Source organism: Aggregatibacter sp. oral taxon 458 str. W10330 (assembly GCF_000466335.1).
GTDB lineage: Bacteria > Pseudomonadota > Gammaproteobacteria > Enterobacterales > Pasteurellaceae > Aggregatibacter.
The window spans coordinates 1,289-58,959 of record NZ_KE952608.1; the positions used below are offsets into that span (position 1 = coordinate 1,289).

Annotated in this window: 46 protein-coding genes, 2 tRNA genes, 1 pseudogene and 1 CRISPR repeat array (1 of these 50 cut by a window edge); of the genes and pseudogenes, 28 read left to right on the forward strand and 21 right to left on the reverse strand. The window is 42.8% G+C overall.

Annotated elements, in window-relative coordinates; genetic code table 11:
* A CRISPR array of direct repeats spans positions 1-563; the repeat unit is 16 nt; unit sequence GGCTGTGTGTTGAAAC.
* Between the two features lie 164 nt (positions 564-727).
* Positions 728-940, forward strand: a complete 213-nt coding sequence (locus tag HMPREF9065_RS0109470) for a hypothetical protein (RefSeq protein WP_033002549.1) — start codon at positions 728-730, stop codon at positions 938-940.
* A 285-nt stretch (positions 941-1,225) separates the two neighbouring features.
* On the opposite strand, the gene cspD is transcribed toward HMPREF9065_RS0109470, so the two are convergent.
* The 4 genes from cspD to HMPREF9065_RS04395 all read right to left on the reverse strand — a co-directional run bounded on the left by cspD (position 1,226) and on the right by HMPREF9065_RS04395 (position 2,873).
* Positions 1,226-1,435, reverse strand: coding sequence for a cold shock domain-containing protein CspD (gene cspD, locus HMPREF9065_RS04410; protein ID WP_021616176.1), 210 nt, complete (start codon positions 1,433-1,435; stop codon positions 1,226-1,228).
* A gap of 206 nt (positions 1,436-1,641) precedes the next feature.
* Complete coding sequence (locus tag HMPREF9065_RS10355) at positions 1,642-1,803, reverse strand: YoaH family protein (protein ID WP_033002552.1); 162 nt, start codon at positions 1,801-1,803, stop codon at positions 1,642-1,644.
* Between the two features lie 48 nt (positions 1,804-1,851).
* Positions 1,852-2,562 carry a tRNA pseudouridine(65) synthase TruC gene (gene truC / locus HMPREF9065_RS04400; protein WP_021616178.1) on the reverse strand — a complete coding sequence of 237 codons (711 nt, stop codon included), beginning with the start codon at positions 2,560-2,562 and terminating at the stop codon, positions 1,852-1,854.
* A complete protein-coding gene (locus tag HMPREF9065_RS04395; protein ID WP_033002554.1) occupies positions 2,556-2,873 on the reverse strand; it encodes a YqcC family protein in 318 nt (105 codons plus the stop codon). Before HMPREF9065_RS04395 ends, truC begins: the two co-directional genes overlap by 7 nt.
* A gap of 106 nt (positions 2,874-2,979) precedes the next feature.
* Here HMPREF9065_RS04395 and HMPREF9065_RS04390 point away from each other — a divergent pair, with 106 nt between their 5' ends.
* Both HMPREF9065_RS04390 and HMPREF9065_RS04385 read left to right on the forward strand, forming a co-directional pair.
* A complete protein-coding gene (locus HMPREF9065_RS04390; RefSeq protein WP_021616180.1) occupies positions 2,980-3,762 on the forward strand; it encodes a Zn-ribbon-containing protein in 783 nt (260 codons plus the stop codon).
* Positions 3,763-3,951: 189 nt separating this feature from the next.
* Positions 3,952-4,037: transfer RNA gene (locus HMPREF9065_RS04385), tRNA-Leu, on the forward strand.
* Positions 4,038-4,233: 196 nt separating this feature from the next.
* Here HMPREF9065_RS04385 and matP read toward each other — a convergent pair.
* Complete coding sequence (gene matP / locus HMPREF9065_RS04380) at positions 4,234-4,680, reverse strand: macrodomain Ter protein MatP (RefSeq protein WP_033002566.1); 447 nt, start codon at positions 4,678-4,680, stop codon at positions 4,234-4,236.
* Between the two features lie 134 nt (positions 4,681-4,814).
* Here matP and HMPREF9065_RS04375 point away from each other — a divergent pair, with 134 nt between their 5' ends.
* From HMPREF9065_RS04375 to HMPREF9065_RS04340, 8 genes are all read left to right on the forward strand, one after another.
* Entirely contained in the window at positions 4,815-6,590 is a 1,776-nt protein-coding gene (locus HMPREF9065_RS04375; protein ID WP_033002555.1) for an AAA family ATPase, read from the forward strand.
* Between the two features lie 141 nt (positions 6,591-6,731).
* The gene (gene fabA, locus HMPREF9065_RS04370) at positions 6,732-7,262 is read left to right on the forward strand and encodes a bifunctional 3-hydroxydecanoyl-ACP dehydratase/trans-2-decenoyl-ACP isomerase (RefSeq protein WP_005700570.1); all 531 of its coding nucleotides are present in this window, start codon (positions 6,732-6,734) and stop codon (positions 7,260-7,262) included.
* Positions 7,263-7,467: 205 nt separating this feature from the next.
* Positions 7,468-7,857, forward strand: coding sequence for a hypothetical protein (locus HMPREF9065_RS04365; protein WP_021616183.1), 390 nt, complete (start codon positions 7,468-7,470; stop codon positions 7,855-7,857).
* Positions 7,854-10,043 carry a 1,4-alpha-glucan branching protein GlgB gene (glgB, locus tag HMPREF9065_RS04360; protein ID WP_021616184.1) on the forward strand — a complete coding sequence of 730 codons (2,190 nt, stop codon included), beginning with the start codon at positions 7,854-7,856 and terminating at the stop codon, positions 10,041-10,043. Before HMPREF9065_RS04365 ends, glgB begins: the two co-directional genes overlap by 4 nt.
* Positions 10,044-10,046: 3 nt before the next feature.
* On the forward strand, positions 10,047-12,062 hold the full coding sequence (glgX, locus tag HMPREF9065_RS04355) for a glycogen debranching protein GlgX (protein ID WP_021616185.1): 2,016 nt from the start codon (positions 10,047-10,049) through the stop codon (positions 12,060-12,062).
* Positions 12,063-12,081: 19 nt separating this feature from the next.
* The gene (gene glgC / locus HMPREF9065_RS04350; RefSeq protein ID WP_033002556.1) at positions 12,082-13,392 is read left to right on the forward strand and encodes a glucose-1-phosphate adenylyltransferase; all 1,311 of its coding nucleotides are present in this window, start codon (positions 12,082-12,084) and stop codon (positions 13,390-13,392) included.
* 228 nt (positions 13,393-13,620) lie between these two features.
* The gene (gene glgA / locus HMPREF9065_RS04345; protein WP_021616188.1) at positions 13,621-15,063 is read left to right on the forward strand and encodes a glycogen synthase GlgA; all 1,443 of its coding nucleotides are present in this window, start codon (positions 13,621-13,623) and stop codon (positions 15,061-15,063) included.
* Between the two features lie 110 nt (positions 15,064-15,173).
* Complete coding sequence (locus HMPREF9065_RS04340; RefSeq protein ID WP_021616189.1) at positions 15,174-17,639, forward strand: glycogen/starch/alpha-glucan phosphorylase; 2,466 nt, start codon at positions 15,174-15,176, stop codon at positions 17,637-17,639.
* Positions 17,640-17,721: 82 nt separating this feature from the next.
* Here HMPREF9065_RS04340 and HMPREF9065_RS04335 read toward each other — a convergent pair whose 3' ends face one another.
* Together HMPREF9065_RS04335 and mnmC are read right to left on the reverse strand one after the other, a co-directional pair.
* Entirely contained in the window at positions 17,722-18,117 is a 396-nt protein-coding gene (locus HMPREF9065_RS04335; RefSeq protein WP_021616190.1) for a pyrimidine dimer DNA glycosylase/endonuclease V, read from the reverse strand.
* A 38-nt stretch (positions 18,118-18,155) separates the two neighbouring features.
* On the reverse strand, positions 18,156-20,180 hold the full coding sequence (mnmC, locus tag HMPREF9065_RS04330; protein WP_021616191.1) for a bifunctional tRNA (5-methylaminomethyl-2-thiouridine)(34)-methyltransferase MnmD/FAD-dependent 5-carboxymethylaminomethyl-2-thiouridine(34) oxidoreductase MnmC: 2,025 nt from the start codon (positions 20,178-20,180) through the stop codon (positions 18,156-18,158).
* Between the two features lie 170 nt (positions 20,181-20,350).
* Between mnmC and fabB the strand changes: the two genes are divergently transcribed.
* Both fabB and HMPREF9065_RS04320 read left to right on the forward strand, forming a co-directional pair.
* Positions 20,351-21,571 (forward strand): beta-ketoacyl-ACP synthase I, encoded by a 1,221-nt coding sequence (gene fabB / locus HMPREF9065_RS04325; RefSeq protein ID WP_021616192.1) that lies wholly within the window; start codon positions 20,351-20,353, stop codon positions 21,569-21,571.
* A 132-nt stretch (positions 21,572-21,703) separates the two neighbouring features.
* Positions 21,704-22,333: a DUF1919 domain-containing protein gene (locus HMPREF9065_RS04320; RefSeq protein WP_033002557.1), complete on the forward strand. Its 630-nt coding sequence runs from the start codon at positions 21,704-21,706 to the stop codon at positions 22,331-22,333.
* A gap of 99 nt (positions 22,334-22,432) precedes the next feature.
* On the opposite strand, the gene tehB is transcribed toward HMPREF9065_RS04320, so the two are convergent.
* A complete protein-coding gene (gene tehB / locus HMPREF9065_RS04315) occupies positions 22,433-23,293 on the reverse strand; it encodes an SAM-dependent methyltransferase TehB (protein WP_021616194.1) in 861 nt (286 codons plus the stop codon).
* Positions 23,294-23,698: 405 nt separating this feature from the next.
* Here tehB and aceE point away from each other — a divergent pair, with 405 nt between their 5' ends.
* The 3 genes from aceE to lpdA all read left to right on the forward strand — a co-directional run bounded on the left by aceE (position 23,699) and on the right by lpdA (position 29,864).
* Positions 23,699-26,356, forward strand: a complete 2,658-nt coding sequence (gene aceE / locus HMPREF9065_RS04310; RefSeq protein WP_021616195.1) for a pyruvate dehydrogenase (acetyl-transferring), homodimeric type — start codon at positions 23,699-23,701, stop codon at positions 26,354-26,356.
* A 73-nt stretch (positions 26,357-26,429) separates the two neighbouring features.
* Positions 26,430-28,325, forward strand: coding sequence for a pyruvate dehydrogenase complex dihydrolipoyllysine-residue acetyltransferase (aceF, locus tag HMPREF9065_RS04305; RefSeq protein WP_021616196.1), 1,896 nt, complete (start codon positions 26,430-26,432; stop codon positions 28,323-28,325).
* 114 nt (positions 28,326-28,439) lie between these two features.
* The gene (gene lpdA / locus HMPREF9065_RS04300) at positions 28,440-29,864 is read left to right on the forward strand and encodes a dihydrolipoyl dehydrogenase (RefSeq protein ID WP_033002559.1); all 1,425 of its coding nucleotides are present in this window, start codon (positions 28,440-28,442) and stop codon (positions 29,862-29,864) included.
* Positions 29,865-30,041: 177 nt separating this feature from the next.
* On the opposite strand, the gene HMPREF9065_RS04295 is transcribed toward lpdA, so the two are convergent.
* The 3 genes from HMPREF9065_RS04295 to HMPREF9065_RS04285 all read right to left on the reverse strand — a co-directional run bounded on the left by HMPREF9065_RS04295 (position 30,042) and on the right by HMPREF9065_RS04285 (position 32,825).
* Complete coding sequence (locus HMPREF9065_RS04295; RefSeq protein WP_021616198.1) at positions 30,042-30,872, reverse strand: DUF4198 domain-containing protein; 831 nt, start codon at positions 30,870-30,872, stop codon at positions 30,042-30,044.
* A gap of 126 nt (positions 30,873-30,998) precedes the next feature.
* Positions 30,999-31,931 (reverse strand): universal stress protein UspE, encoded by a 933-nt coding sequence (uspE, locus tag HMPREF9065_RS04290; RefSeq protein WP_021616199.1) that lies wholly within the window; start codon positions 31,929-31,931, stop codon positions 30,999-31,001.
* Positions 31,932-32,051: 120 nt separating this feature from the next.
* Positions 32,052-32,825: an FNR family transcription factor gene (locus HMPREF9065_RS04285; protein WP_021616200.1), complete on the reverse strand. Its 774-nt coding sequence runs from the start codon at positions 32,823-32,825 to the stop codon at positions 32,052-32,054.
* A gap of 274 nt (positions 32,826-33,099) precedes the next feature.
* On the opposite strand from HMPREF9065_RS04285, the gene dinB reads away from it, so the two are divergent.
* The gene (dinB, locus tag HMPREF9065_RS04280; RefSeq protein WP_021616202.1) at positions 33,100-34,182 is read left to right on the forward strand and encodes a DNA polymerase IV; all 1,083 of its coding nucleotides are present in this window, start codon (positions 33,100-33,102) and stop codon (positions 34,180-34,182) included.
* Between the two features lie 16 nt (positions 34,183-34,198).
* On the opposite strand, the gene HMPREF9065_RS04275 is transcribed toward dinB, so the two are convergent.
* Complete coding sequence (locus HMPREF9065_RS04275; RefSeq protein WP_021616203.1) at positions 34,199-34,660, reverse strand: Lrp/AsnC family transcriptional regulator; 462 nt, start codon at positions 34,658-34,660, stop codon at positions 34,199-34,201.
* Between the two features lie 138 nt (positions 34,661-34,798).
* Between HMPREF9065_RS04275 and HMPREF9065_RS04270 the strand changes: the two genes are divergently transcribed.
* Both HMPREF9065_RS04270 and HMPREF9065_RS04265 read left to right on the forward strand, forming a co-directional pair.
* Positions 34,799-35,716 (forward strand): EamA family transporter, encoded by a 918-nt coding sequence (locus tag HMPREF9065_RS04270; RefSeq protein WP_021616204.1) that lies wholly within the window; start codon positions 34,799-34,801, stop codon positions 35,714-35,716.
* 388 nt (positions 35,717-36,104) lie between these two features.
* On the forward strand, positions 36,105-37,406 hold the full coding sequence (locus tag HMPREF9065_RS04265; RefSeq protein ID WP_021616206.1) for an ATP-binding protein: 1,302 nt from the start codon (positions 36,105-36,107) through the stop codon (positions 37,404-37,406).
* Between the two features lie 191 nt (positions 37,407-37,597).
* Here HMPREF9065_RS04265 and HMPREF9065_RS04260 read toward each other — a convergent pair whose 3' ends face one another.
* Positions 37,598-37,966, reverse strand: a complete 369-nt coding sequence (locus tag HMPREF9065_RS04260) for a rhodanese-like domain-containing protein (protein WP_021616207.1) — start codon at positions 37,964-37,966, stop codon at positions 37,598-37,600.
* Positions 37,967-38,194: 228 nt separating this feature from the next.
* Positions 38,195-39,016: a D-hexose-6-phosphate mutarotase gene (locus tag HMPREF9065_RS04255; protein WP_021616208.1), complete on the reverse strand. Its 822-nt coding sequence runs from the start codon at positions 39,014-39,016 to the stop codon at positions 38,195-38,197.
* A 70-nt stretch (positions 39,017-39,086) separates the two neighbouring features.
* On the opposite strand from HMPREF9065_RS04255, the gene HMPREF9065_RS04250 reads away from it, so the two are divergent.
* The 4 genes from HMPREF9065_RS04250 to fadD all read left to right on the forward strand — a co-directional run bounded on the left by HMPREF9065_RS04250 (position 39,087) and on the right by fadD (position 44,102).
* Complete coding sequence (locus HMPREF9065_RS04250) at positions 39,087-41,033, forward strand: ATP-dependent DNA helicase (RefSeq protein WP_021616209.1); 1,947 nt, start codon at positions 39,087-39,089, stop codon at positions 41,031-41,033.
* Between the two features lie 2 nt (positions 41,034-41,035).
* Complete coding sequence (tsaB, locus tag HMPREF9065_RS04245) at positions 41,036-41,758, forward strand: tRNA (adenosine(37)-N6)-threonylcarbamoyltransferase complex dimerization subunit type 1 TsaB (RefSeq protein ID WP_021616210.1); 723 nt, start codon at positions 41,036-41,038, stop codon at positions 41,756-41,758.
* Positions 41,759-41,789: 31 nt separating this feature from the next.
* Positions 41,790-42,344 carry a Slp family lipoprotein gene (locus HMPREF9065_RS04240; RefSeq protein ID WP_021616211.1) on the forward strand — a complete coding sequence of 185 codons (555 nt, stop codon included), beginning with the start codon at positions 41,790-41,792 and terminating at the stop codon, positions 42,342-42,344.
* Between the two features lie 66 nt (positions 42,345-42,410).
* Positions 42,411-44,102: a long-chain-fatty-acid--CoA ligase FadD gene (fadD, locus tag HMPREF9065_RS04235; RefSeq protein WP_021616212.1), complete on the forward strand. Its 1,692-nt coding sequence runs from the start codon at positions 42,411-42,413 to the stop codon at positions 44,100-44,102.
* A 267-nt stretch (positions 44,103-44,369) separates the two neighbouring features.
* Here fadD and HMPREF9065_RS04230 read toward each other — a convergent pair whose 3' ends face one another.
* Complete coding sequence (locus HMPREF9065_RS04230) at positions 44,370-45,755, reverse strand: cytochrome c peroxidase (protein ID WP_021616213.1); 1,386 nt, start codon at positions 45,753-45,755, stop codon at positions 44,370-44,372.
* A 289-nt stretch (positions 45,756-46,044) separates the two neighbouring features.
* Between HMPREF9065_RS04230 and HMPREF9065_RS04225 the strand changes: the two genes are divergently transcribed.
* Positions 46,045-46,121 (forward strand) — tRNA-Val (locus HMPREF9065_RS04225).
* A gap of 412 nt (positions 46,122-46,533) precedes the next feature.
* On the opposite strand, the gene HMPREF9065_RS04220 is transcribed toward HMPREF9065_RS04225, so the two are convergent.
* The 5 genes and pseudogenes from HMPREF9065_RS04220 to purE all read right to left on the reverse strand — a co-directional run bounded on the left by HMPREF9065_RS04220 (position 46,534) and on the right by purE (position 50,511).
* Positions 46,534-46,743: a TOBE domain-containing protein gene (locus HMPREF9065_RS04220; RefSeq protein WP_021616215.1), complete on the reverse strand. Its 210-nt coding sequence runs from the start codon at positions 46,741-46,743 to the stop codon at positions 46,534-46,536.
* A 140-nt stretch (positions 46,744-46,883) separates the two neighbouring features.
* Positions 46,884-47,277 (reverse strand): annotated as a pseudogene (locus HMPREF9065_RS09710) (FecCD family ABC transporter permease); the annotation flags it as partial.
* Positions 47,278-47,504: 227 nt separating this feature from the next.
* Positions 47,505-48,695 carry an amino acid aminotransferase gene (locus HMPREF9065_RS04215; RefSeq protein ID WP_021616218.1) on the reverse strand — a complete coding sequence of 397 codons (1,191 nt, stop codon included), beginning with the start codon at positions 48,693-48,695 and terminating at the stop codon, positions 47,505-47,507.
* 89 nt (positions 48,696-48,784) lie between these two features.
* Complete coding sequence (gene purK, locus HMPREF9065_RS04210) at positions 48,785-49,873, reverse strand: 5-(carboxyamino)imidazole ribonucleotide synthase (protein ID WP_021616219.1); 1,089 nt, start codon at positions 49,871-49,873, stop codon at positions 48,785-48,787.
* A gap of 140 nt (positions 49,874-50,013) precedes the next feature.
* A complete protein-coding gene (gene purE / locus HMPREF9065_RS04205; RefSeq protein ID WP_033002560.1) occupies positions 50,014-50,511 on the reverse strand; it encodes a 5-(carboxyamino)imidazole ribonucleotide mutase in 498 nt (165 codons plus the stop codon).
* A gap of 152 nt (positions 50,512-50,663) precedes the next feature.
* Between purE and pepN the strand changes: the two genes are divergently transcribed.
* The 3 genes from pepN to HMPREF9065_RS04190 all read left to right on the forward strand — a co-directional run bounded on the left by pepN (position 50,664) and on the right by HMPREF9065_RS04190 (position 55,215).
* The gene (pepN, locus tag HMPREF9065_RS04200; protein WP_021616221.1) at positions 50,664-53,273 is read left to right on the forward strand and encodes an aminopeptidase N; all 2,610 of its coding nucleotides are present in this window, start codon (positions 50,664-50,666) and stop codon (positions 53,271-53,273) included.
* A 77-nt stretch (positions 53,274-53,350) separates the two neighbouring features.
* Positions 53,351-54,370 carry a quinone-dependent dihydroorotate dehydrogenase gene (pyrD, locus tag HMPREF9065_RS04195; protein ID WP_021616222.1) on the forward strand — a complete coding sequence of 340 codons (1,020 nt, stop codon included), beginning with the start codon at positions 53,351-53,353 and terminating at the stop codon, positions 54,368-54,370.
* Positions 54,371-54,378: 8 nt separating this feature from the next.
* Positions 54,379-55,215: a PHP domain-containing protein gene (locus HMPREF9065_RS04190; protein WP_021616223.1), complete on the forward strand. Its 837-nt coding sequence runs from the start codon at positions 54,379-54,381 to the stop codon at positions 55,213-55,215.
* A gap of 47 nt (positions 55,216-55,262) precedes the next feature.
* On the opposite strand, the gene HMPREF9065_RS04185 is transcribed toward HMPREF9065_RS04190, so the two are convergent.
* Entirely contained in the window at positions 55,263-56,159 is an 897-nt protein-coding gene (locus HMPREF9065_RS04185) for a LysR family transcriptional regulator (RefSeq protein ID WP_021616224.1), read from the reverse strand.
* A gap of 98 nt (positions 56,160-56,257) precedes the next feature.
* On the opposite strand from HMPREF9065_RS04185, the gene topA reads away from it, so the two are divergent.
* A protein-coding gene (gene topA / locus HMPREF9065_RS04180) for a type I DNA topoisomerase (RefSeq protein ID WP_021616225.1) crosses the window boundary here: on the forward strand, positions 56,258-57,671 show its 5' portion. It continues 1,193 nt past the right edge of the window; 1,414 of the gene's 2,607 nt are visible here — the first part of the coding sequence; it begins with the start codon at positions 56,258-56,260; its stop codon lies beyond the right edge, outside the window.

Genomic DNA, 57,671 nt, shown 5'->3' on the forward strand with positions numbered 1-57,671 from the left:
CAGCCACCTTCGGGTGGCTGTGTGTTGAAACCTGCAAGGTATGGAAAAGACCAAGCGCATTGAAGGCAGCCACCTTCGGGTGGCTGTGTGTTGAAACTTGCCATTGCAGCACTTATCTTTTTTATCCCTGGGCAGCCACCTTCGGGTGGCTGTGTGTTGAAACAGCCGTGCGATCAGAATTGGAAGAAATTGATCGCCGCAGCCACCTTCGGGCGGCTGTGTGTTGAAACAAACTTTATGAAATCGCAAAATATTGTGACGAATGCAGCCGCCTTCGCGCGGCTGTGTGTTGAAACTTCTCCGCTTGCTTTGCCGAGTTTGCGGTAACGGGGCAGCCGCCTCCACGCGGCTGTGTGTTGAAACCCTGTTTGAGCTGTCTTCTGGGTATCCAGGGCACCGGCAGCCGCCTCCGCGCGGCTGTGTGTTGAAACCACGCCGTTTCGCCAATGTCGATGTCAACTTTAGCAGCCGCCTCCGCGCGGCTGTGTGTTGAAACACGATTGCCAAACGGGCGATCGGCTTTCGGGTCAAGCAGCCGCCTTCGCACGGCTGTGAATGATTTTTTCGTGCAACAAGTTGCACGCTACAAGGGATATTACATTTTCTAAGTGCTTGTGCGTTGTCAGTTGCGTTTAACCGTTTTAAAATCGCTTCGTATGAGTTCAAGATTAGCGTTGAACTTAATCTTGAATGTGAACGTGAGATTATCTGCCATGAGGTAACCTTTATGGATAAAAACATTGATGTCCGTTGGATTGGTTTGGTGGTTGTGTTGCTACCGTATGAAATCGGCCTATTGTTTATGCTGTTTGGTGCTATCACCCTCGTCCAAGTGCTGTTTTTCGGCACCTTGTTTTATGCCTTTCTGTGGGCAATCGTTGCTTTCTTCCGCAATCCTAAAGATGTCATATTGCTTTTGATTATCGGTTCAAAACTTTAAAAAACGACCGCACTTTAAGATGCGCTGAGTACCGTATGATGAGCATGATATTGTTGTGCGATTTATTGATGGATAATAGGGATAATGGCGCTGTATTTTAATTTTCTACGTAATATAAGATTTAACCGATAGCCTCTGATTTCCTTGATGTATTTTTTGCCATTAAATTTTAATGAACATATCACCGTTGTGGTGTAGAGCAGGGGAGTCCTTAATCAAAAAGGCCAAGTCCTGTATTAAACTTAGCCTTTAGATTAAATAGATTCTATTTGGGAGAATGAATTATTATTCTGCTATCGGGATAATTTTTGTAGCGTGGGAGCCTTTGTCGCCGTGAATGACTTCAAATTGTACTTTTTGACCTGCTTTTAGAGAGCGGTAGCCTTCCATTTCAATAACAGAATAGTGTGCAAAAATATCGGTATCACTGCCTTCTGCTGAAATAAAGCCAAATCCTTTTGCATTATTAAACCATTTAACAACACCAACTTCCATAATTTACACCTCTTATGGTTTTAGTTCTTCTCGAACCACATTTACTTCAATAAGACATACAGCCCTATCACCTTAATTTGCTGGTGATCATCTTTAAATAAATTTACTGTGTATGCAATAAGAAAAGTTTCAAAATCAAACAGAGATCACAAAAATTCATAAAAATAATGTGCAAAAACCTTCAGCTTTTCTTCTTTGGCGGCGAATTATTTGTGATTTTGTGTATTTTTATTCTGTTCCCGTAATTGTTTTGCCACTAAGGCAATAGCTTCTCCGCTGCCAATGCCTTGCGCCATGAGTTCTTGAATTTTTTCAACGGCACGTTGTTGCTGTTCATGGGTGAGATTTAGCAAATCGTTGTCTAGCATTTTTGTCTTTCCTTTCATTTAAAAGTGCGGTGATTTTTCGCAATGTTTTTACCACTGAAAAGTCTGCATGAGATTTTGCCATTGCGCATCCAGTCCAGCTTGAATTGTCATCGGAAGTTGAGTCAATGGATGAACAAAGGTTAATTTTTCTGCGTGTAACAGTAAACGGGCGCAGCCGGTGTGTTCTATTAATGCACGATTTTGATGCAAATCGCCATATTGTGTATCCCCTAAAATTGGGTGAAAAATATGTTTCATGTGACGACGCAACTGATGCTTACGTCCGGTTTGCGGAATTAAACGCACCAGAGAATAACGGGAAGTGGCATAACGCCCTACACCGTAAGGCATTTCTACGGTCTGCAATCCTTCGTAAAAAGTGACCGCACTTTGTGGCGCTTTATCCGGTTGGGAGAATTTATCGGCAATTTTATCTAACTGAACCTTGAGCGGATAATCAATTTTACCATGCCCTGTCACATATCCTCTCACTACCGCGAGATACTGCTTTTCTATTTGTTTTTGCTCAAACTGTTGGCATAACATATTCGCTATTTCACTGTTTAAGGCAAACACCAGAACGCCGGATGTTGGACGATCTAAGCGATGAATCGGATAAACGCGTTGCCCGATTTGATCGCGCAAAGTTTGCATCACAAATTGGGTCTCATGGCGATCAAGCCAGCTGCGATGTACCAACATGCCTGCCGGTTTATTGACGGCGACCAATACATCATCTTGATATAAAATCTCTAACATGGTTGTTGTAGCAGCTTTTCAATTTCTATGATCGGGATTAATAATTCCGCCAAATAATCTTCTTCTTTCAGTGCCTCTTCCAAATAAGGGGTGATTGCGATTTGGCGTGGCAAGGGTGCCTGACTTTCCAATAGGGCGTACATACGTGGAATAAAAATCCATTGCAGCCATTCTGTTGGCTGCATTGTATCCAGTGCAAAAGGTTGTTCGCTTAAAAAAGCCTCTGCGTTTGGTGGCATGCTTTGCCATAATGCCAAACGCGTCATCGTATGCTGTAAATGTTGTAAATGTAATCGAGTTTGTTGATGCATAAAACACCTCATAAAATAAGCGCGTCATTGTAGAAGATTTCATGCTTTTGCGCCAGTTACACAAATTTCGTGTAAAATTCTGCTTTTTATATTAACGTGATCCATTATGTATTTAATTGAAGCCTTCTTTTCTCTCCAGCCGAGTGATTTTTCATTGGAAAAACAAGCTCATTGCGTTAATCAAGTAATTGAACAATGGCGTTATAACGGACAGATTATTGGGCGTGAAATCCCACAATTTCTTGCCGAGCAGGAAAATCAACAAGGCTTGGCGGTGCGTGTGACTTGTCCAGAGCAAACTTCATTATTAGCGGAATTTAACAATCAGCCGGTCACACAAGCCCTTCTAGAAGCAGAAAAGTGCAGTGTGTTTTTCGAGAGTTTTCAAATCGTCGCAGAAGATCTTAATTCTGACATGACCGCAACAGAAACGCCTTCTTGGCAATTGCTCTATACGACCTATTTGCAGTCTTGTTCCCCTTTACATAGCGGTGATACGTTGCAACCGATTCCGTTATATAAACAGCTAAAAAACATACCGCACTTGGCAATGGATATGATCAAGTGGCAAGAAAATTGGCAGGCGTGTGATCAGTTGCAAATGAATGGTTCGGTGTTAGAACAAGAGGCCTTGGCGCAAATTAGCAATACGCAAACTCCATTGTTCAAACATGGCTATTACCTCGCTCAAGAAATTACTCGCCAAAGTGGCATTCCCACATACTATTATTTGTATCGAATCGGCGGAGAAAGCCGAGAAGCCGAGTTAGACTCCCATTGCCCCTTATGCAAACGGCCGTGGACGCTGGAGCAACCACTGTTTGACTTCTTATATTTTAAATGCGATCACTGCCGTCTTGTTTCCAATCTTTCATGGCACTGGCAATGACCCTCATTGTAACAGGAGGCTGAAATCATTGGTGAGCGTGCGATGAAGAGTGAGAAAAAAAGTAGCCCTGGGAGTATCGATAAAGTTAAAATTTAAGCAATTAAATGTATTAAGGAATTTTTTGCTTGCAACAACGAGATAAATCCTTATAATCGGCATCCGTTCTCAACAAGAAAATTTATCAGTGTTGCCTGGGTGGCGAAATTGGTAGACGCAGCGGATTCAAAATCCGCCGTTGAATAAACGTGTCGGTTCGAGTCCGACCCTAGGCACCAATGATAAGTTTTATCAAAATATAAGCCGCTTTTTAAAGCGGCTTTTTTATTATCTAAATAATGAAAAATCAATAACTTACAATCTAATCACAATCCCCCTATCATTAAAACTACTGTATATATTTACATTTATTTACTGTTCATTTATGATCTGTTTAGATCATAAATGAAGTGAATTTGCACCAAAATTGCCTATTTATTTTAATAAATCTTTTAATCCGGCTTTCATGGCGGACATTTGGCTTTCGTATAGCGCTTTTTTCTCACGCTCATCAATCATATACATGATGGTTTCTGAGAGCGTCATTTTCATTTTGCGAGAATATTTGGATAAACGTAACCAAACGGCATATTCCAAATCAATAGATTTTTTCTTGGTAGATTGTTTTTCAGCATTAAAAAAACGCTTTCTTCTGGCGCGGATGGCTTGATCGAGTTTTGTCACCAATTCTGGCGCTAAATGGGTTTTTATCCATTCTTCAATTTGTTGCGGATAGTTTTGGCAGCCGATGAGTTGTTTTACGATGTCTTCTTGTAAACTTTTTTCCGTGTAACGGGTGATATTTTCCCCTTCACGGGCCTTTTTGGTTAAATAGACCCATTTCCAATGCGCTTCTTGATTTTCTAACTTTTGATATTTCATTTTTTTACATGATTTTAGTGACGTGGTAACTGTGTGACTATACGCTTTTTGTGGCGGATTTTCCAGCAAATTTTCCTCGATACGCATAAATATGCGATAATGTTGTCAAATTATCTTTAACGTAGAGAGTCGTCGTGTCTTCATCTTATAATACTTTGCCTTGGCAGGAACTTCGCCCGACATTGAGCGTGACGGAAATCCCTTCACATTCTCAAGATTTTTTCGCATTACAACCCCGCGCAGAAAAAGCGATTCGTCATTTCATTAAAAATTCCCACCGCACTTTATTGGTGCTTAAAGCGGATGATCAGGCAGAATATGCGCCGTTATTGGAACAATTTATTCAATTACAAAAGCCAATGCCGGATTTGTGTGGCGTGCAATACATTATTGAACAAGGCGATTCCTTTTCTTTTCCACGCATTTCTGCAGCATCGGCGCAGTCTCATCATGACAATTTTGCTACGCAAAAAAGTGTAGCAACCGCGTTATATTTCGATCAGTTTCAGTTATTTGGTTCCGTGAAAATTCACGCGACCTCGCACGACATTCAGCTGAATCCAGGCTTGGTTCATCAGGTGAATGGCGGTATTTTAATTGTCACTGCCGGCGCATTATTGGCGCAATTTGATTTATGGCAACGGCTCAAACATATTCTCACCACCGGCGTATTTAACTGGTATTCTGCGCATCCGTTTAAAACCTTGCCTTGCGATATTCCGAGTTATCCATTGCAGTTAAAAGTCATTGTCTTAGGCAATCGTACAGAATTGGCGACATTGGAAGAGTTGGAAGAAGAGCTTTATCACTTGGCGGATTATGCGGAAATTGAGAGTTATTGCCGTGTTGCCAATGCGGAGCAACAGCAACAATGGATGGGGTATGTTCAAGCTGTTGCACAACAACATCAATTACCCATGTTGGAGTTGAGTGGCTTTAATAAACTGTATCAATTATTGGTACGTGATAGTGAAAATCGCGACTTGATTAATATCTCGCCGTTGATGTTAAAAAATATCTTGACGGAGACGGCACTTTTAACCCAGTCCACCTCCTTAAGTGCGGTAGATTTTGAGCGTTATTTTTTACATAAAACCGAGCAATTTGGCTTTTTGCGTGAACAAACTTACGATAGCATTTTGCAGGAACAAATTTATGTGGCGACTGAAGGCGAAATGGTGGGGCAGATTAATGGTTTGTCCGTCATTGAATATCCGGGGACGCCGCTCGTTTTTGGTGAACCTTCTCGTATTAGTTGTATTGTGCAATATGGTGATGGTGAAGTCGTAGATGTGGAGCGCAAAACCGAATTGGCGGGGAATATTCACAGCAAAGGCATTTTGATTGCAGAAGCCTGTTTAGCGAATATTTTAGAATTGCCTTCTCAATTGCCGTTTTCGGCTTCCTTGGTTTTTGAGCAATCTTACGGTGAAATTGATGGTGATAGCGCTTCTTTAGCCGGCTTTTGCGTGTTAGTCAGTGCCTTGTCCGATTTGCCGTTGCCACAATCCATTGCCATTACCGGGGCGATCGATCAGTTTGGTTTGGTGCATTCTGTCGGAGGCGTAAATGAAAAAATTGAAGGTTTCTTCACCATTTGTCAGCGTCGCGGACTGACCGGTAAACAGGGCGTGATTATTCCGAGTGCCGTAGTGAATCAATTGAGTTTATCTGAGGCGGTTATAAGTGCGGTGAAAAATCAGACATTTTTTATTTATCCCGTAGAAGCCGTGGATCAGGCCTGTGAAATTTTGTTACAACGTGACTTAGTGGAACAAGATGATAAAGACTATACGCCAGATACACTGCCATTAGCACGCTTAATTAACCAACGTATTAATCAATATGCTGATCGGCAGTCACATCGAGAGGGTTTTTGGGATTTGTTGTTTTCCCGCAAAAGCCATTAATTCAAAATTGCCATTAAAAATTAACTGATCGGACAAGTTAGGCGTACAAGTGTTAGCTATTCTAAATGTAGTGAGGCTTTGTTAGAATCCGCGTAACGTTTGTATTTTAACAACACATTGACTTTTTATAGGATTTTAATAATGAACACTTGTACACCAAACATTAAAGACAGTTATTCTTACGAAGATTTATTAGCCTCCGGACGTGGAGAACTGTTTGGTAAAGAAGGGCCGCAACTTCCTGCGCCAACTATGCTAATGATGGATCGTATTGTGAAAATGACTGAAGATGGTGGTACATTTGGTAAAGGTTACATTGAAGCTGAACTCGATATTCACCCTGATTTGCCATTTTTTGCTTGTCATTTTATTGGCGATCCGGTCATGCCGGGCTGCTTAGGCTTAGATGCCATGTGGCAATTAGTCGGCTTCTTCCTTGGCTGGGTTGGTGGCAAAGGCAAAGGTCGTGCGTTAGGTGTCGGCGAAGTGAAATTCACCGGTCAGATTCTGCCAACCGCCAAAAAAGTGGTTTATCGCATTAATATGAAACGTGTCATCAACCGCAAATTAGTGATGGGCATGGCAGACGGCGAAGTAGAGGTGGACGGTCGTGTTATCTACACCGCAACAGATTTGAAAGTCGGTTTATTCCAAGATACTTCCAGTTTTTAACAGCGAAACGATATAAAATGAGAAAGCGAGATCGAAGGATCTCGCTTTTGTTTTAACGGTTTTGTTTTAATAAGATGTCATTGATGTCACGTGATTTTTTGACGGAGATCACTAATTTTAACTAAAAGCGTTGTAATTCTTTCTGCCTCTTCTAGAATACTCATAAAGCGTTAGTTTTAGGCTGTATTTTAGTTGTAGGTGCCGTATGCAAGTTTTCAATTCTCCAGCACAAATTGCCGAAGCAATCGGTGTTTCTTCTTCTCATTTAGCGCATTTACTGATAGACGTGCGTTTGATTTATGCCCCTCCGGAAACACGGCATGATTTCACCGCACTTTTGCAACCGCCAAGTCATCGGATAAACGCAGTATTTTATGAGGCTTTCACGCGCATCTCTCTTGTTTTATTCATATTATCATTCCCTCATTATCGCTTAAACCTTTCAGCTTCTCGTCAAAGAGAAACCTTTCCGATTCACCAACACGCGCTTTTACCATTCAATTTGCCCTGTTTATTGGCGTTGAGCAATATGCAAATCGCGTTCCTTTTCTCTTCATTTATTAAGCCCGCAGAGCTTAGCGAGGATTTATTATGACTCAACTAGTAGCGCAATCCGTGATTAATCAATTCTTTGATGGAACGCATTCTGATCCTTTTTCCGTATTGGGTATGCACGAAACCGATAATGGCATTGAAATTCGTGCTTTATTGCCGGATGCGTGTCGTGTCAGCGTCATTGATAAAGAAAATCAAGACACCGTCTGTGAATTGGATTGCTTAGATGACAGAGGTTTTTTTGCTGGTGTTGTGCCGAAAACCCGAGATTTCTTTGCCTATCAATTACAAGTGTATTGGGGCAAAGAATCGCAAATCCTCGAAGACCCTTATCGTTATCATCCCATGATTAATGATTTGGATGAATGGCTTTTAGCTGAAGGCTCATTCTTACGTCCGTATGAAGTGTTAGGTGCGCATTTTATCGAATGTGATGGTGTTTCCGGTGTGAATTTCCGCTTGTGGGCACCGAACGCTAAACGGGTATCTGTGGTAGGGGATTTCAACTATTGGGACGGTCGTCGCCATCCGATGCGCTTACATCCTGCAAGTGGCGTATGGGAATTATTCCTACCGAAAGTCGCATTAGGGCAGTTGTATAAATTTGAATTAATTGATTGCCACGGCAATTTACGCTTAAAAGCCGACCCTTACGCATTCAGTTCACAGTTACGTCCTGATACAGCGTCACAAATTAGTGCGTTGCCGGATATCGTGCCAATGACAGAAGCCCGCCGTAAAGCCAATCAATGGGATCAACCGATTTCTATTTATGAAGTGCATTTGGGCTCTTGGCGCCGTAATTTAGAAAATAACTTCTGGCTAGATTACGACCAAATCGGCGATGAATTGATTCCTTATGTAAAAGAAATGGGCTTTACTCACATTGAATTTTTGCCGCTTTCCGAATTCCCATTTGATGGGTCTTGGGGCTACCAACCGCTAGGGTTGTATTCTCCGACCAGCCGTTTTGGTACACCGGAAGGGTTTAAACGTTTAGTTGAACGCGCCCATGACGCCGGTATCAACGTGATTTTGGACTGGGTACCGGGGCATTTCCCAAGCGATACCCATGGTTTAGTGGCTTTTGACGGCACAGCATTATATGAGCACGCCGATCCGCGCGAAGGGTTCCATCAAGACTGGAACACGCTCATTTACAACTACGGTCGCAACGAAGTGAAGAACTTCCTGTCCAGTAACGCCTTGTATTGGATTGAGCGTTTCGGTGTTGATGGTATCCGTGTCGATGCCGTGGCCTCCATGATTTATCGTGATTACAGCCGTGCCGAAGGCGAATGGATTCCAAACCAATACGGCGGACGGGAAAATTTAGAAGCCATTGAATTCTTAAAACACACCAACTGGAAAATTCATAGTGAAGTGCAAGGAGCGGTTTCCATTGCGGAAGAATCGACCTCTTTTGCCGGTGTAACACATCCAACCGAAAAGGGGGGCTTAGGCTTTAATTTCAAATGGAATATGGGCTGGATGAATGACACCCTTTCTTACATGGAAAAAGATCCGATCTATCGCGAATATCACCACAACCAAATGACTTTCGGCATGGTGTATCAATACAGTGAAAACTTTGTGTTACCGCTTTCCCACGATGAAGTGGTGCATGGCAAATGTTCCTTAATCGGTAAAATGCCGGGGGATGCATGGCAAAAATTCGCTAACTTACGTGCTTATTACGGTTATATGTGGGGCTATCCGGGTAAAAAATTATTGTTTATGGGAAATGAATTTGCCCAAGGTCGCGAATGGAATTACCGCGAAAGCCTTGATTGGTTCTTATTGGATGAATCCATCGGCGGAAGATGGCACATCGGTATGCAACAGTTGGTGAAAGACCTCAATAAAATTTACCGCGAAAATGCACCGCTCTTTGAACTGGATTCTGATCCGCAAGGCTTCGATTGGTTGGTGGTGGATGATGCGCAAAACTCCGTATTTGCCTTTGAGCGACGTAGCAGCAAAGGCGAGCGCATTATTGTGATCAGTAACTTTACGCCGGTGCCACGTCATGATTATCGCATTGGCGTGAATGTTGCAGGTCAATATCACGAAATTTTAAATACGGATTCATCCTTTTACGAAGGCTCAAATCTTGGTAACTGCGGTGCAGTGGAAAGTGAGGCAATCCCAAGCCACGGACGAGATCATTCTATTTCTGTTTCGATTCCGCCATTGGCAACCCTCTATTTGAAATATCAAGGATAAGGCATGGTTGCAGTAAAAAATCAGGGCAAGGCTTATCCCTTCGGTTATAGCCAATATGAAGAAAACGGCGAGCAAATCACTCACTTTGCGCTGTATTCTTCTGTGGCGGATGCCGTGGAGTTGTGCCTGTTTGAGAACGGCAAAAAAGAACAGCGTTTCGCTATGCATCGTAGCGAAAATGTTTGGCATATTGCGCTTAGTGGCGTTACTCAGGGGACGCAATACGGTTTTAGAATCACCGCCGAAAATGACCGCACTTTGGCCAATCCAAACAAGCTCATGCTTGATCCTTATGCTAAAGCCGTGGTGGGTAAACCGGATTTAAGTTCGGCAGAAGTGCGGTCGATTTTTCAGTTAAATGATCCACGAGATAACGCGGAATTTGCGCCGAAAGGTCAAATCATTGAGACCACCTTTGACTGGCAAAACGACAAAGCCCCGAAAACACCTTGGGCAGAGACGATAATTTATGAACTCAGCATAAAAGGCTTTAGCCAATTACGCATGGATCTCCCTGAAAAGTTACGCGGAACCTATGCCGGTTTGGCGCAACCGCAAAGTGTGGCGTATTTAAAAGCATTAGGTATCACCGCCGTGGAATTGTTGCCGATTAATTACCACGTGAACGAACCGCATTTGCAAGAAAAAGGATTACAAAATTATTGGGGCTATAACCCGTTGGCTATGTTTGCCGTAGAGCCAAAGTATTGTTCCGAAGCAAACCATGAAAACCCGTTATATGAATTCAAAAGCATGGTGAAAGCCTTACATGAAGCGGGCATTGAAGTGATTTTAGACGTGGTGTTTAACCACACGGCAGAATCGGAGAAACCATTTCCAACATTCAGCCAACGTGGCATTGATGATCGGACGTATTATTGGCAAAACGAACAAGGCGAATATATTAACTGGACAGGTTGCGGCAATATGCTGAACCTCGCCAATGACATCACCCGAAAATGGGTGGTGGATTGCCTGCGTTATTGGGTGGAAGAATGTCATGTGGATGGTTTCCGTTTTGATTTAGGCACGGTGTTAGGACGTGAATCGCCGGATTTCAATCCACACGCCAAACTGTTTGATGACATCGCGCAAACACCGAGTTTACAACAGGTGAAATTCATCAGCGAACCTTGGGATATCGGACATTATGGTTATCAATTAGGGCGTTTTCCCCATTATTTTGCCGAATGGAACGACCGCTTCCGTGATGATATGTGTCGTTTTTGGTTATGGAAAAGTGGGGAAGTGGGCGCATTTGCCGAACGTTTTGCCGGCTCAAGTGATCTGTTCAAGCGAGAAACGCGTTTGCCACACACCACCCTGAATTTTATTACTGCACACGACGGTTTCACGTTACGCGATTTGGTCAGTTATAACCATAAGCATAACGAGGCGAACGGTGAAGACAATCGCGATGGTCGCAATGAAAATTACAGTTACAACCATGGCATTGAGGGCAGTCAATTAGACCTCAATGACGAATACCAAAGTGCGGTGGAAAATCAGCGCGTTTTAGCGCAAAGCGGATTGTTGGCAAGTTTGCTGCTAGGCAACGGTACACCAATGTTGCTTGCCGGCGATGAATTCGGCAACACGCAATTCGGTAACAATAACGCCTATTGTCAGGATAATGAAATCACATGGCTGAAATGGCAGGATTTCAATCAGGAATTATTTGACTTGACCAAACAACTAATTGCAACACGAAAACAAATTCAAAGTTTGCAACGGGATGTTTGGTGGTCGGATGAAAATGTCACTTGGCTTAATATTGAGGGAAAATCAATGCAAGTCGAAGATTGGCATCATCGGGAAAGCAAGGCGCTGCAAGTGGTATTAGATCAGCGATGGCTTTTCTTAATCAATGCGAAAGCAGAACCGCAGTCTTTTACATTGCCAAACGAGATAAATGGTCAATGGAAAGCTAGGGCAGGAACAACAAACTTAACGATTCAACAACAGCAAGTTGAAGTGGGTGGTATGGCGTTTTGTGTGTTGGAAAATATGGATAATTAAAAAAATAACGGAGTTTATTATGAAAAACGGTCTTTCCCAACTTCCTAACAAATATGATTTAGTCAAAAATACGCTTGTGCTGATTTTAGCCGGTGGTCGTGGCTCACGCCTGCACGAATTAACGGATAAACGTGCAAAACCGGCACTGTATTTTGGGGGAAATCGCCGAATCATCGATTTCGCGTTGTCCAACTGTATTAACTCCGGCTTAAATCGTATTGGGGTTGTCACGCAGTATGCTGCCCACTCTTTATTACGTCATTTACAAAAAGGGTGGTCTTTCTTGCCACAAGAACGGGGTGAATTCATTGATATGCTCCCGGCGCGCCAACAAATTGATGATTCCACGTGGTATCGCGGTACAGCTGATGCGGTATATCAAAACATGGCGATTATTCGAGATCACTACAAACCAAAATATATTCTCATTCTTGCCGGCGACCATATTTATAAACAAGACTACAGCCAAATGTTGTTAGATCATGTCACCAGTGGGGCAAAATGTACCGTGGGGTGTATTGAAGTGCCACGCTCCGAGGCTCATGAATTTGGCGTGATGGCGGTCAACGAAAATCTAAAAGTAAAAGCGTTCGTGGAAAAACCGAAAGATCCGCCTGCCATGGTAGGCAAACCGGAAACTTCATTGGCATCCATGGGGATCTATGTGTTTAATGCGGATTATCTTTATGAAATGCTAAATAAAGAAGTGAACACGCCTTGCACCTCTCATGACTTTGGTAAAGACGTATTGCCGAAATGTTTGGAAGAAGGCACGTTATACGCCCATCCGTTTAGTCGTTCCTGCATGGGACGTAACACGGAAGGCGATATTTATTGGCGCGATGTGGGGACATTAGACAGCTTCTGGCAATCGAATATCGACTTGGTGTCTGAGCATCCGCAATTAGATATTTATGACCAAACTTGGCCGATTCGTGGTAACCCGGTGCAAGCCTATCCGTCTAAATTCTTTTATAAAAATGCCAATGTTAAGCCGGTGGATAACTCCCTTATCGGCGGTGGTTGTGTCATTACCGATGCATCAATCAGCTATTCTGTGTTATTTGATCGGATTAAAATTAACGAAGGTTCCGTGATTGATCATTCTGTGATCTTGCCTGAAGTGACAATTGGCAAAAATTGCATATTGAAACATTGTATCGTGGATCGTCATTGTGTCATTCCGGACGGTATGCAAATTGGTGTGGACCGTGAATTGGACAGTAAACGTTTCCGTATTAGTTCAACCGGCAAAGTGATTTTAGTCACACCGTCTATGTTGAAAAAATTAGAAGGACAAGATGTGTTCTCGGAAGAACATTTAGACTAACGTGAAAGTGCGGTCTGTTTTCAACACGTTTTGATTTTTACTCGCTCCTTCGGAGCCGTTGGCAAAGCAACATTCAAAATTCTTCGGATTTTATGACCGCACTTTAAGAAGGCAAATGCAGGCGCAAGCGTCTTCGCTTGTGCCTGTAACAGAATTGTTTATAACGGCACGCGTTAGAAAACGCGCGTCATCTTCGGTGCCATTTTGGTGCCATATTAGGTAAATAAAATGAAAGTATTGCACGTTTGCTCGGAGTTATATCCTTTACTGAAAACCGGCGGATTAGCCGATGTGATGGGGGCATTGCCCTTTGCTCAAAAAGAAATCGGCATTGATGCGCGTATTTTGTTGCCGGCGTATCCGGCGATTGCGGCGGGCATTCCAAATACGTCAGTTGTTGCGGAATGGGATAATTTTGCCGGCCACATTGTTTTGCGTTACGGTGAATATCATGGCGTTGGCGTTTATCTTATTGACGCACCGCACTTGTATGGACGGGAAGGCAATCCGTATCATGATGGCTATTACAATGATTATGGCGATAACTATAAACGTTTTGCATTATTAGGCTGGGTGGGGGCGGAGTTGTCCACCGGATTAGATTACTGGTGGCGCGCTGACGTGGTTCATGCCCATGACTGGCACGCAGGTCTAACCGCAGCCTATTTATTTAATAAAGGCCGTCCGGCAAAATCGGTTTTCACCATTCATAATTTGGCGTATCAAGGGCAATTTGATTATCGCCATTTAGTTGAAATCGGCTTGCCACACAGCATGTTCCATGTGGATGGATTAGAGTTGTTTGGACAAATTTCTTACTTAAAAGCTGGGCTTTATTATTCCGATGCGGTGACTGCCGTAAGCCCGACTTATGCAAAAGAAATTACCACACCGGAATTTGCGTATGGCTTACAAGGCTTACTTTCTACCCTGGATCATGAAGGGCGTTTGGTCGGTATTCTCAATGGTGTTGATGAAAAAATTTGGCATCCGATGAACGATCAGTATATTCAACATCATTACAAGTTGAAGTACATGGGCGGTAAGGCAAAAAATAAAGCGGATTTACAAGCTTATTTTAACCTTCCGGAACAAGCTGATGCGTTATTGTTTGTGATGGTGACCCGTTTAACGGAACAAAAAGGCGTGGATTTATTGCTAGAAAGCGCGGATGAAATTGTTAAACAGGGCGGACAGTTGGCGATTCTTGGTTCAGGCGCACCGCACTTAGAAGCCGGTATTCGTCAATTAGCGGAAACCTATCCGCAAAATATTGCCGTTAAAATTGGCTACGATGAAGCGTTGTCACATCTCATGGTTGCCGGTGGCGATGTCATTTTAGTGCCAAGCCGTTTTGAACCTTGCGGTTTAACCCAGCTTTACGGTTTAAAATACGGTACCTTACCTCTTGTTCGCGCCACCGGTGGTTTAGCGGATACCGTCGTCAATAGTACCGCAGAAAATATTCAAGCTCGAACAGCAACCGGTTTTGTTTTCTCTCACGCAACGGCCGAGGAACTCCGTAATGCCTTGCAGGCAGCGTTTGCGTTATGGAAAAAACAACGTTTATGGACAACGGTTCGTGTAACTGCAATGGAACAAGATTTCAGTTGGCAAATCTCTGCAACCCACTACCAACATTTATATCAACGAATTTTATCTCACTCATGAAACACCTATGTTCTGCGTAAAGAAAAATAATCTTTGCGCAGAAGAGTGTTGTTTTTTTATCTTGAATGATTAAAATTCATCCGCTTTTTATTTACTGAGGATGTTTTCTTATGATAATGGATAATTTTGATTCTCCATTCCTGTACAATCGACCTGAAGTCAATGTTGATTCATTAAAAAAAACGATTGTTTATAAACTGATTTTTTTAATTGGTCGCTCTCCTAAAGAGGCGAGCCAACGAGATTGGCTCAATGCCACGTTATACGCGGTGCGGGATTTCGTCACTGAAGGTTGGATCACCACCGCGCGTGAAGCCAGATCAGAAGACGCTCGTCGTGTGTATTATTTATCAATGGAATTTCTGATTGGTCGTACGTTATCCAATGCCATGATTGCAGAAGGATTGTACGACATCGCCAAAGAAGCCCTTTCCGAATTAAACGTTGATTTAGAAGAGATTATTGAAAAAGAAGTGGATCCGGGTTTAGGTAACGGTGGGTTAGGTCGTTTAGCGGCCTGTTTCATGGATTCTATTGCCACCTTAGGCTTACCGGGCATGGGCTACGGTATTCGTTATGAATACGGAATGTTCCGTCAAAAAATTGAAGACGGACAACAAGTTGAACGTCCGGATGCGTGGTTAGAAAAAGGCGCGCCTTGGGAATTTATTCGTCCGTCTAAACGTTTCACCGTTTATTTTGGCGGTAACATTCATTTTGAAGACAAAAAATGTATTTGGAATAAAGGCGAAGAAGTGACCGCACTTGCTTATGACCAAGTGATTCCTGGCTATCAAAATGACTCTGCCGCCACATTACGTTTGTGGGCTGCTCATGCCGGCGAACTATTTAACTTAGAAGATTTTAACCGCGGTCAACACATTGCGGCGGTGGAAAGCCGTGCTTCCATTAAGAATCTTTCCCGTGTGCTTTATCCGGATGATTCCACTTGGAACGGTCGTGAATTACGTTTACGTCAAGAATATTTCTTGGTTTCTGCGTCATTGCAAGACATTATCCGCCGTCATAAACGCACGCATAGCAGCTTGGAAAATTTAGCGGATAAAGTGGCAATTCATTTAAATGATACCCATCCAGCATTAGCGATTCCTGAATTAATGCGTATTTTAATTGATGAAGAAGGCTTTTCATGGCAGAAAGCCTGGGATATGACCCGTCGCATTTTCTCTTATACTTGCCACACCTTGATGTCTGAAGCCTTGGAAACCTGGCCGGTGGAAATGATGGCGAAAATCTTACCGCGTCATTTACAAATGATTTTTGAAATTAACGATCATTTCTTGGAATACGTCAAAACTTACATCACTACCGACCTGGATTTCATTCGTCGCGTTTCTTTAATTGAAGAAGGGTATCAACGTAAAGTTCGCATGGGTTGGTTATCCGTAGTCGGTTCGCACAAAGTCAACGGTGTTGCGGCAATTCATTCTGATTTAATGGTGACATCGACTTTTGCGGATTTTGCACGTATTTATCCGGAACGTTTCACTAACGTGACCAACGGTATTACCCCGCGTCGTTGGCTTGCTGTGGCAAACCCACAATTAGCGTCGTTGTTTGATAAATATATCGGTTCTGATTGGCGTTGTGATTTAAGCCAAATCGAAAAATTAAAACAATACGCCCATGAAGCGGATTTCAAACACGCCATTGCCGATATTAAATTTGCAAATAAAGTGAAATTGGCAAATTACGTGAAGAAAACATTAGACATTGATCTTGATCCCCATGCGTTATTTGACGTTCAAGTCAAACGTATTCACGAATATAAACGTCAAATTTTGAACGTGTTGCATATTATTGCCCGTTACAACGCCATGTTAGAGCATCCGGAAAAAGATTGGCAACCTCGTGTGTTTATCTTAGCCGGTAAAGCGGCATCGGCTTACTACGCAGCGAAACAAACAATCCATTTAATTAATGATGTGGCGAATATTATTAATCACGATACCCGTTTGGGTGGCCGCTTAAAAGTGGTCTTCATCCCGAACTACAGCGTCAGTTTGGCTCAATTGATTATTCCGGCGGCAGATATTTCTGAACAAATTTCTTTAGCCGGTACAGAAGCCTCCGGTACCAGTAACATGAAATTTGCGTTAAATGGCGCATTAACCTTGGGGACATTGGATGGGGCGAATGTTGAGATTTTGGAAAATGTCGGCAAAGACCACATCTTTATTTTCGGCAACACCGTTGAGCAAGTCGAGAAGCTACGTCGTGATGGTTACCATCCATTTGATTTTTACCAAAATGATGGGGAACTGAGAAACGTTGTGGATCAAATCATTAATGGGCACTTTTCACCGAATGATCCAAATCGTTATCAACAACTGTTACAGGGGTTGCAATATCACGATTTCTACCAAGCCTTTGCGGATTTCCGTAGCTATGTGGAGACACAAAAATTGGTGGATGAAAAATATAAAAATCGTGATGCGTGGATTGACAGCACGATTCAAAATATCGTCAACATGGGTTATTTCTCTTCCGACCGTACCATTAAGGAATACGCCGAAAATATTTGGCACATTAAGCCATTAAATCTCGAGAAGTAGTTTCCCGATAAAAATAAACCCCATTCGAATTTGAATGGGGTTTTGTTTTACATTGTTAAAACACGTCAAAAACGCACCGCACTTATTTTGCTGCAAGTGGCTGATGTGCTGTAAATCTGGCTTTTTTGGGCATGCGTTCTTGAATCCTTTGATGATTTATTTCAAGTGCTGTATCGGTCGGCTGATAATCAAGCCAAAGTTCAGGTGATGAGGGCAATGTTTCAGGCCAAATATATTGAACGTTAAAACCACGCGCTTTACATTCCTTATGTAATTCATCATATCGCCTTTTCAAAAACGCCATTTTATTAAAGAAAAATCTCACATGGCCTTCACCTAATTTATATTCCTCCGGTTGCCCTTTTAAGTGAAATTTCCCTTTGGCGACAGCATTCGGAATGCGTGTCAGTTCGCGGTGTTCCGCCAGTAAATGCTGATCGCATAGCTCTTTAGGTGGAATTAGATTAATTCGAGTCATAATGATAGTTCCAAATATAAAAGTTAAAAATCATTGTATTAAGACGATAAATTCTCAATCGACGTGCCTTTCAACAATTTACGTATCCAACTACGACTTGCGGATAGGTGGTGAATTAAGTCTTCGCTCAGCGGCAACGGTTCGTTATAGATAAGTGAAGCCAAAGTTTCGCCCAGTATCGGGGCGGAGGTTAAGCCACGTGAACCGAGTGCGCCGATGAGATATAAATTCGGAAATACGGCAGCCGGTGGAATGGGTTGTTTGCGACGACGTAAGTTAAACAGATTTTTATAATCCACGCATTGCTGTGCAAAATTTGGCACATTGCCGACCATTGGGATGCGATCGCGCACGGCGCAACGTACGCCGATTCGCGCCAGATTGGCAGAGGTATCCACCTCTTTCACCCAAGGCATACCGTCTAGGTTCTTTTGGATTTTTTCCTGATTTTCCCGCTGTTCCTGCTCGCTAAAGGTGCGGTCTGCACAGTCCCGTACATGGCTGGCACCAATGCAGTGGTTGGTTTTCGCCTGATCGGCAGGCGTGAGGTAGCCGTCATAACAGAGCACGGATTTTAGTTTCAGCAGAGATTCTGAGGTGGGAATCTGGCTGACTTGCCCACGCACGGCATAAAGCGGTAGCGACTGCGTTTGAGGAAATTCATGCAGTTGATGCCCGTTGGCGAGAACGACGATTTGATGATAGAACGCGTCGTTTTCAGCATTCGTCACCAACCACCCGTTTTTTTGAGGGGAAAGTGCGGTCACTTTTTGCGATGTTTTTATGATGAGCCCGTGCAGCTGTAAATAAGCAAACAGATTCTGCACAAATTGTTGTGTCGCAAGCCATCCACCCTGTGGAATGAATCCGCCACCACAAGGCAACGGGAGACCGACTTTATCGCTTAATTCTGCTTGGTTTAGGTTGTTATAAATACCTTCAGGTAGCTGAAGTTGCGAAACTTTCTGTAATTTGACCGCACTTTTTTCGTTATAGCCACACAGTGCCACACCACAAAATTTATGTTCAAATTCAATGAGGTTTTCGGCGTTACGTAATTGTTGTAAGCCGTAAGCAAAAGCCTGTATGTAAAAGCGAATGTTGCGTTCGTCATCGTCGCTCAGTTGCGGATAAAACGCGCCTTGTTTGTTACCGGAGGCGTTCATCGCCGGTTGTGGATCTTCACAATAAAGGGTAACGTTCGTGCCACGTTGCATTAAGGCGAATGCGGTAAATAAGGAGGCGATGCCGCCACCCACAATGGCAATGTCCGCTACGCCTTCAAACTGAGCGGGTTGTGGCAGGTACCACGGCGTGAAAAGTGCGGTGGGTTTTTCAAGTGTTTTTTCGCCCACCAAACACTCCCGTTTTTTGCCATAGCCTTTGCGCTTTTGCACGCTGAAACCGGCACTTTCTAAGCCTTTGCGTACCGCACTTGCCGCTGTAAAGGTAGCAAATGTGCCTTGCGGTTTGGTGTAACGGTACATTTGCGTATAAAGCGCGTCATTCCACATATCAGGATTTTTATTCGGGGCAAATCCATCTAAAAACCAAGCATCGATTTTGTCACGCATATAGTCGCCGAGCTGTGGCAAATTGTCGTGAATATCACCAAACCACAGATCGAGTGTGGTTTCCTCAAAATGAAAACGATAGCAACCTTCAATCGGGTTTAGCCAATGCGCCTGTAATTGTGCCGTGAGGGCGCTAAATTGCGGGTAATGTTGATGGGCAAGCGTTAATGCTTCCCGTGTTAATGGATACTTTTCGAAGGAAATAAAAAACAGGCGTTGTAATGTTGCCTGTGGAAATTGTTGGCGAAATTCACGAAAAAGCGTGGTGACCGCCAAAAAATTGAGCCCTGTACCAAAGCCGGTTTCAGCAATAATAAAATACGCGTGTTCATGTTTTAGCCAACGTTGCCACAGTTGATTGCCTTGTTGGAAAACATAGCGACTTTCTTCTAAGCCGTCTTGATTAGAGAAATAAACATCGTCAAATTGGTCGGAAATGGGCGTATTTTCTTGATTAAAATGAATCTCGGCATGAGTCACTAAGCGCATTGGGCGTGATTTCCTTTCGTTGCTTTTGAGGTGTCTAATATAATACGCCTAATTGCCCTAACTGGTCGAACGTTATAATTAATGCTTGCAATATTTTGATTTCATAGTAAATTGCGTTCAGCTAACAAATGTAAGTCGAAATCAATTTCCCAACTCATAAGGAATAACGAATGAAAAGAGCAGTAATCACCGGATTTGGTATTATTTCCAGTATTGGTAACAACAAAGAAGAAGTCTTGGCTTCATTAAAAGCCGGCAAATCCGGTATTGAAATCGTCCCTGAATTTATTGACATGAAAATGCGCAGCCATGTGGCCGGAACGATTAAATTAAACCCGAGCGAGTTAATCGATCGTAAAGTGTATCGTTTCATGGGCGATGCGGCAGCCTATGCTTATCTTTCCATGAAAGAGGCTATTGAAGATGCAGGGTTAACGGAAGAGCAAGTGTCTAACGAACGTACCGGTTTGGTCATCGGCGCCGGTACAGGTTCTGCCCATAACCAGTTAGTGGCTTGTGATGCTGTGCGTGGTCCGCGAGGTGTGAAAGCCATCGGCCCTTATGCCGTCACCAAAACTATGGCGTCCAGCGTGTCTGCGTGTTTGGCAACACCGTACAAAATTAAAGGTGTAAGCTACAGTATCAGTTCTGCTTGTGCCACTTCAGCACACTGTATTGGTAACGCATTAGAATTAATCCAATTAGGTAAACAAGACATTGTTTTCGCCGGTGGTGCGGAAGAGTTGTCTTGGGAATGCGCGACCGAATTTGACGCGATGGGCGCAGTGTCCACCAAATACAATGAAACGCCAACCAAAGCCTCCCGTGCGTATGATGCAAACCGTGACGGTTTCGTGATTGCCGGTGGCGGCGCAGTAGTGGTTGTAGAAGAATTAGAGCACGCGCTTGCCCGTGGCGCAAAAATTTATGCGGAAATCGTGGGTTATGGCGCAACCTCTGATGGTTATGACATGGTCGCTCCAAGCGGTGAAGGCGCAGAGCGTTGCATGAAACAAGCCATGGCAACCGTGGATACGCCGATTGATTACATCAATGTGCACGGTACATCAACGCCGGTAGGTGATGTGAAAGAATTGGGTGCGATTAAAAACGTATTTGGCGATAAAATCCCGGCAATTTCTTCTACCAAATCCATGACTGGTCACTCTTTAGGGGCTGCTGGTGCGCACGAAGCGATTTATACCTTGTTAATGTTAGATAACGATTTCATCGCCCCAAGCATTAACATTGAAACGTTGGACGAACAAGCCGTGGGTTGCAACATTGTGACTGAAACAAAAGAAAATGCCGGTTTACAAACCGTGATGTCTAACAGTTTCGGTTTTGGTGGCACGAATGCCACACTCGTGTTTAAACGTTATAACGGTTAAATTTGACTGAGAACAACTCCCCTGAATGTAAAAATTTAGGGGAGTCTGTTTTTATGACATCATCGTTCATAGCGAACGCTTAGTGATTTTCTTCAATGTGTTGTGGTCGTATTGCGTTATTTGGAGGCAATGATGTCCTTATTTTCAAAATTCAAAAGTGCGGTGAATCAATTTCATCGAAAATCCATCAATCGCCAACTAAGAAAACGTTTGCAAAATCACGGAATGTCCGTGTTATCCAGTAACTGTGTGGGCGCATTTATTTTGCATGATTTAAATGAGCCTTTTCATTCGCCGTTTGTGAATTTATTTATGAAACCCTGTGATTTCATACGATATTTACAAAATATGCCGTATTACCATCAACAAACGTTAGAATTTAAACCGACAGATAAAGCCTATCCGGTGGGATGGTTGGGGGATATTCCCATTCATTTTATGCATTACCGCAATGCACAAGAAGCAAAAGCGAAATGGGAAATGCGTTTAAAACGCCTTAATCTGGATAATCTTTTCATTATCATGACCGATAAGGATAGCCCTCAAGGCGTGAGCTATGAAGAGCTTGAAGCCTTTGATCGGTTGCCATTTAAAAACAAAGTGGTATTTACGCATAAACCTTATCCGCAGTTAGCATCTGCCGTGTATATTCCGGGTTTTGAGCAAGAGGATCAGGTCGGGGATTTATTCGCGTTTTCGGGTTGGAACGGTAAAAAATACTACGATCACTTTGACTATGTCGCATGGTTTAACCAAGGTTAATTCCATTCAAAAATCTGCGCCTTAATCCATCACATAAGACGCAGATTTTTCATCTTCCGCAGTATAACGCGCGGTTATTTTCTTTTCTCAATCGGCAAATTATTTCTTTCTTGCCAACATGGTCACAAATTTCATTTTATAGCGATTGCCGTTTTCATCGGTTTTATGCAGTTCGCCCATGTTTTCGTTGTATTCCAAGAATTCCCAATCTTTGTAGTATTCTTTCAATTCATTTTCACCAAAAGTAAATGAGAAGGGCAGTGGGCAAGGCACTTCCGGCGTGGACATGGCTGCTACGATTAAATTGTAACCACCCGGATTGGTGTGGTTTTGCATGTTTTCAAGAATTGCCGGTACGCGAGTACGATCGAGGAACATAAAGACCACCGTCGACACAATAAAATCATAGTTTTCTTGAATGTTTGCCTCGTTGATATTGTAAAGTGCGGTCTGAATTTTCAGATTTTCTTTCTCTTTGACTTCGTTTAGAAATTGGAGACTGTTTTCATTGTGATCCCAAGCGGTGACATCATAGCCAAGTAAACTCAAATAGAGAGAGTTACGGCCTTGTCCACAACCTAAATCCAACACTTTACAAGGTTTGATGATTTTAGCGGCATCGACTACATCACCGTGCGTGGCGGTCATATTGTATTTCTTGCTGAAGTAGTCTTCCTTGGTGCAATAAAATTCCAGAAAACATTCCAAATCATCGGAAAGGGCTTCAACACGGTGCCATTGTTGCGGTTCAACAAAAGGGGTTTCATCTTGTGGCGTGAAAATGTGTTCGCTCACAATATCGCCATTTTCTGTGAGGACATAAAATTTAAGTTTGCCTTTTAATACGGTGAGTTTTCCCCAAGTGCCGACTTTGGTGTTGTGTTTTTCTTGAAACATTTTTGGCAAGCTGTCTTTGGTCCAAACCGGCATTTTTTTATAGCAAATAAGTTCGTTTTGCATTTTTTTCTCCAAATTTTAGGGTGTCAATAGTTGAGTTTAATGGTAGGTTAATTAGGCGAAATACGCAATATTTAATTCTTTTTTAAATGAAGAGATGATAAAAATCAAACATTTTAGAAAGTGCGGTTGTTTTTTTAAGGATTTTATAGAACATTACAATTTTTAATATATTAATTTATATAACGTTAGTTTAAAACTGTGCAAATATGGGGTATTTTCAAGCGAAGAGAGAAAAATTACTATCATTTTTTCAAAAAATCTAATAACATTTACATTATTTGTTAAAAATTTGTAATGTCAGTTTTTGGCAAATTAGGCTTTTTTTAGTGATCAATTTCGTTGTTTAATTTCTATTAAAAATTAGGGTTAAACGTACTTCTAACTTAACAAAATAAGGAAAAAACTATGTCAGAATTGTTAAAAAATGACGTAGATCCGATCGAAACTAACGATTGGTTGGCATCAATTGATTCGTTGATTCGTGAGGAGGGCATTGAGCGCGCTCAGTTCATTATCGATCAAGTTATGCAACAAGCTCGCGCCGGTGGCGTTTCTTTACCAAGCGGGATTACAACCGATTATGTGAATACCATTCCTGTGTCAGAACAACCGGCGTATCCGGGCAATTTAGACATTGAACGTCGCATCCGTTCTTATGTTCGTTGGAATGCGGTGATGATGGTGTTACGTGGTCAGAAAAAAGATCTGGATTTAGGCGGTCACTTATCGACTTATCAAGCTGCTGCGACAATGTATGAAGTTGGTTTTAACCATTTCTTCAAAGCGGCAACGGAGAAAAATGGCGGTGACTTAGTCTTCTTCCAAGGCCACGCAGCACCGGGGATGTATGCTCGTGCTTTCTTAGAAGGACGTTTAACAGAAGAGCAATTAGACAACTTCCGTCAAGAAGTGCATGGCAAAGGCTTGTCTTCTTACCCTCACCCGAAATTAATGCCTGATTTCTGGCAATTCTCAACCGTTTCTATGGGTTTAGGCCCGGTGAACGCCATTTATCAAGCCCGTTTCTTAAAATACTTACAAAATCGTGGTTTGAAAGACACCGCTGATCAAAAAGTGTATGCGTTCTTAGGCGATGGCGAGATGGATGAAATTGAATCTAAAGGTGCATTAACTTTCGCCGCGCGCGAACATTTAGATAACCTCATTTTCGTCATTTCCTGTAACTTACAACGCTTAGACGGTCCGGTAAACGGTAACGGTAAAATCGTTCAAGAATTAGAAGGTTTATTCGTGGGCGCCGGTTGGGAAGTAATTAAAGTGATGTGGGGTAGCCGTTGGGATAAATTATTTGCCAAAGACACTACAGGTAAACTCACTCAATTAATGATGGAAGTGGTTGATGGTGACTACTTAACCTTCAAATCTAAAGACGGTGCTTACGTACGTGAACACTTCTTCGGTCGTTACCCTGAAACAGCGGCATTAGTTGCGGACATGACTGATGATGAAATTTGGGCGTTACAACGTGGCGGTCACGATCCACTTAAAGTCTTTGCAGCATTCAAGAAAGCACAAAATGCCGGCAAACCGGTCGTGATTTTAGTTCATTCTGTCAAAGGCTATAAAATTGCTGAAGCAGAAAGTAAAAATACCGCACACCAATCCAAAAAAATGTCTGCTGAGAGTATCAAAGCTTATCGCGACTACTTCCACATTCCAGTGAAAGATGAAGATTTGGAAAAACTGCCATATGTGACTTTCCCTGAAGGTTCTGAAGAATATAAATACTTGCACGAACGTCGCAAAGCTTTACAAGGTTATTTGCCGGCACGTCACCCGAAATTTACCGTGAACTTCAAAGCACCTGAGCTTTCAGAATTCTCGGCGTTGTTAGAAGCGCAACCGCGTCCGATTTCAACCACAATGGCATTTGTTCGTTTCTTAAACACTTTATTAAAAGATAAAGAAGTGGGCAAACATATCGTTCCAATCGTGGCAGATGAAGCGCGTACGTTCGGTATGGAAGGGTTATTCCGTCAAATCGGTATTTACAACCCGCATGGTCAAAACTATGTGCCATCCGACCGCGATTTAGTGGCTTACTATCGCGAAGCGAAAGACGGTCAAGTCTTACAAGAAGGGATCAACGAATTAGGGGCAACCTCTTCTTGGTTAGCGGCAGCAACGTCTTATTCTGTGAGCAATATGCCGATGATCCCATTCTTCATTTACTACTCCATGTTCGGTTTCCAACGTGTGGGTGACTTGATGTGGGCAGCCGGTGATCAATTGGCTCGTGGTTTCATGATCGGGGGTACGTCAGGCCGTACAACATTAAATGGTGAAGGTTTACAACACGAAGATGGCCACAGCCACATTCAATCTTTAACGATTCCGAACTGTGTGTCTTATGACCCGGCATTCGCTTATGAAGTGGCGGTTATCATGCAAGACGGTATTAACCGTATGTATGGTGAAAAACAAGAAGATGTGTTCTATTACATCACCACGTTAAACGAAATTTACGATCAACCGGCGATGCCAAAAGGTGCGGAAGAAGGTATCCGTAAAGGCTTATATAAATTTGAACACGTACAAGGAAAAGGTAAAGGCGAAGTGCAATTACTTGGTTCCGGTGCGATCTTGCGTCATGTACGTGAAGCAGCTCAAATCTTGGCGAATGACTACGGCATCAGCTCTGATGTTTATAGTGCGCCATCCTTCACTGAAGCGGCTCGCGAAGGGGCGGATGCGGTTCGTTGGAATATGTTACACCCAACCGAAACACCACGTGTGCCATACGTTGCTCAAGTGATGAACGACAAGCCTGCCGTTGCAGCAACCGACTACATGAAGCTTTTTGCTGAGCAAATTCGCGCTTATGTACCGGCTAAACATTATCATGTGTTGGGTACGGATGGTTTCGGTCGTTCCGATAGCCGTGCGAATTTGCGTGACCACTTTGAGGTAGATGCACACCACGTTGTGGTTGCCGCATTACATGTGTTGGCACAAGAAGGCACGGTTGACAAGAAAGTGGTTGCCGAAGCAATCGCAAAATACGGTATCGATCCTGAAAGATTGAACCCGTTATACGCATAAAAAATAACGAAAAAAACGACCGCACTTGATAAAAGTGCGGTTGGTTTTCCAAACGTTTAAAAGGTAAAAAGAAATGGCTAAACAAATTCAAATTCCGGATATCGGTAGTGATGAAGTGACCGTTACCGAAGTGATGGTAAAAGTTGGAGATACGATTACTGCGGATCAATCCATCATCAATGTTGAAGGTGATAAAGCATCGATGGAAGTGCCGGCACCTGAAGCGGGCGTGGTTAAAGAAGTGTTAGTGAAAGTGGGAGATAAAGTGACCACTGGCACGCCTATGTTGGTATTAGAGAGTGCTGACGCAGCACCTGCACAAGCCGCTCAGCCAGCCGCAGCCCCTGCCGCTGCGCCGGCGACTGCACAAGTAGTTGATGTGAATGTACCGGATATCGGTTCTGATGAAGTTAACGTTACCGATATTATGGTCAACGTAGGCGATCGTGTTGAAGTGGATCAATCCATTATTAACGTTGAAGGCGATAAAGCGTCTATGGAAGTACCAGCACCGGTTGCCGGTATCGTGAAAGAAATCATCATTAAAGCGGGCGATAAAGTGTCCACCGGCACATTGATTATGCGTTTTGAAGTTGCCGGCAGTGCGTCTGCTTCAGCACCAGCGGTCTCTGCGCCAACTGCTGCACCTGCCGCACCGGTTGCCGGTGGTGTGAAGGATGTGAATGTTCCGGATATTGGTGGTGACGAAGTGAATGTCACTGAAATCATGGTCAAAGTAGGCGATAGCATCACAGAAGAGCAGTCATTAATTACCGTTGAAGGTGACAAAGCTTCGATGGAAGTGCCTGCACCATTTGCCGGTGTCGTTAAAGAAATTTTAGTGAAAGCAGGCGACAAAGTGTCAACCGGTTCCTTGATCATGCGCTTTGAAGTCGCTGGTGCTGCTCCGGCTGCTGCACCACAAGCGGCCGCACCGGCGCCTCAAGCTGTGGCGGCTACCGCACCGGCTGCGCAATCAGGCAATGTCTCCGGGTTAAGCCAAGATCAAGTAGTTGCAAGCGCAGGCTATGCGCATGCTACACCGGTGATTCGTCGTCTTGCACGTGAATTCGGTGTAAACCTTGATAAAGTAAAAGGTACCGGTCGTAAAGGTCGTATCGTTAAAGAAGATATTCAAGCCTATGTGAAAACAGCTGTAAAAGCATTTGAAACCGGTACGGTTTCTGCTGCAGCCGCAGGTAATGGCGTGGCAAATGGTGCAGGTTTAGGCTTGTTACCATGGCCGAAAGTGGACTTCAGCAAATTTGGTGAAGTGGAAGAAGTTGAGTTAAGCCGTATTAACAAAATTTCCGGCGCGAACTTACACCGTAACTGGGTTATGATTCCACACGTAACGCACTTTGATCGCACCGACATCACCGATTTAGAAGCTTTCCGTAAAGAACAGAACAAGATTGTTGAAAAACAAAAATTGGATGTGAAAATCACACCAGTGGTGTTTATTATGAAAGCGGTTGCGAAAGCATTAGAAGCGTTCCCGCGTTTTAATAGCTCTATTTCTGAAGATGGCCAAAAATTGACGCTGAAAAAATACATCAACATCGGCGTGGCAGTAGATACACCAAACGGTTTAGTCGTGCCTGTCTTTAAAAACGTGAACAAAAAAGGCATTATCGAGCTTTCTCGCGAATTAATGGAAATCTCCAAAAAAGCGCGTGACGGTAAACTTTCCGGTTCCGATATGCAAGGTGGCTGTTTCACCATTTCAAGCTTAGGCGGTATTGGTACAACGCACTTTACGCCAATCGTGAATGCGCCTGAAGTGGCAATTTTGGGTGTTTCTAAATCTGAAATGCAACCGGTTTGGAATGGTAAAGAGTTCGAACCTCGCTTAATGCTTCCGTTATCATTGTCTTTTGACCACCGTGTAATCGATGGTGCAGATGGTGCGCGTTTCTTAAGCTATATTAATGGCGTATTAGCGGATTTACGTCGCTTAGTCATGTAATCTGTAGGGTGGGTTTCAGCCCACCGATTAATGAGATCTCTTGGTGGGCTGAAAGCCCGCCCTACAAAGATCGCAAAGTGCGGTCAAAAATTTGAACGTTTTTACGAGGTAAAAATGAGTAAAGAAATTAAAACCCAAGTCGTGGTGCTTGGTGCCGGCCCTGCTGGTTATTCAGCGGCGTTCCGTTGTGCGGATTTAGGCTTAGAAACCGTATTAGTTGAGCGTTATTCAACCCTTGGTGGGGTATGTTTAAACGTGGGTTGTATTCCTTCTAAAGCATTATTGCATGTTGCAAAAGTGATTGAAGAAGCAAAACACGCAACAAAAAATGGTATTTACTTCGGTGAACCACGTATTGATTTAGATGAAGTACGTGCTGGGAAAGAAGCGGTTGTAGCAAAATTAACCGGTGGTTTAGCCGGGATGGCTAAAGCACGTAAAGTCACTGTGGTTGAAGGCTTAGCGGCATTTACGGATCCACATACGTTAGTGGCACGCGATCGTGATGGTCACCCAACAACAATCAAATTTGATAACGCAATTATTGCAGCCGGTTCTCGCCCAATTCAATTACCTTTCATTCCACATGAAGATCCACGTATTTGGGATTCAACAGATGCGCTTAAATTAAAAGAAGTGCCGAAAAAACTTCTTATTATGGGCGGTGGTATTATCGGTTTGGAAATGGGGACGGTTTACCACGCATTAGGATCGGAAATTGAAGTGGTAGAAATGTTCGACCAAGTTATCCCTGCTGCGGATAAAGATGTTGTGGCAATTTATACCAAACAAATCGAGAAAAAATTCAAGTTAATGCTTGAAACCAAAGTTACCGCGGTTGAAGCAAAAGATGATGGAATCTATGTTTCAATGGAAGGCAAAGCCTGTAACGATACTAAACGTTATGATGCAGTGTTAGTGGCGATTGGCCGTACACCAAACGGCAAACTAATCGATGCCGGCAAAGCAGGCGTTGAAGTGGATGAGCGTGGTTTCATTCATGTAGATAAACAAATGCGTACTAATGTGCCTCATATTTTCGCAATTGGTGATATTGTGGGTCAACCGATGTTGGCACACAAAGGTGTTCATGAAGGTCACGTGGCTGCTGAAGTTATTGCCGGACAAAAACATTACTTCGATCCGAAAGTGATTCCATCCATCGCTTATACTGAACCAGAAGTGGCTTGGGTGGGTAAAACTGAGAAAGAATGTAAACAAGAAGGCTTAAACTACGAAGTAGCTAAATTCCCTTGGGCGGCATCCGGTCGTGCGATTGCCTCTGAATGTTCAGAAGGGATGACCAAATTAATCTTTGATAAAGACACTCATCGCATACTTGGTGGCGCCATCGTGGGTGTGAACGGTGGTGAATTATTAGGTGAAATTGGTCTTGCGATTGAAATGGGTTGTGATGCGGAAGATATTGCATTAACGATTCATGCCCACCCAACACTTCATGAATCTGTTGGTCTTGCAGCTGAAGTGTTTGAAGGTTCAATTACTGACCTTCCAAATGCCAAAGCGAAGAAAAAATAATAAAGTGGATTAAAATCATTAAATCATCATAAAAAAGAAGAGTTTCCCGCTTAGAAAATATCGCTAAAAAGGAAACTCTTATTTTATGCTTGTTATTCTAACATTCTTATTGGCAGAGAATAAAAAAGCATTTCCACTTAAGTTAGCGAAAATGCTCATTAAGTCATGATAATGCCACTAGTGATGATGTTCGTGCGGCGTATATTGCGCGCGTTTTTCACCTACCGGCAAGACCAATGTCGCATAACTGGCTGAATGTTGGCACACTTTAGGATCGCTAAAGGCTGTTTTATGTACCACTTTGACTTTCCATAATCCTTCAATTAATGGTAAGAAATTCACTTTGCCGTCTTTATCCGTTTTGCTGGAAAAACCCTGAATTTCACGGTGATCTTCAGCAGATTCAATATCTTTAACAACTACGGTGTCTGCTGTTGCAATTACGGTTTCACCAGCCAATGGTTTACCTTTATAGAAAATCTGTAATGGGAAAACTTCACCTTCTTTGAGTTCAGCAGGATTTTTGAGTGGCACAATTTCTAATTCTTGACCTAATTTTTCTTTAAATACTGTTGAATCGGCTTTATCACCGACAGTCACTAAGCTTTTACCAAACATTTGCGTTTGTTCACAATACGTGGCATCCGTCATTTGTTGCATATTTTCTTGCTTCCAACCCTTTGCATTTTGTGACCAAAATGTTGGTTTATAGGTCGCGCTTACCCAATACGAACCTTCTGTCAATGGCTTTTCTGTGGTGTATTGGTAATTTTCCCCTTGTTGTTTGAGCTCGCTGGTCATGCCATTTTTATCGGTTAATTCAAGTGGTGCAAAAAAATGCAAGCGATCTGCTGCAATTTTCTCAGCATACGGAAAATGATGACCGTAGGCTAATTCCGCATTAAGCGCCTCTTTTGTGTCAATATGTGCCGGCGCGACAACCCAAACCTCATGTGCTTGTGCTAAACCGGCTAATCCTAATAATGTGATCAGTAATGATTTTCTCATTCTTTGTTTCCTTTTTGATGGGTGATTAATTAAAAATCAAAATAAAAAGTAATTTCGCAGTGTGAAAAAAGTAATGTAAAAAAAAGGAGTAGTCAATAAAAATATGCACTACTCCAAAAATTTATCTTAATTGTCCTTTTTTGATGGCTTTATGGCTAATAAATTACAGTTTAATTTACTAATTACGTGTTCTGCCGTGTTACCTAAGAAAGCCGCGGATAGACCTGTTCGTCCAATCGTTCCAAGAATAACCAGTTCCGCTTCTAGTTTTTCTGCTACTTGAGGAATAACGTCTTCCGGGAAACCTTCTAGAACATGCGTATGATCATCGCTTATCCCATATTTCTGGCGTAATGCTTTCATATTTAACAAATACTGTCCGCGTAATCCGCTATTGCCGTCGCCAGTACTAAATTCCGGTAAGTCAATCGCCATATTAATCGGGGTTGGCGGATAGGCGGTAACCAGATGAATATTGCCTCGGTCTAAGGAATCGGCTAAGTCCATACTGAGTGAAACCAGTTCATCATTAAATGAGCTATGTGCCTCGTTTTCATCATCAGAAACGTTTACCGCGACCAAAATACGACGTTGATGTTTCCAGTCACCGTCTTTTACCACCAAAATTGGCGTAGGACATTTACGCAAAATTTGCCAATCTACCGGAGTAACAATTAAAGATTTCAAACTTTCTTCTGCTTTCGTGTATTTCACCACTAAATCATAATTATGGGTTTCCACTTCGCGAGTAATGGCTTCTGCTTCATTGCTGTGCCAAACCACAGTAGAGGAGAATTGGATGCCGTCAGAGGCGTATTTTTCAATATACGGTTGAATCGCTAACTTGCGCTGTTCAATGACGTTATGGCGCATTTCTGTCCGCTCTTCAGAAGAAATGAGCGCCGACATTTCGTAGGATAAGTCATAAATGGCAAGGAATAGGGTAATATTGACGGGATTTGGGCTTTTTTGCTCTTGTGCTAAGCGAACGGCTCTCGCAAGGGCGTATTGTTTGTCATTTTCCGGGTTTAAGACCACCAGTATATTATTGAATTTCATACACAACCTCCATTATTGCGATGACAAATAGGGTAGAACATATTTGCTGAAATAACAAGGTACGGTCTTTAAAAAGGTGATCTAGTGCAACATTTTTGCTGCACTAGTAACAAGTCTGGCTTAGATAACCATTTTGATTTTTGTTTTATTGGTACCGGATAATTCGATTAATTCAGCCATATTATTAATCGTAATGTATTTACCTTGAACCGATAAAATCCCTAATTTTTGGAAACGTCCTAACAAGCGACTGATGGTTTCAACCGTTAAGCCGAGATAGTTACCAATATCACCACGCGTCATGGTTAAACGGAATTCGCGGGCAGAAAAACCGCGAGCGGAATAACGCTGGGAGAGGTTATAAATAAAGGCGGCCAAGCGTTCCTCTGCATTCATTTTCGACAATAATAAAATCATTTCTTGATCACTTTTGATTTCATTACTCATCAAACGCATAATTTGTTGGCGTAATTTCGGCATTTTGCCGGATAAATCATCTAAAATATCAAAAGGAATTTCACACACCATCGCCGTTTCTAACGCTTGAGCAAAACTAGGATGCTGCATATTCATAATGGCATCAAAGCCAACCAAATCACCGGGTAAGTGAAATGAGGTAATCTGCTCTTCACCGGTTTCGCTAATGGTATAAGATTTAATCGTGCCGGAACGAATGGCATAGATTGACGTCAGTTCATCACCGGCTTTGAAAAGGACTTGGGATTTCTGAATAGGCTTCTTGCGCTCAATAATATTGTCTAACTGGTTCAACTCGTGCTCATTGAGTGTAAAAGGAATACACAACTGACTAATACTGCAGTTTTGACAATGGATAGCACATCCTCCTGATTGAACTCGACGTCCTAATTTTGTCTCTGTCGTTAGAATTTTCATCTGTTCCCCAAATTCAAAGAAAACGTATTAAAAATGGTGTAAAATTGATCTGCCTCAATAATACCACTAAATGGTCAATTTAAGAAGTATAAAACACCGAGCGAGGATTTATGGCTGCCGAAAAACTCACGAAAAAACGCTTAATTCAGATTCTTATCATGTTGATAATATTACTGATTGCATTCTTTTATCGCACTTTTTCTTATCAACCTGAAATACCGCCTCAAGAAACATCGCAAAAAGTCACTGCACTTTAGTTGTCTGAACTTTAGTTATGTCTGATATGTTGAATGGCAAACCCAGAAAAATTATCCATATTGATATGGATTGTTTTTATGCCTCTGTTGAAATACGCGAAAATCCCGCATTAGTCGATAAGCCGGTTGCGGTGGGAGGGCGTGCTGAACAACGAGGGGTGTTGAGCACTTGTAATTATATTGCCCGTCAATTTGGGTTACATAGTGCAATGCCTACTGCGCAAGCCTTAAAACTGTGTCCGAATTTGGTGTTGTTGCCGGTTAATATGCCGTTGTATCGTGCGGTTTCTCAACAAATTCATCAAATCTTTCAACGTTATACGTCTATTATTGAGCCACTTTCGCTGGATGAGGCTTATTTGGATGTCACCGATTGTGATAAATGCGCCGGTTCTGCCACATGGATTGCGCAGGAAATTCGTCAGGCAATTTTCAATGAACTGCATCTCACGGCGTCCGCTGGCGTTGCGCCATTAAAATTCCTCGCCAAAATCGCCTCTGATCAAAATAAACCTAACGGACAATTTGTGATTGAGCCCAAAGAGGTGAGCGATTTTGTCGCCAATTTGCCTTTAAAGAAAATTCCTGGTGTGGGCAAAGTCACCGCGGAAAAATTACGGCAAATGGGATTGGTGTGCTGTGCCGATGTACAGAAAACGGAGCGTCACCTGTTATTAAATTTATTCGGCAAAATGGGGCAACGCATTTGGCAGTATAGCCACGGTATTGATGAGCGGGAAATTCAGCCGCACCGTGAGCGCAAGTCTGTGGGCGTGGAAACCACGTTATTCAGTAATATTCATCAGTTGGAAGAAGGCGTTGATGTGTTGGCAACCCTGTATCCGCAGTTGGTGAAGCGCGTGCAACGTGCTTGCCCGGAAATGCCTTTGACACAATTAAGAAAAATTGGTGTGAAACTCAAATTTGAAGATTTCCAAGTGACAACATTGGAGAAAAGTGCGGTGGAATTTTCACATGAAAATTTTCAACAATTGCTGGGGCAAATTTGGACACGTCGGCAGGGGAGAAGCATTCGCTTAATCGGCTTACACGTCACCCTGCCGGAAGAAAAACCCTCGGAACAAATGAGCCTCTGGTAATTTAGGCAACATTAGGCTATAGAATAATTTTGCTTTCCGCCTTAAAGAAATTCATCACAAACTGGCTTTTGTAACCTTTCACATGGGCACCGCCGATTAGCACTTCGTGAATAAAACGGTGATAGCTTGTCATATCTTCCGTATGCACCAACAGCAAATAATCATAATCACCGGAAATTTCATAACAGGCGATCACATCCTTTTCCCCGCGCATTTTGCGTTCAAATTCAGCTTGATAATGAGATTGTTGATTATCTAACTCCACCAACACAAATACGCTAATGGATTTCCCCACGGCGGAAGGGGAGACAATGGCCACTTGTTTGGTGATAACGTGATGTTGTTTAAGTAACTGAATACGGCGTTGGCAGGTGGCAATCGTGCTGTTAACCCGATCAGCGAGTTCTTTTAACGGAATGGTCGCGTCAGTCTGTAATTCATTGAGAATCGCCCGATCGAGTTTATCTAAGTGGTACATAATTTCACCATTTGAGAATTTTTACCAAAATTAACGTAAATTTTGAGAAATTATCTCATTATTCCCGATTAATTGAAATGGGTTATTTAGCGCTTTAAGTATAATTTCCCCAAAATCAACTAAGGGTGGAGGAGAGCAATGCAAACGGTATCCAAAGGCGTGTGGCTGTGTATTTTTTCGCAAAGTTTATTTGGCATTATGTATTTATTCAGCGCATGGATGTTGCCGTTAAATGGTACGGATGTTTTTGTTTTGCGCATGATCGGATCATTATTTGCCATATTGGCGATCTTATTACCCATAATGGGCTTATCCGGTTTGAAAACCTTTATTCGCAATGAATTAGGGGCAAGTTGGAAACGCTGGTTAACCTTTTTAATGGGTAGCGCCTTGGCAGGTAGTCAGTTTTGGTTATTTATGTGGGCGCCGGTGAATGGCGAAGGCATAAATGTGGCGGTGGGCTACTTTTTATTTCCCTTAGTGATGGCATTCGGCGGTTATTTATGGTTTAAAGAACGCTTAACCTTATTACAAAAAATGGCGTTATTTTTAGCCGCACTTGGCGTCGCTCATGAATTGTGGACGACACAAACCTTCTCTTGGACCAGCCTATGGGTCTGCTTGGGTTATCCACCGTATTATTTAAGCCGTCGCGCCATGAAAACACCGGCGTTACAAGGATTGACGCTAGATATTATTTTTATTTCAATTCCCTGCTTTATTTACTTGGCATTTCAACCGAATGTAATAGATTTACTGGTCAGCGATTCGCGCTATTGGTTGTTCGTGCCATTATTGGGATTAATTAGCGCCGTTTCCGTGACTGCCAATCTAAAATCCGGTCTATTGTTGCCGGTGAGTTTATTTTCCATGATGAGCTATCTTGAACCAAGCCTGCTTTTTTTATTCGCCATTTGGTTCTTACACACACCGGTGAATGAATCCGCCTATTTAACCTACTTTTTCATTTGGAGCGGATTGCTGTTGTTAATGTTAAACAGCCTCTACCATTGGCGTTTTTCCTCCCGCAAGACGTTACATACAAAAACCGTCTAAAGCAATCAATCATCTCTTCTGTAGCGTGCAACGTGTTGCACGAAATTGTGAATGCCCGAAGTGGTTAAACAACGTTCCGTGCGTGGTTCGGTCGTGCAACAAGTTGCACGCTACGCACGAAATCGTGAATGCCCGAAAGTGGTAAATAACGTTCTGTGCGTGGTTCGGTCGTGCAACAAGTTGCACGAGACGAGAGGGCAAATATTACGCTAGCGTATGGTTTTTATAGCTAGACTTTGGTCGGCGATAATCAAAAACTTTTCCATTGAATAAATGTTAATTTATTACATTTTTACGTTGGAAAAAGTGTATTTACATGGATTTTTTCGTTAGAAAAAATGTTTAAAGCTCGCTATAATCTATTCAATTCATCACTTTGAGAAACATTATGCAGCGAAAAATTATCCAATCTTTAGAAAAATGGAAGCACAAAACCAACCGCAAGCCATTGATTATCCAAGGGGCAAGGCAGGTTGGTAAAACTTGGGCGATGAAATACTTTGGCGAGACATCCTTTGAGAAAGTGGCGTATATCAACTTTGATAATAACCCTCGCATGAAAACGTTATTTTCTGGCGACTATGATATTGAGCGCTTAATACTTGGTTTGAAAATTGAAAGCGGTGTCGATATTCAAGCAGAAAACACCCTGATTATTTTTGATGAAGTGCAAGAAGTCCCGCAAGCATTATCATCACTGAAATACTTTTATGAAAATGCACCGCAGTTTTATATCATCGCAGCAGGTTCATTACTGGGAGTATCATTACATCATCAAGCGTCATTTCCTGTCGGCAAAGTGGACTTTCTACCGCTTTATCCCATGGATTTTCACGAATTTCTAACCGCACTTGGCAAACAAGATTTGGTGAAATTGCTTGAACTGAAGGACTGGTCGCTGATTACAGCAATGAAAACGACCTATATTGATTTGCTCCGCTTATATTATTTTGTCGGCGGTATGCCGGAAGCGGTAAAGGTATTTGTTGACACACAAAATGTTAATGACGTTCGCCAAGTGCAGCGCAACTTATTGATGGCGTATGAGCAAGATTTTTCCAAACACATTTCAGATGGCAATACAGTGCAAAAAGTGCGGTCAATTTGGGCTTCCATTCCTGAGCAACTTGCCAAAGAAAATAAAAAATTTATCTATGCTCAGTTACAAAAAGGGGCGAGAAGCAAAGACTATGAAATTGCGTTGCAATGGCTAAAAGACAGCGGTTTGGTGCATCCTGTACCTCGCGTGAAAAAGCCGCATTTGCCTCTTTCCGCCTATGAAGATAATGCCTTTAAATTGTATGGTTTAGATGTGGGACTGCTTGCCGCGCAAAGTCATTTAGACGCGAGTGTATTGCTAGAAGGCAGCCGTATCTTCAGCGAATTTAAAGGCGCATTGACTGAACAATACGTCCTGCAACAGCTGATTGCCACACAAGACAATCCGGTGTTTTATTGGGCAACTGAAAAAGGCACGGCAGAGGTTGATTTTATTGTGCAACGTAAGCAAGCTGTGATTCCGATTGAAGTCAAAGCGGAAGAAAATTTAAAAGCGAAAAGTTTGAAAATGTACGTAGAACAATTTCAGCCTGAACAGGCTATTCGCTTTTCCATGGCGGATTATCGGGAACAGGATTGGCTGGTGAATGTGCCGTTGTATAATATTGAATCTATCTTAGCCGAAAATTAAGGAAGCTATGATGATTGATAATACATTTATTGCAGTCGGCATATCATCTTCTTATCCTAGTAAGGATTTTCCTAATAAAAAGGTTAATGACATATGTTTTGAGCCTCTTGATTAAACAAATATACTTACAAAAAATCCCCTAAATTCTCCAGTGAGAAATTTAGGGGATTATTGTTTTAAATAAGACGTGCTTATTTCATGCCTTTCTTAACCAAATCCTCATAACCGCCATGGTTGGTGACATTGGTATAGCCGGCTTTTTTCAGTGCGTTTAACGCCACTTCTGCACGGCGACCGCTGCGGCAGTAGAGGTTGATAGGTGCGTCTTTATCCGGGCTAACGGCTTGGATGCGGTCAAGGATTTGCTCGTGCGGAATGTTAATCGCATCTTGTAAATGGCCTGCATTAAATTCTTCGGCGGAGCGAACATCGATCCAAACGCCTTTTGTGTTTGCTTGCTGCGCCATTGCTTTTTCTGTTTCTGGCATAGAAGCTGCAGAGGCAGATAAGGGCGCTGTCATCGCAGCAGCGAAAACGACCGCAGTCATTAATTTTTTCATGATTTAATCTCCTTTTATATGGATGGTTATGTGTTTTAAACCGCGCACTATGTTACTCACAAACACGACAGTAATAAATGGCAAAGTTGGTTAAAAATAAAACATTTTACGAATTGCTTTGATAGGGAGCTAAGGGGATTTAAGGGAATTTAGCCAAAGCTCAAGCGATCAGATGTTGAGTGTTGAAAAATATCTAAAAATCTGACCGCACTTTGATCTATTTTAGAACTATTTCACACTCAATCTCACCGCCACGGTTTCGCCAGCCTCAAGATAGCGATGGATTCGCGCGGTTTCTACGCATACCATGGTTTGATAGCCGTTTTCAGACATACTGCTTGTGGCTTTGTGCCATGGATTCCATAACACCACATCGCTGGCATTTTGATGTGTCACGAATAGGGTGCGTTGGTTGGCTTGGTCGTGAATTTCCGTTGGCTGTTGTGGCGCGGTATAAATGCAATCCACGTTTTCATTGATAATGCGTGGTGAAGGCACGGTTTCCTGTGATTGGGTCAGGGAGTTAAAACATTCCGTTGGTAGGTTGACGATACTCGTGTTGGTAATATTGCCAATGTTGAAATAACTGTGCAGCGCCAGTTGCACGTTTTCCATGCCGGTTTCGCCGTAGTGAGTAAAGCGTAGGTCGCAATGTTCGGTGAATAGCATTTCAATTTTAGCCAAAATGAGGCGGTGTTTTGAAAACAACGAAAAAACCAACCGCACTTTGTCGCTGCCAATCTCGTAGTCGCTTAATTGCCATAGGCTGGTGCGAGCGAAGCCATGCGCCGGCGTGCCGGCATTATTAAACCATGGATAGCAAATCGGGATGCCGCCACGAATTGCCGTGCCGGCTTTAAACGGTTCGATGTCACTTAACCACAATACGTCTTGTTTGCTGTGCGCCGGTTCCCAACTGAATAAATGCGCTCCTTGTAAGGCGATTTTGGCTGTGCCGACGGCGTGGTGTAAATGTAAAACAGGAATGTCGTTATACGCATATAAACTCAATTCCGGTGTGATTTGTTGTTGTAATTGAATGTTCATCATCTTGTCCTTGTTGATTCAGAAAGAGGGGAAATCTGCTATACTGTGCCGACTTTTTAACAGGTGAAAAATAATGGCGTATTCAAAACAAATTAGCAAGGCATTTTCCCCAGACGGTGCATTGAGTGCCCATATCAAGGGCTTTCGTCCCCGCGCAGAACAGGTCGATATGGCGGAGGCGGTAGGCAATGCCATTGAACAGCAGGGGGCGTTAGTGGTGGAAGCCGGTACGGGCACGGGCAAAACCTTTGCGTATTTGGCGCCGGCGTTATTGGCGAAAAAGAAAACCATCATTTCCACCGGTTCCAAAAACTTGCAAGATCAGCTGTTCAATCGCGACTTGCCCGCTATTCAAAAAGCCCTCGGGTACAGCGGCAAAATTGCCTTGCTCAAAGGGCGTGCCAATTATTTATGTTTAGAACGTTTGGAACAGGTGATTGCGCAAGGCGTGCTGGGTGATCGCAGTGTGCTGCACGATTTATCCAAAGTGCGCAAATGGCGTAATGCCACGAAGACCGGGGATTTGTCCGAATGTATTGAAATTGCCGAAGACAGCCCGATTTTGCCTCAACTCACCAGTACAGCGGAAAGTTGTTTGGGGAGTGATTGCCCCAATTATGCGGATTGTTTTGTGGCATTGGCGCGTAAAAAAGCGCTGAATGCCGATTTGGTGGTGGTCAATCATCACTTATTTTTTGCCGACATGGCAGTGAAAGAAAACGGCTTCGGCGAATTGATCCCGAATGCAGAAGTGATTGTGTTTGATGAAGCGCACCAACTGCCTGATATCGCCAGCCAATATTTCGGTCAATCCGTTACGTCCCGCCAACTTTTTGATTTATGTAAAGACATTCAAATTACCTACCGCACCGAAGTGAAAGACATGAAACAGCTTGGTGTGGCGGCGGATCAGCTATTAAAAATCGTGCAGGATTTCCGTTTAATATTGGGTGAAGGCAATTTGCGCGGCAACTGGCGGCAAATGCTACAACAAAGTGCGGTTAAAAAAGCCTTTGATTTTTTATTGGAAAAACTGAATTTCACTGCCGAAGTGGTGAAATTAGGCTTGGGGCGTTCACAAACGCTGGACAGTATTTTTGAGCGCATTGCGCAGTTACAAAATTTACTTAAACGCCTGACGGAGACAGAAATCACCGGGTATTGCTATTGGTTTGAGTGTATCGGTCGCCAGTTTGGGCTGCATATTACGCCGCTCACCGTGGCGGACAAGTTTGGTGAGCAAATGGCGAAACAAAAATGCGCGTGGATTTTCACCTCAGCTACCTTGGAAGTGGGCGGCACTTTTGCCCATTTTTGCCAGCGTTTAGGCATTCAACATGCTGAGCAGAAAATTCTGCCGAGCCCTTTTAATTATGCAGAGCAATCCTTGCTTTGCGTGCCGCGTTATCTGCCGGCAACCAATCACAGTGGCACGTTCACTCAATTAGGCAAAATGTTACTGCCGATTATCGAAGCCAACCAAGGCCGTTGTTTTGTGCTTTGCACGTCGTACGCCATGATGCGTAGCCTGGCGGACTATTTTCGTGAAAACAGTGAACTGACGATTTTATTGCAGGGCGAAACGGCGAAAACCACGTTGTTGGAACAATTTATTTCGCAATCGCACAGCGTGCTGGTGGCCACCTCCAGTTTTTGGGAGGGCGTGGACGTGCGGGGCGATGCCTTGTCGCTAGTGATTATCGATAAATTGCCCTTTACTGCACCTGATGAGCCATTATTGAAAGCACGCATTGAAGATTGCCGTTTGCAGGGCGGCGATCCATTTAACGATATTCAGATTCCCGAAGCGGTGATTACCTTGAAGCAGGGCGTAGGGCGGTTAATTCGTGATGTGACTGATCGCGGTGCTGTGATTATTTGCGATAACCGTTTGGTGATGCGCCCTTATGGAGAAACCTTTTTGCGCAGTTTGCCGAATTTTAAACGTACGCGGGATTTGCACAAAGTGGTACAATTCTTAACAACGTTAAAGACAGACGATAACAACGAATCAATATAAATATGAAAAATGTCACATTATTAGCTTTAGATACCGCAACAGAGGCTTGTTCTGTTGCTTTGTTACGCGGCGGTGAAAAAACACATTTAGTGCAATTTGCCCAGCGTGAACATACCAAACATATTTTGCCGATGGTGGATGAAATTTTGGCTCAAGCAGGCATTACACTACATCAAGTGGATGCCTTGGTTTTTGGGCGTGGTCCGGGTAGTTTTACCGGTGTGCGCATTGGTGCTGGCATTGCGCAAGGGTTAGCCTTCGGGGCAGCGTTGCCGGTGATTTCGGTGTCCAATTTAGCCGCAATGGCACAAGCTGCCTATGTGCAATATCAGGCAGAAAATGTGCTGACAGCCATTGATGCTCGTATGAATGAAGTGTATTTTGCCCAATGGCAGGCACAAAAAGTGCGATCAGATTTCGGCGAGTTTTTAGATTGGCAGCCGATGATTGCCGAGCAGGTGTGCAGCCCATCAAAAGCCATTGAGCAGGTGGTTCAACAACATCATGAAAACGCCGTTTTAGTGGGAACTGGCTGGGCGGCTTATCCTGAATTAAGCGACGCGAATCTTGGTAAAGCGACAGAGATCACCTTGCCTTCCGCATTATATATGCTGGATTTGGCATTGCCAAAATGGTTTGCCGGCGAGACCATTAGCCCGTTAGAGATTGAGCCGATTTACTTACGCAATGAAGTAACGTGGAAGAAATTGCCGGGGCGAGAATAGATTTTAATCACCTTTTGAGAGGAGCATTAAAATGAGCAAAAAAATAGGGTTAATATTCACCGCACTTTCTCTTGTTTTAACCGGTTGTGTGTCGGCGCCGCAAGGGTTAGAGCCAAAACAATTTGATGCGTTAAATTTAAATAACATCCAACCGCAAGATTATGACTGCCGTTGTGTGAAAGTGCGTTTGGGCGGCAAAGTGATTTCCGCTACGGCATTGAAAAATCAGACAAAAGTGGAAGTGTTGAATCAGACGGTCGCCTATTTCTCCGCAAAACCGATCATTGATAGCCATAGTAATGGGCGCTTTATTGCCTACTTAAATGGCTTTGTGGATCCGGAAAACTTAAAAGATCAATACATAACCGTTGCCGGCGTGCTAAGTGGCAAAGAGCAGGGCAAAATTGATCAAGCGGATTACAGCTATCCGGTGGTGCAGGCGCATCAATATCGACTTTGGAAGTTAGTACAAGAATATTATTACGATCCGGACGACATGTATGATAACGGACCGTTTTATCCATACGGTTGGGGCGCACCGAGATTCATGTGGGTCGAACCACGTCTTCGCTATAATTTGTATTAAGTTTGGGCGGAATGTTAGAATTCCGCCTCATTTTATAAAAATAAAGAAAAAAGATTAGGGATTACCATGACTAAACCTTGGTTTCAAAATTATCCGGAAGGTTCTGAGCGTGAGTTGGATACGTCAGAATACGATTCGATTTTAGATATGTTTGATAAGGCGATTCGCGAACACCCTGACCGCGCCGCTTACATTAATATGGGACAAGTGTTAACGTTTCGTAAATTAGAAGAACGCAGCCGTGCTTTTGCGGCCTATTTGCAAAATGAATTGAAGTTGGAACGTGGTGATCGTGTGGCATTAATGATGCCGAATTTGTTGCAATATCCAATCGCGTTATTTGGGATTTTACGTGCAGGCCTTGTGGTGGTGAACGTGAATCCGCTTTATACGCCACGCGAGTTAGAACATCAACTTCAAGACAGCGGCGCCAAAGCCATTGTGGTGGTGTCTAACTTTGCCTCTACGTTAGAAAAAATTGTTTTCAACACTTCTGTGAAGCATGTGATTTTGACCCGTATGGGCGATCAGTTGTCTTTCGGTAAACGCACATTAGTGAACTTTGTGGTGAAATACGTGAAGAAACTCGTGCCAAAATATAAGTTGCCAAATGCGGTCACGTTCCGTGAAGTATTGAATGTGGGGAAATATCGTCAATATGTCCGTACGCAAATGGAACGCAATGATTTGGCCTTTTTGCAATACACAGGCGGCACGACGGGCGTAGCAAAAGGGGCGATGTTATCGCACGGTAATATTATCGTGAATGTGTTCCAAGCCAAGTGGATTGCCCATCCTTTTGTGGGCGATCGTAGTCGTGAACGATTAGCTATTTTGGCCTTGCCTCTGTATCACGTTTTTGCCCTCACCGTGAACTGCTTGCTGTTTATTGAATTGGGGGTGACAGCCGTATTAATTACGAACCCGCGTGATATTCCGGGTTTTGTTAAAGAACTGAAAAAATATCCGTTTGTGGCGATTACCGGCGTGAATACCTTGTTTAACGCCTTGTTAAACAATGACGAGTTGAAGAACGTGAATTTTTCTGCCTTAAAACTTTCTGTAGGCGGCGGCATGGCGATTCACCAATCCGTTGCCACTCGTTGGCATGAATTGACCGGTTGTAACATCATTGAAGGTTACGGCATGACGGAATGCTCACCGCTCATTGCAGCATGCCCGGTGAATGTAGTGAAGCATAACGGCAGTATTGGTGTGCCGGTGCCGAACACGGACATTCGAATTGTGAAAGAAGACGGCACTGAAGCAGCACTTGGTGAAGCAGGGGAGTTGTGGGTGAAAGGCGAACAGGTGATGCAAGGGTATTGGCAACGCCCGGAAGCCACCGCAGAAGTGATCAAAGACGGTTGGATGGCAACCGGTGATATTGTGATCATGGATGAAAGTTACAGCTTGCGCATTGTGGATCGCAAAAAAGACATGATTTTGGTGTCCGGTTTTAACGTGTATCCGAATGAAATCGAAGATGTGGCGATGTTAAACAATAAAGTGGCGGAAGTGGCGGCAATCGGCGTACCCAATGAGGTATCCGGGGAAACCATCAAACTTTTTGTTGTGAAGAAAGAGGAAAGTTTAACCCGCGATGAATTACGACAACACTGCCGTAAATATTTAACCGGCTACAAAATTCCAAAAGACATTGAGTTCCGTGAGACATTGCCGAAAACCAACGTGGGTAAAATTTTACGTCGTGTTTTACGTGATGAAGAAATGGCGAAACGTGCGACAACCGCCTAAGTTATTTTATTAATCAATGCGAGAGAGAATGTCGCTTTACAGCACATTCTCTCCTTTATTTCTATGACATATCAAATAAAAGAATGTAACAGTTCGTAGCGTGCATCTTGATGCACGACCAAATTACGCACGGAACGTTATTTAACTCTTTCGGGCATTCATGATTTCGTGCAACAAGTTGCACGCTACGATTCTAAAAAAGTGCGGTGAATTTTTACGGCGTTTAAAAACGTGTTGAAAATCCACCGCACTTTTTATTGATTGCGATTATTGCAATTTCTTACCTTCAAACTCACCATTGAGACTTTCCAAGAAAGACGTAATGTCATCAATGTCTTGCTGTTGCGGTTTCACATTACTTTGATATTTCAGCATGATACGAACGGCTTCTTTCAAGTCTTTTGCAGAGGCATCATGCATATAAGGCGCAGTTAATGCGATATTACGCAATGACGGCACTTTAAAGCGATGCATATCATACGGATCCTTGGTTTGAGCGAAACGACCTTGATCGGCTTCAGTGATTGGTGTGCCACGATCTTTGAAGTAATCACCGTAAATACCCATGTATTCGTAAGATTGGCCGCCCATATTCACACCGGTATGGCAGGTATCGCATTTATATTTTTTAAATAATTCGTAGCCTTTTAATTGCTGTTCATTTAATGCGGTTTTATCGCCTTTTAAGTAGCGGTCAAAATCGCTATTTGGGGTGATCAAGGTTTTTTCATATTCACCGATCGCGTGGGTTAATGTCGCTTGGCTTACTTCAGGATACACTTTTAAGAATTCTTTTTTGAATTCTTCATCCTGTTTAAATTTCGCTACGATGTCATCCCATGAATGGCTGCCCATTTCGACCGGATTAATGGGTGGTCCTCCCGCTTGTGCGGCAAGATCGATTGCGCGGCCATCCCAGAATTGAACAAAGTTAAATGCGGCATTAAATACGGTTGGCGCATTGATACCCCCTTTTTTACCGTCAATACCGGTAGAGACATCTAAGCGGTCAACCCCACCTTTGTCAAGCTGGTGACAGCTGTGGCATTGAACGGTGCCATCTGCAGAGAGGCGGTCATCCATAAAGAGTTTGCGACCAAGTTCTACTTTGGCAGGATCGGTCATAATAGCATCGGGAATTGGTTGGATCAGATTGTGGGAGTTGGCGCCTTGCGTATTTGCCGGCAAAAAGGCCTGGCGTTGCTCACGAATCCAATTTAATAACGTGGTTTTCTCACTGTCATCAGGGCGACTTCCCCAGTGAATATGGCGGAATTTAGCTACCGGCATTTCGTTATTTTCAATCACACGTTCAAGTTTTGCTAAATCCACTTCAGATAATTTACTCGGATCTTTTAAGCCATCCAGTAATTTATTTAATAAAAAGACGCGTTTACCTGATTCAATATCATGGCTTAAGACAGAATCTGCGAAGGGAAGGTTAGCGTAGAAAGGCAAATCAGCATTCGAGGTATGACAATACTGGCAACCATTATCAAACAAAATTTTGGCAACCTTCTGTTGTTCAGCAGAGTAATTACCCTCAGCAAGTAATTTTTCTGATTGTCCTTTATCATATTGATGGATATATCCAACAACGCCTAAATAACCGGCAATCGCAATGACTGCGGCTTTAAGTGCAAATTTTTTCATCCTTTGTGCTCCAATGTTAGAAAAGTAAAAACAGCAGCGCGATTTTGACGAAAAACGAAATCTAAATATATGATTTAAATCAATAAAAATGATTTGAAAAAACGATGGGTGAAATTGATTGCATTAATCAAAAAGAGGTATTTTATGAAATGACTTGTCATTAAAGCATGGTAAACCCAAACACCAAAAGGAAAATTCCGTTTTTTGTATATTTTTTTTGCATTCAGTCAACAAATACGATAAAAAGCTTGTGTTAATATAAAAAGCTAGATATTATCGCACGCAATTTGCGACCGTAGCTCAGTTGGTTAGAGCACCACCTTGACATGGTGGGGGTCACTGGTTCGAGTCCAGCCGGTCGCACCATCTTTTCTTTTCATAAAGTTCCATTCATCACATAAAATCAAATATTTGTAGCCTTTTTGTTTGTTTTATTGTGTCATAGAGTTTCATTTAATTTTATAATTTTAGTATTACATTTGGTATCATAACTTCAATATTTCTGCGGTTGTAATACCAAAAATACGTTCGTGTTACCGGATCTAAGATATAGTGATTCTAGAATCGTAGCGTGCAACTTGTTGCACGAAATCGTGAATATCCAAAAGAATTAATAACGTTCCGTGCGTGGTTTGGTCGTGCATCAAGATGCACGCTACGCATGAGATCTTGAATTACGCATAGCCTATGATTTTTATAGTCTGGCTTTGACTGGCTATAAATAAAAAACAACCGCACTTTTTCAAGTACGGTTGTTTTGTCTTTCATTAAGAGTAAATTATTCTACGCCAACCATCACGGAAGTGGCTTTGATAATTGCGTAAGCGTCTTTGCCTACCGCTAAACCTAATTCTCTTACCGCTTCAAGAGAGATGGTAGAAGAAATTACGTTGCCGCCACCGATATCAAGGTGAACGATTGCGTTTACAGAACCGCTTTCGATTGAAACAACTTTACCTTTTAATTGGTTTCTTGCACTGATTTTCATAGAAATTTCCTTATATTAAGGCCTACAAAAAGTAGGCGGATGAAAAAAGAGTCTGCATTTTACCCATAATTACGATAAAAACCAATACTACTTAAGAGGTGATAGCCCTTTTAAGATTTGCTGAGCATTTTCTTTGGTCAACTCATGGTCATTAGTACTGCAATTAAACCTCCCACAAATGCAAATCCCTGAATGGCAAACAAACCAAAACCGAGCAAAATCGCAATAGCTGCGCCGATACAAGCACCACTGGATACACCTAACAGATCAGGCGACACCAGCGGATTGCGGAAAATCCCCTGAAACGTTGCGCCTGCCACCGCAAGCGCAGAGCCTACTAAAATAGCGGCAAGAATGCGTGGCAAGCGCAGATTGAAAATGATGTTGTTTTGTACGTCACTGGTGTTATTGCCCATTAGGCTTTGCACTACGATTTTCAATCGGAATGGCAAAACGTCCCCAAGACAAGGAAAACAAGGTAAGGCTAAAAAGCAATAAAATAAGCAGGATAAAAATCAATGTGTTTTTATTCATGAGAAAAGCGCGGTTAGTTTTAAATGTGGTTCATTATATATGAAATTATATACATCTTTGTAATTTGTTTTATATAATGAAATTAAGGGAGTAGCCAAAACGTGAGGAAAAGTAACCGCACTTTTGTTTTTGAGTGATAAAAGTGCGGTCGGTTTTGAGACTGTTTTTCAGAAAACAAAAACGGCATCTATTTCGATACCGTTTTCTTTTTAAAGTGCGGTCAAAAATTACAACACTTTGACAATGCTTTCGCAGAGGTAACGAATGTTGTCTTCGGTAATGCCGGCAACGTTGATACGGCCTGAGCGCACGGCATAAATGGCAAACTCTTCTTTCAAGCGGTCAACTTGTTCTGCGGTCAAGCCACTGAAAGAGAACATCCCGTTTTGGTTGATGATGAAGCTAAAGTCTTGCTGCGCACCATATTCTTTAAGCAACTCAACAAAACGGTGACGCATTTTTTTGATGCGGTCGCGCATTTCGGTGAGTTCGTTTTCCCAGTCTTGGCGCAATTTTGCATCATTTAATACCAATGCAACGGTATTTGCCCCGTGAGAAGACGGGTTAGAGTAGAGGGTACGGATAATGACTTTTACTTGAGTTAATGCTGTTGCAGCAATATTAGAATTTTCCGCCACGACAGTGAATGCACCAACGCGCTCATTATATAAACCAAAGTTTTTAGAGAAGGAGCTTGCCACTAAAAGTTCTTTATGATTTTTCGCGAAGGCGCGTAAGCCGTAAGCATCTTCTTCTAAACCGTGGGCAAAGCCTTGGTAAGCGAAGTCGAATAATGGCAACCAACCTTTTTGTGCAGACATTTCAGCCAGTTTGTCCCATTGTTCCGGTGTTGGGTCGATACCGGTCGGGTTGTGGCAGCAACCGTGAAGTAAAACCACATCGCCTTCACCGGCTTGGCTTAAATCGGCAATTAAGTTGTCCCAGTCTAAGGCTTTGCGCTCGGCATCGTAGTAGCGGTATTCGCGGATGTTGATGCCTACCGCTTTGAAAATTGCATTGTGGTTTGGCCAGGTTGGTGTGCTGATCCACACATTTTGGCTGTTAGTTTGGCGTTTAACGAACTCAGCAGCAATTCGGAGCGCACCGGTTCCGCCCAAACTTTGTACGGTTCTTGCACGATTGTTTTTTACAATGTCAGAATTGGCGCCGAACAATAATTCTTTGGTGCGTGCGTTGAAATCGGCAACGCCGTCAATCGGCAAGTAGTTTTTGGTATTTTCTTGTTCTAATAAACGTCTTTCTGCTTCTTTTACCGCTTTAACAATCGGGGTATTACCTTTGGCATCTTTATAGACACCGATACCTAAATTAATCTTGTTACTGCGGGTTTCGGATTTAAATGCTTCGCCTAAACCTAAAATTGGATCCGCCGGTGCGGCAGTAATCTTTTCAAACATAGTGTTATCCTCGGATGGTGGGTGAAAAATTATTTTAGTTATACTGCTCGGTGTTCTTTTTGACAAGCAATATGTTTCAAATATGTTAACTATATCAACTTATTTTTTGCCCATTGCAAACCGGATTGATAGTCTTCCGGCAACTCCGCCGCCAATTTGTCTAATTGCGCGATAATCACCTTTTTATCCGGATGGGAAAGATTAATGTGACCCACTTTGCGTCCCGGACGGACTTCTTTGCCATACCAATGCAATTGCGCAAAGGGCGTATTTAGCCATTGTGGGTTATGCGCAGTGCCGATCAAATTCACCATTACGCTTGGCGCAGAGACCTTTAATTGCGGCGTTGGTAAATCTAATAATGCTCGCAAATGCAATTCAAATTGACTCACAGCACAGCCAAGTTGTGTCCAGTGACCGCTGTTATGTACGCGTGGTGCAAGTTCATTAATTAAAAGCTGATTGCCCACCACAAAACATTCCATTGCCATCACGCCCACATAATTGAGCTCATTCATGATTTTGCCTAACATCATTTCAGCTTGCTGTTGCTGTGCGGCTTGTTGTGGGAAAGTGGTATCCATGACACTGTAACGTAAAATACCATTTTGCTGTAAATTGTGGGTGACCGGATAAAAACGGGTATCGCCGTTTCGGAAACGGGCACCCACGAGAGACACTTCGTAATCAAAGGGAATGAATTTTTCCGCAATAGTTTCTCCGAACAGGTCTTCCGTGATTTGAGCTTTGTTTTCATCAGACACAATCCACTGCCCACGGCCGTCATAACCGCCCATGCGACGCTTAACGACAACTTTCTCACCAATATGGTGAAATACCTCCGCCCATTGTGATGGTTCTTTTAACAGACACCAAGGCGAAGTTGGAAGATCTAATTTATCTAATAAGGATTTTTGGCTTAAGCGATCGGCTAATTGAGCAAAGATTTTTTGATTGACGAAATTGGCGTGATTGCCTAGGAGTGTGGTGAGTGGCGTTTGTTCCCAACGTTCGATTTCCGCAGTAATAATATCATCAGGCGATAATTCAAACACCGGCGCATCGAAAGGCAACGGTTGAACATGAATATCTAAAGGCGCACCGGCATAGCGTAACATTCTGCCAAGCTGTCCATTGCCAAGCACATAAATCGTCGGGTAGAGGGCGGATTTTTGCATAGTATTCTCATTGATTTTTATTGATGGCACAAACGTTCATGTTTGCACTACCTTTAGTTACTTATTAAAAAACACGGAAAAAAATGACCGCACTTTTTAGGTTGAGCATGGATAAAGTGCGGTAGATATTTTTGTTGTTTTTAACGTCGCGGGTCCGGATTGTCTAACACGCTTTGTGTTTGTGCCTGTCTGAACTCATGTAAGCGTTGTGCTAATTCAGCATTATTCATGGCTAACATTTGTGCGGCTAATAAGCCTGCGTTTGCTGCACCGGCAGGTCCAATAGCTAAGGTGCCGACGGGAATGCCTTTAGGCATTTGCACGATGGAATAGAGGCTATCTACACCACTTAACATGGAACTTTTCACTGGTACGCCAAGCACAGGTACGATGGTTTTGGCAGCAATCATTCCCGGCAGATGGGCAGCACCGCCTGCACCGGCAATAATCACTTGATAACCCTTTTGTTGTGCATTTTCGGCAAACTGGAAGAGTTTATCGGGGGTGCGGTGTGCAGAAACAATCTCTACGTGATAAGAAACCTGTAATTGATCGAGGATTTGCGTGGCTTCTTGCATGGTTGCCCAATCACTTTGAGAACCCATTACAATCGCGACTTTTGGGGATGTTAAAGACATTTTTGCCTCATTCTTGGAGATAAAAAACGGCGCTAGAATAGCATAATGCGCAAACGTTTGCGATAACTTTGCCAAAGAAAATCCATTTGCAACTTAATGCTAAAAATCATATCCTTAACGGCACTTTTTAGCCCTTAGAATTAGGTTGTTTTATGCTCGCTAAAGCCAAATATAGAAAAGATTATCAAACCCCCGATTTCACGGTAACCGATATCCATCTCGATTTTCAATTAGAGCCGGAAAAGACCGTGGTGGTTGCCACAAGCCAATATCAACGTCTTAATCCAAACAGCACCACCTTGCGCCTAGACGGACAGGATTTTCAATTTTCTTCCATTAAATTAAATGGAACACCTTTTACACAATATCAACAAGATCCGGAAAATTTGACGCTAAATCTTGAGCAAATCGATGCAAATCAGTTTGAACTGGAAATCACGACGATTTTAAATCCGGCAGCCAATACATCACTACAAGGTTTGTATCAATCCGGTGACGCTTTTTGTACACAATGTGAAGCGGAGGGCTTTCGTCAAATTACCTACATGCTAGATCGACCGGATGTCTTAGCACGTTACACCACGAAAATTACCGCCGATAAAGCGAAATACCCATTTTTACTTTCTAACGGCAATCGCATTAACAGCGGCGATTTAGACGATGGGCGTCATTGGGTGGAATGGAAAGATCCGTTCCCGAAACCAAGCTATTTGTTTGCGTTAGTAGCAGGCGATTTTGATGTGCTGAAAGATCAATTCATCACCAAAAGTGGTCGTGAAGTGGCATTAGAATTGTATGTGAATCGTGGCAATTTAGATCGCGCCGATTGGGCAATGCAAAGTTTAAAACGTGCCATGAAATGGGATGAAGAACGTTTTGATTTAGAATATGACCTCGACATTTACATGATTGTCGCGGTGGACTTCTTCAACATGGGCGCCATGGAAAATAAAGGGCTAAATATTTTTAATGACAAATATGTGTTGGCAAATCCACAAACGGCAACCGATGACGACTATTTAGCCATTGAAAGTGTGATTGCGCACGAATATTTCCACAACTGGACGGGCAACCGAGTGACTTGTCGTGATTGGTTTCAACTAAGTTTAAAAGAAGGTTTGACCGTTTTCCGTGATCAGGAATTCTCTTCTGACACGGGTTCTCGCCCGGTAAATCGCATTAATAACGTGAAGTTTTTGCGTACCGTACAATTTGCTGAAGACGCAGGCCCGATGGCACACCCGATTCGTCCGGAAAAAGTGATTGAAATGAATAACTTCTATACGGTTACTGTGTACGAAAAAGGCGCGGAAGTGATTCGTATGTTGCATACCTTATTGGGCGAAGAGGGCTTTCAAAAGGGCATGAAGTTATATATTGCGGAAAACGATGGCAAAGCGGCAACCTGTGAAGATTTTGTGTCTGCCATGGAGCGCGCCAATAATTTGGATTTAGCCCAGTTCCGCCGCTGGTACAGCCAATCCGGCACGCCGGAGTTGACCATCAGTGATCGTTATGATGAAAAAAATCACGTTTATCAATTACAGGTTTCTCAATTAACGCCACCAACGGCAGATCAAATGGAAAAAGTGAATTTACACATTCCGTTGAAAATTGCGTTATATGATGAAAAAGGTGCAGCACAAACCCTTTATGATGCCAATGGTGTTGTGGATAATGTGTTAAACATTACTCAAAAAGACCAAACCTTTGAATTTCATAATCTTTACACTAAGCCGATTCCAGCCTTGTTATGCGATTTCTCTGCACCGGTGAAATTGGATTATGATTATTCCTCTTCACAACTGATTACCTTGCTAAAGTGTGCTGAAAATGGCTTTATTCGTTGGGATGCGGCGCAGATGTTACTGGCTTCTGAGTTACGACGTAACGTCTCTCACTATCAACAAGGCCAACCGCTAGAATTATCGGCGGAAACGGCAGCCGTGTTTTATCAAGTTTTAGATAATTATCAAAAGGATATTGAGTTAACCAGTTTGATTCTCACGTTGCCGAAAGCGACAGAATTTGCGGAATTATTTAAAACCATTGATCCGGATGCCATCAGCGCTGCCAGGGAGTTTATGGCTGTCGCAATTGCAGACAGCTTACAAGAGGTATTGTTAAGAACTTACAACGCCATTCGTTTGGATGAATACAAAATCAATCGGGAAGACATTGCTTTACGCAAACTACGCAATGTCTGTTTAAGCTATTTAGCCTACACCAATATTGGCAATAATCTGGTGAACAAACATTACACCTATTCCAATAACATGACCGACACACTCGCCGCCTTAACTTCTGCGACACAAGCGAAGTTGGCTTGTCGAGATGGGTTATTAGCAGATTTTGAGCAAAAATGGCAACATGACGGTTTAGTCATGGACAAATGGTTTGCTTTACAAGCGACACGTCCGGAAGAAAATGTGTTACAAAACGTGATGCAGTTGATGGATCATCCAAGCTTTAATTTTAATAACCCGAACCGCGTGCGTTCTCTCATTGGTGCTTTTGCGGGGCAAAACTTAAAAGCGTTCCACGCTATTGACGGTTCAGGCTACCGTTTCTTAACGGATATTTTGATTAAACTGAATAAAAGCAACCCACAGGTGGCTTCTCGTTTAATTGAGCCGTTAATTCGTTTTGCACGTTATGATGCGCAGCGCCAAACCTTAATGAAACGTGCGCTAGAACGCATTAGTGAGACAGCGGATTTATCTCGCGATTTATTTGAGAAAATCGAAAAAGCGTTACAGTAAACATGAAAAGTGCGGTTAAATTTGACCGCACTTTTTCTATTCTTTTCACAGTTAACTCTCCGGAGAGATAAACGAGTATGTATTCTTTCATTCGTAAAGGTCTTTTTGCCCTTGATCCTGAAGATGCCCATAATTTAGTGATAAAAGCCCTTGGCTTAGCAGGACATTCGCCAGTTCATTTTTTATTAAAACAACTTCTAAATTGTCCACAAGGTAAGCCGAAAACCGTCATGGGGATTGAATTTAAAAATCCTATCGGTTTGGCAGCGGGCGCAGATAAAAATGCTGAAGCGATTGATGGCTTTGGTGCCATGGGCTTTGGTTTCATTGAAGTGGGCACAGTGACGCCATTAGCGCAAGAGGGAAATGCCAAACCACGCCAGTTTCGTTTGGTAGAAGCCGAAGGCATCATTAATCGTAATGGCTTTAATAATTATGGTATCGATCAGCTGATTGAAAATGTCAATAAATCGCACTATGACGGCGTGTTGGGGATCAACATCGGTAAAAATAAACTGACGCCCTTAGAACAAGGGAAAGATGATTATCTGATTTGTTTGAATAAAGCCTATAACTATGCCGGTTATATTACCGTGAATATTTCTTCGCCTAATACGCCGGATTTACGCCAGCTACAATATGGCGATTATTTTGATGATTTACTGAGAAGCATTAAATCTCGTCAACAAGAACTGGCTTCACAGCATGGCAAATATGTGCCGATTGCGGTAAAAATCGCTCCGGATTTGACGGAAAGCGAGTTAATTCAAATTGCCGATACCTTGCTGCGTCATAAAATGGACGGTGTCATTGCGACCAATACGACGATTTCTCGCGACAACGTCACATATTTAAAAAATGCTGAGCAGCAGGGCGGATTAAGCGGAAAACCCTTACAACAGAAAAGCACAGAAATTATTAAACGATTATACCAAGAACTCAAAGGGCAGATCCCCATTATTGGCAGCGGCGGCATTGATGGTGTGCAAAATGCTCAAGAAAAAATCCAAGCCGGCGCCGAGCTTTTGCAAGTGTATTCAGGCTTGATTTATCATGGACCGAGATTAGTTAAAGAATTGGTTCAAGTAATTAAATAAGGAAAAGCATGATCAAATATGACCTACATTGCCATAGCACAGCTTCCGATGGGATATTATCGCCGACTGAGGTGGTGTTACGCGCCCATGAAAAAGGCGTGAATGTACTGGCATTGACCGATCATGATACGGTAGCCGGCGTACCTGAAGCCCGTAAACAGGCTGAGGCGTTAGGCATTCAGCTCATTAATGGGGTAGAGTTATCGACCCTTTGGGAAGGTCATTCTATTCATATTGTGGGATTAGGGTTCGATCTTTCACATGAAAAAATGACCGCACTTTTAGCTGAGCAAGCGAAATTACGCGAGATTCGAGCTCAGGAAATCGGGGCAAAGTTAGAAAAAATCGGTGTAGAAAATGCTTACTCGGAGGCAAAAAAATTAGCCGGCGAAGGAGAAGTGACCCGAGCGCATTATGCCCGCCATTTAGTGCAAATTGGCAAAGTTTCTAACGATGGTCAAGCCTTTAAACGTTATTTGGGGCAGGGTAAATCTGCTTATGTCAAGCCACTGTGGGTTGATATTCCAACGACCATTGACATCATCCATCAAGCCGGTGGGCTTGCCGTGTTTGCGCATCCGTTGCGTTATACCATGACCATGAAATGGGTACGAAAACTGACGGAGAGTTTTAAAGCATGGGGCGGCGATGCCATTGAAATTTCCGGTTGCGGACAAAGCCGCGACCAGTATCAATTATTAGTAAAACTCGCGGAAGAACATCAACTCGCCGGTTCTATGGGGTCTGATTTTCATTTTCCTTGTGCGTGGGTGGAATTGGGCAAACTCGCACCGTTGCCGGCGCATATTCCTTTTGTTTTAGACATAAAAAATGACCTTGCTTAATTGCAAGGTCATGTAAAACGAAAACGTCCTTAAAAAGGACCGCACTTTTACGGTTTTGTCTTACATAAATCCAGCCGAGTAATAAAATCAATGAAGGCTTTGACTTTCGCTGACAAATGACGGCGGTGTGGATAAACAATATGTAAATCCAACTCTTGTTGTCGGTAATCCGCTAAAATCTCAACCAATTTCCCCGAAGCCAATTCTTCCTCCACAAAGAAGCGTGGCGTGTTAATAATGCCAACACCGTCAACACATAATGAAGCAAGGGTTAAGCCATTATTACAGACCAACTTGGAACGCATTTTAACGCGCTGAATTTTGTTGTGTTTGTTGAATTCCCAATAAATTTGGTTGCCTGTGGCTTTGTATAAAAGGCAGTCGTGATGTTCTAATTCTTCCGGCGTTTGTGGCGTACCATGAATGACTAAATATTCCGGTGAAGCGACGAAGTGCATTGAAGAGGTCGCAATTTTCTTTGCCACCAAGGAGCTGTCTTGCAAATAACCAATTCGTAAGGCCAAATCAAATCCTTCACTCACCAGATCGATAACACGGTCATTAAACTCAATATCGATATGTAAATTGGGATGCGCTTTAACAAAACTCGCTAAATTGGGCGTAATAAATCGCAAACCGAAATCGCGCGGTACGGAAACCGTTAAATTACCATGAAGGGAGGTAGAGAGATTGCTGATGCTGGATTCAGCCTCTTCCAATTCCAATAAAATGGGCTGGCAACGCTGATAATAGAGGCTGCCGGCTTCTGTGGGCACAATTTTGCGGGTAGTTCGTTGCAATAATCGTATTTTTAACTGTTCTTCTAATTGAGACACCAGTTTGCTTGCCATGGCAACAGAGATATTTTGCAGTGCGGCCGCTTTGGTAAAACTTTGAGTTTCAATCACTTTACAAAAAATTGAAATTGCATTGAGTTTGTCCATTTATCGCGCCTTTTGGAAAAAAGTAGTTGACCTGACTAAAGATAGTTAGCAATATATCGGGCAATTTTACACAAATTAAACAGAATTAGGTAATAATAATGAGTAAATCCTTGGTTATTGTGGAGTCGCCGGCAAAGGCGAAAACCATTAATAAATATTTAGGAAACAATTATGTGGTGAAATCCAGTGTCGGGCATATTCGTGATTTACCCACGGTAGGTTCTGCAAGCGGTGAAAAAGCCAAGCCGATCTCAACCAAAGGGTTAAGTGCTGAAGAAAAGCAAGCGCTTAAACAAAAGAAAGAACAAGATGCCTTAGTCAAACGTATGGGCGTTGACCCATATCACAGTTGGAAAGCCAATTACCAAATTTTACCGGGCAAAGAAAAAGTTGTTGCCGAATTAAAATCTCTCGCTAAAAATGCCGATCATATTTACCTCGCCACCGACTTGGATAGGGAAGGAGAGGCCATTGCATGGCACTTACGTGAAGTCATTGGCGGTGATGATGAACGCTTTAGCCGAGTGGTATTTAATGAAATTACGAAAAATGCGATCAAACAAGCCTTTGAACACCCTGAGCAGTTAAATATGGATCGTGTGAACGCCCAGCAAACCCGTCGTTTTTTAGATCGCGTTGTTGGGTTCATGGTGTCGCCATTACTTTGGAAAAAAGTGGCGAGAGGATTATCTGCCGGGCGAGTTCAGTCTGTTGCGGTAAAATTAATTGTGGAACGTGAACGGGAAATTAAAGCCTTTGTACCACAAGAGTACTGGGAAGTTTCTGTGTTAACCGACACCGCAAAACATGAACAGATTCGTTTGGATGTGGTGCAGTTTAAAGGTAAAAAATTTGAGCCGAAAAATGCGGAACAGGCAAAAAGTGCGGTGGATTTTTTAGCTAAATCTGATTATGTCATTTCTGATTTAGAAACGAAACCGACCAGTTCTAAAGCGCGCGCACCGTTTATTACCTCAACATTACAACAAACAGCCAGCACCCGTTTAGGCTTTGGTGTGAAAAAAACCATGATGTTGGCACAGCGTTTATATGAAGCCGGTTATATTACTTATATGCGTACGGACTCGACTAATTTGAGTCAAGATGCGTTAAATATGGTGCGCAGTTATATTGAAAAACATTATGGCGCACCTTATTTGCCGACCAAGCCAAATTTCTATTCCAGCAAAGAAAACGCACAAGAAGCCCACGAGGCGATTCGTCCATCAGATATTCAAATTGGTTCAAATGATTTAGTGGGGATGGAAAAAGATGCAGTGCGTTTATATGATTTAATTTGGCGCCAGTTTGTAGCCTGCCAAATGCCGCCGGCTCAATATGACAGTACCACTTTAACAGTCAGAGCAGGGGATTACACCTTAACGGCCAAAGGGCGTATTTTACGCTTTGATGGTTGGACGAAAGTATTGCCACAATCCGGAAAATCAGCGGAAGATCAAGCCTTGCCTGATGTGACCATAAATACCACACTGAATTTGTTAAGTGTGGAAC

What these genes read in the sequence shown, in the direction of transcription:
- HMPREF9065_RS0109470 (WP_033002549.1), top strand. Translation starts at nt 728, where the DNA reads ATGGATAAAAACATTGATGTCCGTTGGATTGGTTTGGTGGTTGTGTTG.
- cspD (WP_021616176.1), bottom strand. Translation starts at nt 1,435, where the DNA reads ATGGAAGTTGGTGTTGTTAAATGGTTTAATAATGCAAAAGGATTTGGC.
- HMPREF9065_RS10355 (WP_033002552.1), bottom strand. Translation starts at nt 1,803, where the DNA reads ATGCTAGACAACGATTTGCTAAATCTCACCCATGAACAGCAACAACGT.
- truC (WP_021616178.1), bottom strand. Translation starts at nt 2,562, where the DNA reads ATGTTAGAGATTTTATATCAAGATGATGTATTGGTCGCCGTCAATAAA.
- HMPREF9065_RS04395 (WP_033002554.1), bottom strand. Translation starts at nt 2,873, where the DNA reads ATGCATCAACAAACTCGATTACATTTACAACATTTACAGCATACGATG.
- HMPREF9065_RS04390 (WP_021616180.1), top strand. Translation starts at nt 2,980, where the DNA reads ATGTATTTAATTGAAGCCTTCTTTTCTCTCCAGCCGAGTGATTTTTCA.
- matP (WP_033002566.1), bottom strand. Translation starts at nt 4,680, where the DNA reads ATGAAATATCAAAAGTTAGAAAATCAAGAAGCGCATTGGAAATGGGTC.
- fabA (WP_005700570.1), top strand. Translation starts at nt 6,732, where the DNA reads ATGAACACTTGTACACCAAACATTAAAGACAGTTATTCTTACGAAGAT.
- HMPREF9065_RS04365 (WP_021616183.1), top strand. Translation starts at nt 7,468, where the DNA reads ATGCAAGTTTTCAATTCTCCAGCACAAATTGCCGAAGCAATCGGTGTT.
- glgB (WP_021616184.1), top strand. Translation starts at nt 7,854, where the DNA reads ATGACTCAACTAGTAGCGCAATCCGTGATTAATCAATTCTTTGATGGA.
- glgX (WP_021616185.1), top strand. Translation starts at nt 10,047, where the DNA reads ATGGTTGCAGTAAAAAATCAGGGCAAGGCTTATCCCTTCGGTTATAGC.
- glgC (WP_033002556.1), top strand. Translation starts at nt 12,082, where the DNA reads ATGAAAAACGGTCTTTCCCAACTTCCTAACAAATATGATTTAGTCAAA.
- glgA (WP_021616188.1), top strand. Translation starts at nt 13,621, where the DNA reads ATGAAAGTATTGCACGTTTGCTCGGAGTTATATCCTTTACTGAAAACC.
- HMPREF9065_RS04340 (WP_021616189.1), top strand. Translation starts at nt 15,174, where the DNA reads ATGATAATGGATAATTTTGATTCTCCATTCCTGTACAATCGACCTGAA.
- HMPREF9065_RS04335 (WP_021616190.1), bottom strand. Translation starts at nt 18,117, where the DNA reads ATGACTCGAATTAATCTAATTCCACCTAAAGAGCTATGCGATCAGCAT.
- mnmC (WP_021616191.1), bottom strand. Translation starts at nt 20,180, where the DNA reads ATGCGCTTAGTGACTCATGCCGAGATTCATTTTAATCAAGAAAATACG.
- fabB (WP_021616192.1), top strand. Translation starts at nt 20,351, where the DNA reads ATGAAAAGAGCAGTAATCACCGGATTTGGTATTATTTCCAGTATTGGT.
- HMPREF9065_RS04320 (WP_033002557.1), top strand. Translation starts at nt 21,704, where the DNA reads ATGTCCTTATTTTCAAAATTCAAAAGTGCGGTGAATCAATTTCATCGA.
- tehB (WP_021616194.1), bottom strand. Translation starts at nt 23,293, where the DNA reads ATGCAAAACGAACTTATTTGCTATAAAAAAATGCCGGTTTGGACCAAA.
- aceE (WP_021616195.1), top strand. Translation starts at nt 23,699, where the DNA reads ATGTCAGAATTGTTAAAAAATGACGTAGATCCGATCGAAACTAACGAT.
- aceF (WP_021616196.1), top strand. Translation starts at nt 26,430, where the DNA reads ATGGCTAAACAAATTCAAATTCCGGATATCGGTAGTGATGAAGTGACC.
- lpdA (WP_033002559.1), top strand. Translation starts at nt 28,440, where the DNA reads ATGAGTAAAGAAATTAAAACCCAAGTCGTGGTGCTTGGTGCCGGCCCT.
- HMPREF9065_RS04295 (WP_021616198.1), bottom strand. Translation starts at nt 30,872, where the DNA reads ATGAGAAAATCATTACTGATCACATTATTAGGATTAGCCGGTTTAGCA.
- uspE (WP_021616199.1), bottom strand. Translation starts at nt 31,931, where the DNA reads ATGAAATTCAATAATATACTGGTGGTCTTAAACCCGGAAAATGACAAA.
- HMPREF9065_RS04285 (WP_021616200.1), bottom strand. Translation starts at nt 32,825, where the DNA reads ATGAAAATTCTAACGACAGAGACAAAATTAGGACGTCGAGTTCAATCA.
- dinB (WP_021616202.1), top strand. Translation starts at nt 33,100, where the DNA reads ATGTCTGATATGTTGAATGGCAAACCCAGAAAAATTATCCATATTGAT.
- HMPREF9065_RS04275 (WP_021616203.1), bottom strand. Translation starts at nt 34,660, where the DNA reads ATGTACCACTTAGATAAACTCGATCGGGCGATTCTCAATGAATTACAG.
- HMPREF9065_RS04270 (WP_021616204.1), top strand. Translation starts at nt 34,799, where the DNA reads ATGCAAACGGTATCCAAAGGCGTGTGGCTGTGTATTTTTTCGCAAAGT.
- HMPREF9065_RS04265 (WP_021616206.1), top strand. Translation starts at nt 36,105, where the DNA reads ATGCAGCGAAAAATTATCCAATCTTTAGAAAAATGGAAGCACAAAACC.
- HMPREF9065_RS04260 (WP_021616207.1), bottom strand. Translation starts at nt 37,966, where the DNA reads ATGAAAAAATTAATGACTGCGGTCGTTTTCGCTGCTGCGATGACAGCG.
- HMPREF9065_RS04255 (WP_021616208.1), bottom strand. Translation starts at nt 39,016, where the DNA reads ATGATGAACATTCAATTACAACAACAAATCACACCGGAATTGAGTTTA.
- HMPREF9065_RS04250 (WP_021616209.1), top strand. Translation starts at nt 39,087, where the DNA reads ATGGCGTATTCAAAACAAATTAGCAAGGCATTTTCCCCAGACGGTGCA.
- tsaB (WP_021616210.1), top strand. Translation starts at nt 41,036, where the DNA reads ATGAAAAATGTCACATTATTAGCTTTAGATACCGCAACAGAGGCTTGT.
- HMPREF9065_RS04240 (WP_021616211.1), top strand. Translation starts at nt 41,790, where the DNA reads ATGAGCAAAAAAATAGGGTTAATATTCACCGCACTTTCTCTTGTTTTA.
- fadD (WP_021616212.1), top strand. Translation starts at nt 42,411, where the DNA reads ATGACTAAACCTTGGTTTCAAAATTATCCGGAAGGTTCTGAGCGTGAG.
- HMPREF9065_RS04230 (WP_021616213.1), bottom strand. Translation starts at nt 45,755, where the DNA reads ATGAAAAAATTTGCACTTAAAGCCGCAGTCATTGCGATTGCCGGTTAT.
- HMPREF9065_RS04220 (WP_021616215.1), bottom strand. Translation starts at nt 46,743, where the DNA reads ATGAAAATCAGTGCAAGAAACCAATTAAAAGGTAAAGTTGTTTCAATC.
- HMPREF9065_RS04215 (WP_021616218.1), bottom strand. Translation starts at nt 48,695, where the DNA reads ATGTTTGAAAAGATTACTGCCGCACCGGCGGATCCAATTTTAGGTTTA.
- purK (WP_021616219.1), bottom strand. Translation starts at nt 49,873, where the DNA reads ATGCAAAAATCCGCCCTCTACCCGACGATTTATGTGCTTGGCAATGGA.
- purE (WP_033002560.1), bottom strand. Translation starts at nt 50,511, where the DNA reads ATGTCTTTAACATCCCCAAAAGTCGCGATTGTAATGGGTTCTCAAAGT.
- pepN (WP_021616221.1), top strand. Translation starts at nt 50,664, where the DNA reads ATGCTCGCTAAAGCCAAATATAGAAAAGATTATCAAACCCCCGATTTC.
- pyrD (WP_021616222.1), top strand. Translation starts at nt 53,351, where the DNA reads ATGTATTCTTTCATTCGTAAAGGTCTTTTTGCCCTTGATCCTGAAGAT.
- HMPREF9065_RS04190 (WP_021616223.1), top strand. Translation starts at nt 54,379, where the DNA reads ATGATCAAATATGACCTACATTGCCATAGCACAGCTTCCGATGGGATA.
- HMPREF9065_RS04185 (WP_021616224.1), bottom strand. Translation starts at nt 56,159, where the DNA reads ATGGACAAACTCAATGCAATTTCAATTTTTTGTAAAGTGATTGAAACT.